General features: G+C 61.6%; 41 protein-coding genes, 1 tRNA gene and 3 pseudogenes. 23 read left to right on the forward strand and 22 right to left on the reverse strand.

Annotated elements, in window-relative coordinates; genetic code table 11:
• The 3 genes and pseudogenes from E4P82_RS00005 to E4P82_RS00015 form a co-directional block, all read left to right on the forward strand.
• Positions 1-1108, forward strand: a pseudogene (locus E4P82_RS00005) (lactate utilization protein B); the annotation flags it as partial.
• On the forward strand, positions 1101-1763 hold the full coding sequence (locus E4P82_RS00010) for a LutC/YkgG family protein (RefSeq protein WP_169246987.1): 663 nt from the start codon (positions 1101-1103) through the stop codon (positions 1761-1763). The pseudogene E4P82_RS00005 and the gene E4P82_RS00010, both read left to right, overlap by 8 nt.
• A gap of 7 nt (positions 1764-1770) precedes the next feature.
• A complete protein-coding gene (locus E4P82_RS00015) occupies positions 1771-4605 on the forward strand; it encodes an FAD-binding and (Fe-S)-binding domain-containing protein (RefSeq protein ID WP_169246988.1) in 2835 nt (944 codons plus the stop codon).
• A gap of 54 nt (positions 4606-4659) precedes the next feature.
• Here the strand turns inward: E4P82_RS00015 and E4P82_RS00020 are convergent, their stop codons facing one another.
• From E4P82_RS00020 to E4P82_RS00055, 8 genes are all read right to left on the reverse strand, one after another.
• Positions 4660-5307, reverse strand: coding sequence for an SLATT domain-containing protein (locus E4P82_RS00020; RefSeq protein WP_169246989.1), 648 nt, complete (start codon positions 5305-5307; stop codon positions 4660-4662).
• 13 nt (positions 5308-5320) lie between these two features.
• On the reverse strand, positions 5321-5833 hold the full coding sequence (locus tag E4P82_RS00025; protein WP_169246990.1) for a hypothetical protein: 513 nt from the start codon (positions 5831-5833) through the stop codon (positions 5321-5323).
• Positions 5834-5984: 151 nt separating this feature from the next.
• Positions 5985-6851: a hypothetical protein gene (locus E4P82_RS00030; protein WP_169246991.1), complete on the reverse strand. Its 867-nt coding sequence runs from the start codon at positions 6849-6851 to the stop codon at positions 5985-5987.
• Positions 6811-8922, reverse strand: coding sequence for an HD domain-containing protein (locus tag E4P82_RS00035; protein ID WP_169246992.1), 2112 nt, complete (start codon positions 8920-8922; stop codon positions 6811-6813). Before E4P82_RS00035 ends, E4P82_RS00030 begins: the two co-directional genes overlap by 41 nt.
• Positions 8919-9338, reverse strand: a complete 420-nt coding sequence (locus E4P82_RS00040) for a GNAT family N-acetyltransferase (RefSeq protein ID WP_169246993.1) — start codon at positions 9336-9338, stop codon at positions 8919-8921. Before E4P82_RS00040 ends, E4P82_RS00035 begins: the two co-directional genes overlap by 4 nt.
• A gap of 72 nt (positions 9339-9410) precedes the next feature.
• Positions 9411-9791 (reverse strand): amino acid ABC transporter permease, encoded by a 381-nt coding sequence (locus E4P82_RS00045; protein ID WP_169246994.1) that lies wholly within the window; start codon positions 9789-9791, stop codon positions 9411-9413.
• Entirely contained in the window at positions 9760-10299 is a 540-nt protein-coding gene (locus E4P82_RS00050; RefSeq protein ID WP_169246995.1) for a hypothetical protein, read from the reverse strand. Before E4P82_RS00050 ends, E4P82_RS00045 begins: the two co-directional genes overlap by 32 nt.
• Positions 10300-10302: 3 nt before the next feature.
• Positions 10303-11118 carry an amino acid ABC transporter permease gene (locus E4P82_RS00055; protein WP_211202974.1) on the reverse strand — a complete coding sequence of 272 codons (816 nt, stop codon included), beginning with the start codon at positions 11116-11118 and terminating at the stop codon, positions 10303-10305.
• Positions 11119-11260: 142 nt separating this feature from the next.
• Between E4P82_RS00055 and E4P82_RS00060 the strand changes: the two genes are divergently transcribed.
• Positions 11261-12097, forward strand: a complete 837-nt coding sequence (locus tag E4P82_RS00060) for a transporter substrate-binding domain-containing protein (RefSeq protein WP_169246996.1) — start codon at positions 11261-11263, stop codon at positions 12095-12097.
• A 38-nt stretch (positions 12098-12135) separates the two neighbouring features.
• Here E4P82_RS00060 and E4P82_RS00065 read toward each other — a convergent pair whose 3' ends face one another.
• Positions 12136-12912, reverse strand: a complete 777-nt coding sequence (locus E4P82_RS00065) for a ferredoxin--NADP reductase (protein ID WP_169246997.1) — start codon at positions 12910-12912, stop codon at positions 12136-12138.
• A 359-nt stretch (positions 12913-13271) separates the two neighbouring features.
• Here E4P82_RS00065 and E4P82_RS00070 point away from each other — a divergent pair, with 359 nt between their 5' ends.
• From E4P82_RS00070 to E4P82_RS00085, 4 genes are all read left to right on the forward strand, one after another.
• Positions 13272-15419 (forward strand): SLC26A/SulP transporter family protein, encoded by a 2148-nt coding sequence (locus E4P82_RS00070; protein WP_169246998.1) that lies wholly within the window; start codon positions 13272-13274, stop codon positions 15417-15419.
• Positions 15420-15924: 505 nt separating this feature from the next.
• Positions 15925-17700 (forward strand): N-acetylglutaminylglutamine amidotransferase, encoded by a 1776-nt coding sequence (locus E4P82_RS00075; protein WP_169246999.1) that lies wholly within the window; start codon positions 15925-15927, stop codon positions 17698-17700.
• A gap of 31 nt (positions 17701-17731) precedes the next feature.
• Positions 17732-19471, forward strand: coding sequence for an N-acetylglutaminylglutamine synthetase (ngg, locus tag E4P82_RS00080; RefSeq protein ID WP_169247000.1), 1740 nt, complete (start codon positions 17732-17734; stop codon positions 19469-19471).
• Positions 19468-20577, forward strand: coding sequence for an osmoprotectant NAGGN system M42 family peptidase (locus E4P82_RS00085; protein ID WP_169247001.1), 1110 nt, complete (start codon positions 19468-19470; stop codon positions 20575-20577). The genes ngg and E4P82_RS00085 overlap by 4 nt, the downstream gene beginning before the upstream one ends.
• A 98-nt stretch (positions 20578-20675) precedes the next feature.
• On the opposite strand, the gene E4P82_RS00090 is transcribed toward E4P82_RS00085, so the two are convergent.
• On the reverse strand, positions 20676-22490 hold the full coding sequence (locus tag E4P82_RS00090) for an RNB domain-containing ribonuclease (protein WP_169247002.1): 1815 nt from the start codon (positions 22488-22490) through the stop codon (positions 20676-20678).
• A gap of 426 nt (positions 22491-22916) precedes the next feature.
• On the opposite strand from E4P82_RS00090, the gene petA reads away from it, so the two are divergent.
• The 4 genes and pseudogenes from petA (at position 22917) to E4P82_RS00110 (ending at position 26010) form a co-directional block, all read left to right on the forward strand.
• Positions 22917-23516, forward strand: coding sequence for a ubiquinol-cytochrome c reductase iron-sulfur subunit (gene petA / locus E4P82_RS00095; RefSeq protein ID WP_169247003.1), 600 nt, complete (start codon positions 22917-22919; stop codon positions 23514-23516).
• Complete coding sequence (locus tag E4P82_RS00100) at positions 23516-24748, forward strand: cytochrome b (protein WP_169247004.1); 1233 nt, start codon at positions 23516-23518, stop codon at positions 24746-24748. Before petA ends, E4P82_RS00100 begins: the two co-directional genes overlap by 1 nt.
• Before the next feature lie 6 nt (positions 24749-24754).
• Positions 24755-25490 (forward strand): annotated as a pseudogene (locus E4P82_RS00105) (cytochrome c1).
• Positions 25491-25605: 115 nt separating this feature from the next.
• Complete coding sequence (locus E4P82_RS00110) at positions 25606-26010, forward strand: ClpXP protease specificity-enhancing factor (RefSeq protein ID WP_169247005.1); 405 nt, start codon at positions 25606-25608, stop codon at positions 26008-26010.
• 97 nt (positions 26011-26107) lie between these two features.
• On the opposite strand, the pseudogene E4P82_RS22985 reads toward E4P82_RS00110, so the two are convergent.
• From E4P82_RS22985 to E4P82_RS00135, 7 genes and pseudogenes are all read right to left on the reverse strand, one after another.
• Positions 26108-26596, reverse strand: a pseudogene (locus tag E4P82_RS22985) (BON domain-containing protein); the annotation flags it as partial.
• Positions 26593-27189: a phosphoheptose isomerase gene (locus tag E4P82_RS00115; RefSeq protein WP_169247006.1), complete on the reverse strand. Its 597-nt coding sequence runs from the start codon at positions 27187-27189 to the stop codon at positions 26593-26595. The gene E4P82_RS00115 and the pseudogene E4P82_RS22985, both read right to left, overlap by 4 nt.
• A gap of 325 nt (positions 27190-27514) precedes the next feature.
• Positions 27515-27772 carry a c-type cytochrome gene (locus E4P82_RS21560; protein ID WP_246327249.1) on the reverse strand — a complete coding sequence of 86 codons (258 nt, stop codon included), beginning with the start codon at positions 27770-27772 and terminating at the stop codon, positions 27515-27517.
• Positions 27745-28497, reverse strand: coding sequence for a c-type cytochrome (locus E4P82_RS00120; protein WP_246327250.1), 753 nt, complete (start codon positions 28495-28497; stop codon positions 27745-27747). The genes E4P82_RS21560 and E4P82_RS00120 overlap by 28 nt, the downstream gene beginning before the upstream one ends.
• Before the next feature lies 1 nt (position 28498).
• Entirely contained in the window at positions 28499-29152 is a 654-nt protein-coding gene (locus E4P82_RS00125; protein WP_246327251.1) for a c-type cytochrome, read from the reverse strand.
• A 17-nt stretch (positions 29153-29169) separates the two neighbouring features.
• A complete protein-coding gene (locus tag E4P82_RS00130) occupies positions 29170-30288 on the reverse strand; it encodes a vWA domain-containing protein (RefSeq protein ID WP_246327252.1) in 1119 nt (372 codons plus the stop codon).
• Between the two features lie 132 nt (positions 30289-30420).
• A complete protein-coding gene (locus tag E4P82_RS00135; protein ID WP_169247007.1) occupies positions 30421-31272 on the reverse strand; it encodes an AAA family ATPase in 852 nt (283 codons plus the stop codon).
• A gap of 278 nt (positions 31273-31550) precedes the next feature.
• On the opposite strand from E4P82_RS00135, the gene cysK reads away from it, so the two are divergent.
• The 3 genes from cysK (at position 31551) to E4P82_RS21415 (ending at position 34222) form a co-directional block, all read left to right on the forward strand.
• Positions 31551-32468 (forward strand): cysteine synthase A, encoded by a 918-nt coding sequence (cysK, locus tag E4P82_RS00140; protein ID WP_169247008.1) that lies wholly within the window; start codon positions 31551-31553, stop codon positions 32466-32468.
• A gap of 113 nt (positions 32469-32581) precedes the next feature.
• Positions 32582-33631 (forward strand): agmatine deiminase family protein, encoded by a 1050-nt coding sequence (locus tag E4P82_RS00145; protein ID WP_169247009.1) that lies wholly within the window; start codon positions 32582-32584, stop codon positions 33629-33631.
• A gap of 126 nt (positions 33632-33757) precedes the next feature.
• Positions 33758-34222 carry a hypothetical protein gene (locus E4P82_RS21415; RefSeq protein ID WP_211202975.1) on the forward strand — a complete coding sequence of 155 codons (465 nt, stop codon included), beginning with the start codon at positions 33758-33760 and terminating at the stop codon, positions 34220-34222.
• Positions 34223-34424: 202 nt separating this feature from the next.
• Here the strand turns inward: E4P82_RS21415 and rpsT are convergent, their stop codons facing one another.
• Positions 34425-34694, reverse strand: a complete 270-nt coding sequence (gene rpsT, locus E4P82_RS00155) for a 30S ribosomal protein S20 (protein ID WP_169247010.1) — start codon at positions 34692-34694, stop codon at positions 34425-34427.
• A gap of 51 nt (positions 34695-34745) precedes the next feature.
• Positions 34746-34922 (reverse strand): hypothetical protein, encoded by a 177-nt coding sequence (locus tag E4P82_RS00160; RefSeq protein WP_169246986.1) that lies wholly within the window; start codon positions 34920-34922, stop codon positions 34746-34748.
• 89 nt (positions 34923-35011) lie between these two features.
• On the opposite strand from E4P82_RS00160, the gene murJ reads away from it, so the two are divergent.
• The 8 genes from murJ to E4P82_RS00200 all read left to right on the forward strand — a co-directional run bounded on the left by murJ (position 35012) and on the right by E4P82_RS00200 (position 44411).
• Positions 35012-36421: a murein biosynthesis integral membrane protein MurJ gene (gene murJ / locus E4P82_RS00165; protein WP_420887041.1), complete on the forward strand. Its 1410-nt coding sequence runs from the start codon at positions 35012-35014 to the stop codon at positions 36419-36421.
• Between the two features lie 88 nt (positions 36422-36509).
• On the forward strand, positions 36510-37967 hold the full coding sequence (locus E4P82_RS00170; protein ID WP_169247011.1) for a B12-binding domain-containing radical SAM protein: 1458 nt from the start codon (positions 36510-36512) through the stop codon (positions 37965-37967).
• A gap of 143 nt (positions 37968-38110) precedes the next feature.
• Complete coding sequence (gene ribF / locus E4P82_RS00175; RefSeq protein ID WP_169247021.1) at positions 38111-39145, forward strand: bifunctional riboflavin kinase/FAD synthetase; 1035 nt, start codon at positions 38111-38113, stop codon at positions 39143-39145.
• A gap of 9 nt (positions 39146-39154) precedes the next feature.
• Positions 39155-41989, forward strand: a complete 2835-nt coding sequence (ileS, locus tag E4P82_RS00180) for an isoleucine--tRNA ligase (RefSeq protein WP_169247012.1) — start codon at positions 39155-39157, stop codon at positions 41987-41989.
• Entirely contained in the window at positions 41989-42483 is a 495-nt protein-coding gene (lspA, locus tag E4P82_RS00185) for a signal peptidase II (protein WP_169247013.1), read from the forward strand. The genes ileS and lspA overlap by 1 nt, the downstream gene beginning before the upstream one ends.
• A 28-nt stretch (positions 42484-42511) precedes the next feature.
• Positions 42512-43450, forward strand: coding sequence for a 4-hydroxy-3-methylbut-2-enyl diphosphate reductase (gene ispH / locus E4P82_RS00190; protein WP_169247014.1), 939 nt, complete (start codon positions 42512-42514; stop codon positions 43448-43450).
• An 87-nt stretch (positions 43451-43537) separates the two neighbouring features.
• Positions 43538-44269, forward strand: a complete 732-nt coding sequence (locus E4P82_RS00195) for a LytR/AlgR family response regulator transcription factor (RefSeq protein WP_169247015.1) — start codon at positions 43538-43540, stop codon at positions 44267-44269.
• Between the two features lie 66 nt (positions 44270-44335).
• A tRNA-Thr gene (locus tag E4P82_RS00200) sits at positions 44336-44411 on the forward strand.
• A 212-nt stretch (positions 44412-44623) separates the two neighbouring features.
• On the opposite strand, the gene E4P82_RS00205 is transcribed toward E4P82_RS00200, so the two are convergent.
• From E4P82_RS00205 to E4P82_RS00215, 3 genes are all read right to left on the reverse strand, one after another.
• Positions 44624-45244, reverse strand: a complete 621-nt coding sequence (locus tag E4P82_RS00205; RefSeq protein ID WP_169247016.1) for a hypothetical protein — start codon at positions 45242-45244, stop codon at positions 44624-44626.
• Positions 45245-45392: 148 nt separating this feature from the next.
• Entirely contained in the window at positions 45393-47036 is a 1644-nt protein-coding gene (locus E4P82_RS00210) for a DNA polymerase (protein ID WP_169247017.1), read from the reverse strand.
• A 264-nt stretch (positions 47037-47300) separates the two neighbouring features.
• Positions 47301-47618, reverse strand: coding sequence for a transposase (locus tag E4P82_RS00215; protein WP_169247022.1), 318 nt, complete (start codon positions 47616-47618; stop codon positions 47301-47303).
• Positions 47619-47673: the final 55 nt, after the last annotated feature.

Below are 47673 nucleotides of genomic sequence, written 5' to 3' on the forward strand. Positions count from 1 at the left end.
GATGGTGTCGGAGGAAATGCACCTCAATCGCTTCCTGGACGAACGACCGGCATCGAGGCGCTGGAAACCGATCTCGGCGAGTACATCACTCCAACTGGATCATGAAACGCCCTCGCACATCATCGTGCCGGCCATTCACAAGAACCGCGATCAGATCGCGCGACTGTTTCACGACAAGATTCCCAATACGCCGTATACCGAAGTAGTCGAGGAACTCAACGCCATCGCCCGCAAGATCTTGCGTGAAAAGTTTTTCGCGGGTGAAGTCGGGGTCAGCGGGGTCAATTTCGCGGTGGCCGAAACCGGTACGCTGTGCCTGGTGGAAAACGAGGGTAACGGCCGCATGTGCACCACCGCGCCGCCGGTACACATCGCGGTCATGGGTTTGGAAAAGGTGGTGGAGCGCCTGGAGGACGTGCCGCCGCTGCTGCGCCTGCTCACCGGATCGGCCACCGGCCAATTGATCACCACTTATTTCAATATGATCACTTCGCCGCGCAAGCCGGACGAGAAGGACGGCCCCAAGGAAGTCCATCTGGTCCTGCTCGACAACGGGCGTACCGAAATCTGGGCCGATCCCGAACGGCGGCAAACCTTGAAATGCATCCGTTGCGGCACCTGCCTGAATCATTGCCCGGTCTATACCCGCCTCGGCGGTCATGCCTATGGCTACGTCTACCCCGGTCCCATCGGTTCGATCCTGACCCCGCAACTGGAGGGACTGGAAAACGCCGGCGCGATGGCCACCGCCTCCACCTTTTGCGGGGCTTGCGAGGAAGTTTGTCCGGTCAAGATTCCCATCGTCGATATCCTGCGTCGCCTCCGCACCGAGTCCTACAACCAGGCGGATTCGTCGAACGCCGTCAAGGGTCACGGCTACAAGGTCAACGTGGCGGAGAGCCTGACTTGGAAGGGTTGGGCATTCAGCAACGCAACGCCCTGGGTCAATGCCCTGAACGCCAAGCTGTTGGGCCTGCTCGGTCCGCAACTGCCCAAGCTGCCGGGGCCGGATATCGTGAAAAAGTGGACCCAATCCAGGGCCTTGCCTGAGTTCGCCAGCAAGAGCCTGCATGTGCTGGCCAAAGAGAAGGGGCTGAACGATGAGTGACGCGCGCGCCAACATCCTCGCCAGACTGCGGGCGACAACGGCGCAAGACGCCGTGGCCACGACCGAATCCGTCGCGCCGCCCGAAATGGAACTGAGCCGCGCCGACCAGGTGGCGCGGCTCAAGCAACTGCTGGAAGCCATGCACGCCGAGGTGCACATCACCGACAGCGGCAATTGGACCAGCATTCTCAAGGAAGTGTTGCGCAAGCGCTCGGCGAACGGCTTGCTGTACAGCCCAACCACCGCCATCGGGATCACCTTGGAAGAAACCTGGGAAAGCGATTTGCCACCGCTGGTCGGCTATACCGAGGCGGTGGAGCAGTGTAAGGAACGACTGTTCGCCATCGACGCGGGCATCACCTCGACCCAGGGTGGGCTTGCCGACGTGGGTGCCTTGGTTCTGTGGCCGGACGTGCATGAACCGCGCTTGCTGTCACTGGCGCCGGCGGTGCATATCGCGGTGTTGGAAGCGACCAAGATTCACGGCTCCCTAGCCGAAGCCATGCGCCGGGAGCATTGGGCCGAGGGAATGCCGACCAACGCCTTGTTGATTTCCGGCCCGTCCAAGACCGCCGATATCGAATTAGTGCTGACCTTCGGCGTGCATGGCCCCAAGGAGTTGATCGTGCTGATTCTGGACGATGAGAGAGGCTAAGACGCACATGCCACCAACAGCCTACGAGCAGCTTCACCGCGACCTGCAACAATTCATCCCGGCGGCACGCCTGATCGGCGACCCGCTGCGCACACTCGCTTACGGCACCGACGCCAGCCTGTACCGCCTGATTCCCAAGCTGGTGGTGCGGGTGGACAGCGAAGACGAGATGCGCCGCATCCTGGCCTTGGCGCACCGGCACGAAACGCCGGTGACCTTCCGCGCCGCCGGCACCAGCCTGTCCGGTCAAGCCGTCACCGACTCGGTGTTGCTGCAACTGGGCGACGGCTGGCGAAGCTGGCGGATTGGCGAACATGCGGCCACGATCAGCTTGCAACCGGGCATCGTCGGCGGCCACGCTAACCGCTATCTGGCGCCCTATCGGCGCAAGATCGGGCCGGACCCCGCGTCGATCAACAGCTGCCAGATTGGCGGTATCGCGGCGAACAACGCCAGCGGCATGTGTTGCGGCACCGCCCAGAACAGCTACCAGACGCTGAAAAGTATGCGAGTGATGCTGGCCGATGGCACCGTATTGGACACTGGGGATTCCGCCAGTCGTGAAGCGTTCGAGGGCAGTCACGACGATCTACTCGCCCAACTGGCCGAACTCGGGCGGCGCACCCGCGCCGATACGACACTGGCCGGACGCATCCGCGACAAATTCAAGATCAAGAACACCTGCGGTTACAGTCTCAACGCCCTGGTGGATTACGAAGACCCCTTCGAAATCCTCCAACATTTGATGATCGGTTCCGAGGGCACGCTGGGCTTCATCGCCGAGATCACCTATCGCACAGTCGAGGAACATACCCATAAAGCCACGGTGCTGATGATTTTCCCCGACATCAAAACCGCTTGCGAAGCGGTGGCGATGCTGAAAAGTCAGCCGGTGGCGGCGGTGGAATTGATGGACCGCGCCTCGTTGCGTTCGGTCGAACATAAGCCGGGCATGCCATCCTATTTCAAGGAACTATCGGAAACCGCCGCCGCGCTGCTGGTGGAAACGCGGGCGCTGGACTCGACGACTCTCAAGGCACAGGTCGAAACCATCGCCGCCGCCCTCGCCGCCACGCCAACCCTGCTCCCGTTCCAATTCACCGACCGACCGGAAGAATTTACGCAACTGTGGGCGATCCGTCAGGGCCTGTTCCCCTCGGTTGGTTCGGCGCGGGCGACCGGCACCACCGTCATCATCGAGGATGTCGCCGTTCCCGTACCTCAACTGGCGGCGATGACCCTGGATTTGCAAGACCTGTTCGATCAGCATGGCTATACCGGCTCGATCATCTTCGGCCATGCGCTCGAAGGTAACTTGCATTTCGTCATCACTCCCGACTTTGCCAAGCCGGCCGAAACCGAACGCTACAAGAACTTCATGGACGACGTATGCCACATGATCGTGGATCGATACGACGGTTCGCTGAAAGCCGAACACGGCACCGGCCGTAATATCGCCCCGTTCGTCGAGTTGGAATGGGGGCGGCAAGCCCATCGGTTGATGTGGGAAATCAAGACGCTGTTCGATCCGCATCACCTGCTGAATCCCGGTGTCATCCTCAACGACGACCCGGAAGCTCATCTGAAAAACATCAAGCCGATGGCCGCCGTCGATCCGTTGGTGGATAAATGTATCGAGTGCGGCTTTTGCGAGCCGAACTGTCCCTCTCGCGCCCTGACCCTATCACCACGCCAGCGCATCGTTGGTTTGCGCGAAATGGCGCGCTTGCAAGCCGCTGGCGAAGAAAGCAACCGGCTGCAAGCCATCACTGAGTCGTATGCTTATCAGGGCTTGGAGACCTGCGCCGCCGACAGCCTATGCTCGCTGACCTGCCCGGTCGGCATCAACACCGGCACGATGATGTTGAAGAAGCGTAGTCAACAACGCGGTCAAACCGCGCAGCGGATCGGCAACTGGGTCGCCAAGCACTTCTCCGGCGTCATCACGGCCACGCGTTTCAACCTCGCCGCCGCCAACCTCTCGCACACGGTCTTTGGCTCCACGCTGCAAGGCGGTGTGACCGGGGCGGCGCGTAAACTGTCCGGGAATCGGCTGCCGCTGTGGAACCGCTATATGCCCTCCGCCGGCGCGATGCCCAAGCCGGAAACGAACGCCGTGCCCGACCGCCCGCGTGTGGTCTATTTCCCTAGTTGCGCCAGTCGTACCATGGGGCCGGCCAAGGGCGATCCTGAATTGGATGCCTTGCCGGTGAAGACCGCTGCTCTGCTGCGCAAGGCTGGCTTCGAGGTGGTTCTGCCCGAGGACAGCGGTTCACTGTGTTGCGGCCAGCCCTTCGAAAGTAAAGGCTTGCCGGAACAGGCCGATGCCAAACGACGGGAAGTCGAGCAAGCCCTGCTCAAGGCCAGTCGCAATGGACAAGACCCGATCGTGTTCGATACCACACCCTGCACCTTGCGGGTCAAGAAAAATCAGGCAGAAACCCCGCTCAAGCTGTACGACATCACGGAATTTCTCCACGACGTCGTGCTGGAGCGCTTGACGATCCACAAGCGGCCGGAAACGGTCGCCATTCATCCCACTTGCAGCAACATCAACATGGGCTTGCAGGCCAAGCTCAAAGCCATCGCCGAAACCTGCGTGGAAAAAGTCATCGTCCCCGACCGGATTTCCTGCTGCGGCTGGGCCGGGGACAAGGGGTTCACTCACCCCGAGTTGAATGCCAGCGCCTTGCGGGATTTGAAAGCGGCGCTGCCGGAGGACTGCACGTCCGGGTATTCCACCAGCCGCACCTGCGAAATCGGCCTGTCCTTGCACAGCGGACGCTTCTACCGCTCCATCGTCTATCTGGTGGATCGCTGCTCACAACCCAACACGGGCTGATTCTCTGGCTGATTCAATCGATTCCAGGGACACCCGCCGAGGCGCGCAAGACGATCAGCCACTAGGGATGGAAGGTTGATTCTTGGGGTTGATCCGTCCGCTCGTGTCGGTTGTCAGCTTGGAGCGGTCGGTTTTCACCTGCTCGTCGAGCTGTTTGATCGCTTCGGTAAACTCGGCGGCCCACCCCTTGGTTTCGTCGTTGACGATGCCGAGCGCCTTTTTGTGAAATTGCCAAATCTGCTCCAGCAGCATTGTTGCTTGTTCTGGCGTGGGTTCGGGGTTGCCCCAGCTCAGCTTGTGGCGTTCCACTTCGAAGTGGAACGCTTCCAGTGCTTCGATCAGTTGACGGGCGGTGAGCAGGTATCGAATCCAGCCGTTGGTGAAGCCGTAAAACCGATCCAGTAGGATCAGGGTGGCGGCCACGCCCAAGGCGACGGCTGCCCACAGTGGATGGAGCGCCTTTTGCGAGCCGACGATATCGTTGATCATCGGCAATAGACCGGCGAAAGCGGTGAGCAGGATGGCGCTCAGCCGGAAGATGCGGCAGAAATGACGCCTCAGTTGCCGCTTGCGGAAATACCAGTCGATGGATTGCTGCGCTTGGTTTTTGGCGTAGGTACAGAGTTGATCGAGCGGTTCCGCCAGTTTCTCCGCTTCCCAATGCAAGGCAGGAAAGTCCCCTGATTTCAGATCCCTGGCCACTGCGTTACCTCCGTTATTTCTTGGAGCCGATGAATTGCTCGATCGGCTTGCCGACTTGTTTCATCTCGTCCGCATGATGCGCGCCTTCGGCCCAATAGACGACGCCGGATTCGATATCCCACAAAGCGGACAGGCCACAAGTGTTCCAATCCGTTTCTGTCCAATCATCGAAAGGTTTCAACCAGAGTTCTGGCCGGGGCATGAGGGCATGGATGTGTGGAACGCTGAGAAGGTCAAGAAAATTCTGGCCTTGCTTCTTGAACCATTCTTCTGAGCCAAAAAGAAAGTACGCCAAGATGCCCAGTGCACGGTAGCGACGGTCGGAGCGCCACTTTGGGCAATCGCGGCGGAGTCGGCCCAACGGAATGTGGGTCAATGGAAAAACCAGATCGTAGTTTTTATCGATGAGGCGCTGGGACCAGTGCTGTTTAGGACTCTCTCTATGAACCTCGGCAGTCACTGGATCAACATCCCACTCGATCCAGCCAGGTGCAACCAGCCAGCCGTCTCCTGCCCGGCCTTTCAACCCACAAATGCCCAAAGCAGGAAAACTCTGACTAAGATTATCGGCGAAGGCTTCGGGGAGAAGATGAAGTGCCAGCGATAATTCCCAACAGACATATACATCAGTTGATGCAAAAGCGCGGTCGGGGTTCGGGGCAGGATTGAGGTCGCGATCAAAAATCTAAGCGAAGGACAGGATCGAGATCAAGGTAGGAATTATTGTCATGAAGCAAGGCGGTGATTCGGGCAGGGTTAAGAGTACGGGTTATGGTGCGAGCGAGAGTGAGCGCAAGGGCACGATCAAGGGTGCGGTCGCGATTGAGGTTAGATGCATGTTTGGAAATAAGGCTGAGGGTGTTGATGGTGTGAAATATACCGCTGCCAGCTTGTTGGAATTGATCATTGAAAATAACCATTTCTTGGATCAGCAAAGCCGTGAGCCATTGTCCATGCCACGCCACCGAACGGTCAGTTATTTCAAGTTTCCATCTGGACAATTGCGGTGTAATCGGTGCCTTGGGATGCAAAGCAGCATCAATGCCCAATACTGAAAGCAAACCTGAAGCAATTTGTAATGAATACTGGTTCAACAGCCTTTGAAGATAGTCACACCATCGTTGAAATACGCCTTCGAACAAACTAGGCCAGTCTTGAATATCCTCTCGTAATATGGCTGTTTTACGATCGACCGTCAAACGTGGAGCGGCAGCACCACGCAAGTCCACCCAAAGCCATGTACCAATCCAAGCATGTGCTAACTGCATTTTCATGCACACCATCATGTCATCTACAGCGATCCCTCTGACGGTGAGCCGATTTCTTGGATTATCATCAGTCATCAAGCGGTTTACTAATGTTGTTTCAACCAACGCAGCTAACTCATGCGCTCGCACCAGAGAACTATCTAGTGGTGGATCAAGCGGCAATGGCGGATCGCTAGCTGGGAGATGATATGGAAACATGAGCCGGATGCGCGTACCGGTAGCTTGATCACTCTGATTATCTTCCCAATCGAGATATTCCCAGCGTGGGTGACCCAAGGCTGAAGCGGGAAAATCCCACTCCGCTGCTTTTTTTTGTAACTACTTCAATCGCAATAGGCGCTAGAACATCTCCATGAAAACGGTCATCCAAGCAGACTGATTGATCAGCGTGGTTTTCGAGATGAAACAGAATGGGAAACAGGGGCCAGATGACATAGCGGCCGATGATCCACAGTGGGTCAATCCGCTTTTGTTGTTCGAATATCTGCCTTTCTTCTTCAGGTTCGCCATGTTGTGCTGAGTAATCGAAATGCCCTTTCAGCCAGCGAATCGCCCGTTCATGATCATGATCAAGCTGGAACGGTTGCTTGAGATAAAGCGTGATCTCCGTTCCCTGTCGCTCAAGGGTGCCGGGCGATAGCCAGAACAAGCTGCCTGAGCCGGAGAGGCGAACATCGTAAGCGGCGCGCACTCCATGGTTCGCTTGACCCGGATGGGTACGAATCCGTATTTCATCGGCCAGCATAAAGCAGGACAGAAAGCCAATGCCAAACTGGGAAATCGGCGAAACGATGAAACCATGTTCACGCAGAATTTGCTGCTCGCGCTCGTATTCAGAGGAGCGGTAATAGCTCTTGCCCAGCTTGGTGAAATAGCGCTCCAGCACCTCACGGGTCATCCCGCAACCGCTGTCTGACACGCGGATATACTCCCGATCGGTGGCGGAATCCTGGCCCCATGTCACCCTGACTTGCAACGCTTCGTCGGAACGCAAGGCATCGGTTGGCTCCACGCGCGCATCCGGGTCTTTCGCCAGGACCTTGAGGCGCAGATCGCGCATCTGGAGCGCATCGAGAGCATTCTGGAGCAACTCGCGCAGACACAGGGCCGGATCGGCGTATAGCGATTCGCCCATCAGCAATTGCTGGATTTCGTGCTGATCCAGTTCGAATTGAAGATCGTGGAAAATATAGACAGGGTGGCCTTGGTCATCGAGAGCGGCGCGTATTTGCGGCTGCACGAATTCGGGCAGGCAGATTTGGTAATGGTCGCCCTTGCTGCTCAAGAATCTCCGTTGCCAGTTCAACTCTTCCTTCACGCTTTGAATTTCGCGATCAATCACGTTGACAAAGTCGTGAATGGACTTTTCATAAATAGGATGCTCGCACGCATCGGCCTCGTAGGTGAGCGTATCGTCATCGAAGCTCCAGCCGGTTATCGCCATGTGCTTGTTCCATTCCAGGATGCTCACAGCGTTTTCGATACCGAAATGTTTATAGAGAATACCCGGCGCGCGGCTGGCGTCGAAATCCATGATGTCGGCTAAACGCACCAGCAAACCAGGGAAGGCGACATTCACACGCTCGCCACCCGCTAGTCGACAAAAGCGATCCGGCTTGTCACTTCCAACGAGCGTCTCTCGAAGCCAAGACACCCGTTGCCCATGACTGACGCCAATTTGCGCGAGATAGCGTTTGAAATCGAAATGGCCGTAGTGAAACAGCGTTTGGTTCTTGGCCTCTTCTTCCAGCCGCGTCAACCAGTGCAGGATAGGATCGATTTTGTCAGCGTGGCGCTTGCGGATGAATTCCGCCAGAAGATGACCTTCGAGATAGCTGATGCGACGACTGGCCTCACTCGCGCGGACCGGTTCACTGTCGCGAATCTTCTTCCAGCGTTCGATTTGGCGCTGTTCTTCCGGGTAGGCATCGCAATGCCGGCGCCATTCCTGATTTTCCGGTGTGCCCGTGGTTTCCTGGTATTTCTTCACGTCCTCGTCGAGCATCACCATGCCGAGATCGTGGGTGAACGCAGCCAGAATGCACAACGCACATTCCAACGGCGTCAATGCTCGTAGTGTTTCCTCCGGCAATAACTCCTCCATGATCGACAGCACATTGAACAGATGTGTACCATTATGGAGGGTGTATTGCGGCAAGCGGTGAACAATCTGGTCGCTGATAATCTGCGCGTGATCGACCACCCAGCGAACATTTCCGGCCAGTTGGTGACGAGCAGTAGCGTCGTTGGTTTCCGCCTTGTTCAGTTGGTCGAACAGCTTCGATTCGTCGAGTCCTGATAGTTTTTTCATGAAGCTCCCTGAATAAGTCGCGGCCTTGCCGGTCAAGTCCTGCCTTTGATGCCCCGATCTTCATACAACACCCAGGCACTGGGATGTTTTTCCAAACCAATATGCGGATAGTAACTGGCGGCATTGGGCGCGGCGAGCAGGATCAACTTGCACTTTGGTCCCAGCAATGCCCTGGTTTGCCGGATCAGTTCCCGACCGATGCCTTGTCCTTGAAAATGGGCATCGACCGCAAGATCGGAGAGATAGCAGCAATAGCTGAAATCGGTGACGGAACGCGCGACTCCCACCAGCCGCTCTCCTTTCCATGCGGTCACGGTCAGATCCGCGTTGGCAAGCATCGCCGCGATGCACTCGGGATCATCGACCGGCCGCCGTTCGGCCAGAGTCGAGCGCCGCAACACATCGACAAACTCATCGGTTCGTAACGCGCGGGAAGTCGAATAGTCGATCATGATCTGTGACTCTACTTCAATGAGGATCGCATCGTGCGGCAATGAAAAATCATCGCCCTTGCCGGATCGAAATCAACGGCGACGATACCGGCCAAGACGCCGCTCCAGCCACCCGAACAACCGCGCCAATCCGAAACACAGCAGAAAATACAGCGCCGCCACTGTCAGCCAGACTTCGAACACTCGCCCCGAAGACACGGCCAATTCCGTGCCGGTGAAGGTCAGTTCCTGAATGGAAATCAGCGAAATCAGCGACGAATCCTTGATCAGCGCGATGAACTGCCCGGCCAGCGCCGGGACCATCTTCTGCACCGCCTGTGGCAACACCACCTCGCCCATCACCTGACCGGCATGCAGCCCCAACGCCCGTGCCGCTTCCCACTGTCCCTTGGGCACCGCCTCGATACCGGCCCGAACGATTTCAGTAACGTAGGCACCCTCGAACAGCGCCAAGCAGATCAACCCGGACAGGAAATTCGGTAGCAACTCCAGCGGCCCGAATAGCCAAGTCAGCACCCGCAAGGTCTCCGGCGTGGCCCCGGCAATCCGGTTCTCGATATCCAGCAAGGGCAACAACTGACTGCTGATGAAAAAAATAGAAGATAAAGATGAACACCAACGGCGGGATATTGCGAATCAGTCCGACATAACTCCAGCCGAGCAGCCGAAAAAACAGAACGTGGGTCACCCGGCACACACCCATCGCGCCACCGATCAGCGCCGCCAGCACCCCGCCCCACAACGCCAGTCGCACCGTCGCCAGAAAACCCTGGCCCAGCAGGTTCAGCACCCAGTCGCCTTGCTCGGCGTCGTAGCGGATGAAATAGCCGGGAATCAGCCGCCAGTCCCAGTTGTAATGAAAATGGCTTTGCGCCCGGTACACCACGTAGCCGATCAGCCCAAACACCACGGCCAGCACCAGCGCATCCAGCCAGCCAAAACGAAGTTTGGGCGGAGACACGATTCAACCGCGCCCGGCGCCATGCACCGGCAGGCGGCGTTCCAGCCAACTGACCAGCAGCGACAGGCTCACGGTCAGCGCCAGATACAGCGCCGCCACGGTGAACCACAGTTCGAAGGTCATGAAAGTATCGGCGATCAGGTTACGACCCTCGGTGGTCAGGTCGGCCACCGCGATCACGCTGACTAGCGCCGAATGCTTGATCAGCGACACTGCTAATCCGGTCAGTGGCGGCAGCATCAGACGAACGGCCTGCGGCAGGATCACGCAACGGTAAACCGCATACGGCGACAGTCCGAGTGCTCGCCCGGCCTCCCACTGGCCGCGCGGGATGGCCTCGATACCGGCACGGAAGATTTCCGCCGCGAATGCACCCTCGAAAATCGCCAGCGCCAGCACCGCCGCCGCGAATCGGTCCATGTCCAGGATCGGCGCCAACACGAAATAAACCAGATAGAGCTGCACCAGCATCGGGGTGTTGCGGACGATCTCCACGTAGACCCGCGCCACCGCATGCCCGGCCCAGGAAGTCGAGCGCTGCAACAACGCCGCCGACAATCCGAACGCCACCGTCAGCAACAGGCTCCAGCCGGTTAGTTCCAGCGTCACCCCCAAGCCGCGCAGTAGCGGACCGGGATAGAATACGCCGTCCTCGAAGCGGTAGAGATATTGCGGCACCCGGTACCACTGCCAGTTGTAATGCAGGGTATCCGCGCCCTCGACCACGAGCCAGCCCAACCCAGCCAGCACGGCCAGAAAGATCAGACTATCGAACGCCGGCCGCCAGCGCCGCCAGTTCGACACAGAGGTTTTACTCATGATGCCCACAGGATAACCATCCCGGTCGCCGCTGTCTCGATCGGGTGGAACCTCACGTCCCACTGATACGCCGGTTGCCCGAACCAGGCATGTCCGCTACCTTTCCCGACAAAGTAGAGCCTTGACCTTGGGGAGGTATTCCATGAACAACCGTCCGTTCATCGCGTTGGCCGCTGTGTTGCTGGCGCTGACCCTGCTCCTGCCACCGCTGGCCCGTGCTCAAAACACCAGCCAGCAACTCGCCGCCAGCAGCGTACTGGAAACCGTCAAAAAGCGCGGAGCGATCAGGATCGGCATGTCCACCTTCGTCCCTTGGGCGATGCGCGACAAGAACGGCGAGCTGGTCGGCTACGAAATCGACGTGGCGAAACGGCTGGCCGAGGACATGGGCGTGAAGGCCGAGTTCGTGCCCACCGCTTGGGATGGCATCATCCCGGCGCTTCTGGCCGGCAAGTTCGACGTGATCGTCGCCGGAATGTCGATCACCCCGGCCCGTAATCTGACCGTCAATTTCACCCTGCCCTACGCCAATTCCGGCGTCCATCTGGTGGCCCACCGGAAACTGGCGGCTGGTTTCTCGACACTGGAGGATTTCAACAAACCAGAAGTGGTGTTGGCGGTACGACGCGGCGCGACACCGGCCACCGCCGCCAAGCGGCTGATGCCCAAGGCCACGCTACGCCAGTTCGACGAAGACGCGCTGGCCTTGCAAGAAGTCTTGAACGGCAAGGCGCACGCCTTCGTCACCAGCACCCCGACACCGGCGTTCGAGGCGCTGAAACATCCCGACACATTGTTCCTGCCGATCCCCGAACCGTTCGTGCAGGGCGCCGAGGGTTTCGCGTTGCGCAAGGGCGATCCCGATGCCCTGAACTTTTTCAACAACTGGATCATGCTGCGCCAGCAGGACGGCTGGCTGAAGGAGCGGCACGATTACTGGTTCAAGACTCGCGACTGGGCCAGCCAAGTCGTCGAATGATCCGGCTCCGGGCAGCCTCCCGGCCACCCGTCCGAAACCTACCAGTAATTTTCCACCGCCAGATTGCCCGGTTTGCCGCGCAGGCTCAGGGTCAGGCCGCGCCCGGTCAACAGGTCGCGGGTTTCCTGCACCATATCGGGGTTACCGCAGATCATGACCCGGGAACGCTCCTGGTCGATCGGCAAACCGACATGTGCTTCCAGCTCACCATTGCTCAGCAAATGGGTGATGCGACCGTTGAGCGCAGAGCGAGCGGCCTGATCGCGGGTCACCACCTGCACATATTTCAACTTGTGGGCATGTTCGGCAAACAGTTCGTTCTCCTGGAACGAATGGATGAACTCCTCATAGGCCAGTTCGTGGCGGTAGCGCACGCTGTGGACCAGCACGATATTTTCGTACTGCTCCCAGGGATCGAACTCCTGCAGGATGGACAGGAACGGCGCCAACCCGGTGCCGGTGGACAGCAGCCACAGATCCCGGCCGCACTCGAAGCGGTCGGTGGTCAAATAGCCGTAGTTGCGCTTTTCCACCAAAACCGGATCGCCGACCTTCAATTGCGATAGCCGCGAAGTGAACGCGCCGTCGGACACGACGATGGAGTAGAACTCCAGGAAATCGTCGTAGGGCGCTGAGCAGATCGAATACGCCCGCCAAACCAGATCACCGTTGTCATCCTCGACGCCCAGCCGGGCGAACTGGCCGGCGATGAAGCGATAGGATTGGCTGCGGGTGGTCTTGAAGGAAAACAGATTGGATGCCCAGGTACGAATTTCCGTAATCGTCTCCACGGTATACTTGTCACTGGCCTTCATCGGGGTCGATCCTGTCGGGGTTGAGCGGATAGGAGCCGCAGTCGGGGAGCGCATCGGATTCCCTAGTGTTTCGCTAGGTCTTGGACGGCAAGATTAAGGCAGAATTATCCAATCAAAAAGAAATATAAATTTATTTATTTATAACTAAATTTATATTTCTCGATTCGCCGGGAAACCCCAAACCACCAGTTGCATGGCCTGATGGAAGCTCGCAGAATCGTACGCTCGAACCGGCCGGCACGACTCGATCCTCCGCCCCGACTCCGGCAACCGCCACGCCCCCCGGCAAACCACTCGGCGGAACATCCGACTGGCCCGATCTCGCTGCGTGGCGCCCGCAACCCGAGCAGTATCCCGGTATGAACGTTCGTTCCGCTCTCCTCTCTGACCTGCGAGGCAGCCTGATCGCCGCCGCCGTGGTGCTGCCGCAGGCCACCGCCTTCGGGGTGACCGTGTTCGCACCCTACCTCGGCACCGCGCCGGGCGCGCTGGCCGGTCTGTTCGGCGCCATCGGCCTGCTGCTGATCTCCGGCGCCGGTGGCGGCACGGTGGGCCTGATCAGCGGGCCGACCGGCGCCAGCATGGCCTTGCTGGGCGGCACGGCGATGCTGCTCACCACCGCCGGTCTCCCACAGGACCGCATCGCATCGGCCCTGTTTGCCGTCACCGTGTGCGCCGGACTGCTCCAACTGCTGATCGCCCTGGCTGGCGGCGGGCGGTTGATGAAATTCATCCCGTACCCGGTCATCGCCGGCCTGACCACCGGCACCGGCCTGTTGCTGATCTTGTCGCAAATCAAACCGCTGCTCGGCATCAGCTACGGCGGCCTGTGGACCCAATGGTCCTGGTTGCCGATGGTCACCACGGTGGTGGCGTTCTGCGCCGTTCGCTACGCGCCTCACTACCTGCCAGACGTTCCCGGCCCCATCGTCGGCCTGTTCGGCGGCACCGCCTTCTATCAAATCGTCCTGTACATCGCCAACCCGCCGACCGTACCGAAACACTGGGTCATCGGCACCTTGCCCAAGCTGTCGGAATTCCACTTGGCCATCGATCAATTCGCGGCTTGGCCCTCCTTACCCTGGCCGCTGATCCTGCACGCCGCCTTCGCCCTGGCGGTGCTGTCGTCGCTCAACACCCTGCTGACCTCGATGCTGGCCGACACCGCCACCGGCCTGCGCCATAACGCCCGCCGCGAACTGCTGGCCCAAAGCATCGGCCAGATCGTCGTCGGCCTGACTGGGGGCATGGCCGGCGCGGCCAGCGTGGGCGGCACCACCACCGCCATCCGCGCCGGCGCCCGCCGCTGGGCCGCGCTGGCCGCTGGCCTGCTGCTGCTGACGATACTGTCCTTCGCCGGCCCGCTCGGCCAATGGCTGCCGACCAGTGCGCTGGCCGGCATCATCATCGCCTCGGCGCTCAACCTGGTGGAGCGGGACATCGTGGCCTGGGCTCGCCGTCGCCGCACCCGTCTGGACGCGGCGGTCGCCTTGCTGGTCGCCGGCATCACCGTCGGCTACGACCTGATGATGGCGGTACTGGCGGGCTTGGCCATCGCCATCCTGCTGTTCATCCGCCAACAAAGCCGTCTGCCGATCGTCCACCGACGCACGACCGCCATCGAGCGCCCCTCGGTGCGACAACGGCCGGCCGAACAGGCCGCGTTGCTGGCCCGCCACGGCGATCGCATCGTGCTGTACGAACTGCGCGGCAACCTGTTTTTCGCCAAGGCCGATCAATTGTTCGAACAGATGCTGCCGGACATCGACCGGCAAGCCTGGATCATCCTGCACCTGCGCCGGGTGCTGCACATCGACCTCTCCAGCGTGCGCTTGCTGCAACAGATCGCGGCACGCTTGGGCGCCCACGGCGGCGAATTGCTGTTTTGCGAGGTTCACGAGAATCTGGGGCTGGGGCCGTCGGTCGAGCGCACCCTGCGCCGGCTCAGCCTGAGCGATCGGCGGATCAACGTGCGGACCTTCTCCAGCACCGATCAGGCCCTGGAATACGCCGAAAACGCCCTTTTGTTCGCACTGGGATACGCACCGACCGTCCGGGAACGGCGCATCCCCTTGCACGAGATGGATTTATGCCGGGACATGAAGCCGGAGGAAGTCGCCGCCCTGGCGGCGGTGCTACGGCCGCTCGAACTGGCTCGCGGCGAAAATCTGTTCTCGGCCGGCGATTCCGGCGCCGAACTGTACCTGCTCCTGCGGGGCCGGGTGGACATTCGCATCCCCGTGACCGCCGATCGCCATAAGCGGCTGGCCGTTTTCGGACCGGGCACCCTGTTCGGAGAAGTCGCGTTCCTCGACCCCGGCCCGCGCACCGCCGAAGCCACGGCGATGAAGCCCAGCGAACTGCTGGTGCTAAACCGCGCCGATTTCAGCCAACTGCGGGAGACTCATCCAGACGCCGCCGTCGCCCTGCTGCTGGCGCTCGGCCAGATCCAAAGCCGGGCGATGCGTTGGAGCGCCAAGGAAATCCAGCGGCTGATGCAGTGGTGAGGGAAACCCAATGGCAACTGAACCTCCCGCCATTGGGTTAGCCCGACTCAAGGCGATGACCGTTGAGACACATTCATGGTACATGACGACAGTCTGGCGATTGGCGCCCCGGTCTGGTAGGGTACCAACATCAGGGTGGTCCAGAACCGGCTAGGGGCGACGCTCAATGACGCCGTCCTAGCTTGCTTCAGTGTGCCGACAGGGCTCCATGGCTGGGTAAACATGGAAGTTTCGAGCGCCACCCGAGACCGCGAAACCCGGATTTCCGAGGAAGAACGGCCATGCCATATCAGCTGATCGATCCCGCCACCACGGGCCGACCACCAGCCTCGCCGTACCGCGGTCGGGTCTGGGCCCCCCAACGCTACGCAGTCCGCTCCCACTAGGCTTAGACCGCCAACTCCAAACGCCTGGGTTTCCCAGGAGACCCGCCTAATCGTGACGGCGTGTCGGGGTCCCTAACTCCCTGTCCCGCTGCTCCATCCATTAAGCAGGAGAGAACCGGATGTGCGGATTCTGTGGCGAGATTCGCTTCGATAACAATACCATCGACCTCAATGCCCTGGGGGCCATGAGCGCCGCGATGATCCCTCGCGGCCCTGATGGCAACGGTGCTTGGCAGCAGGGGCGGATCGCGCTTGCCCACCGGCGCCTTTCGATCATCGATCTCAGCACCCACGCCGCCCAGCCCATGGTGGACAGCGACTTGGGGCTGACCGTCGCGTTCAACGGCTGTATCTACAACTACAAGGAGTTAAAGGAAGAACTCGAAGGCAAGGGCTACCGCTTCTTCTCCCATGGCGATACCGAGGTCGTACTCAAGGCATTCCATGCCTGGGGCGATGCCTGCGTGGATCGCTTCCACGGGATGTTCGCCTTCGCCGTCGCCGAGCGCGATACGGGACGCCTGACCCTGGCGCGCGATCGGCTGGGCATCAAACCGCTCTATCTCGCCGAGATTCCGGGCGGTTTGCGTTTCGCCTCCACTCTGCCGGCCCTGCTGGCCGGTGCTGGGATCGACACGGACATCAACCCCGTGGCGCTCCATCATTACATGCACTTCCACGCCGTGGTGCCGGCCCCTCACACCATCCTGCGCGGGGTGCGCAAGCTGCCACCCGCGACCATTCGGGTGATCGAGCCTAGGGGTACGGTCCGGGAACGCCGCTATTGGGAACCGGTCTTTCAAACCCCCGAGCAAGAGCGCGGCCTGACCTTCGAGGATTGGCAAGAACGAGTTCTGGCCGCCCTGCGCCGGGCCGTCAAGCGCCGTCTCGTGGCGGATGTGGACGTCGGCGTACTGCTCTCGGGGGGACTCGATTCCAGCCTCATCGTGGGTCTGCTCGCCGAGCAGGGCCAACGGGGCCTCAATACCTTCTCGGTGGGCTTCGAGACCGTGGGCCAGGAGGTCGGCGACGAATTCCAGTACTCCGACATCATTGCCCGCCATTACGACACCAAGCACCACAAGATCCGGGTCAGTTCCGCGGAGCGTCTCCTTCCGGAGCTTCCCAACTGCGTGCGAGCCATGGCCGAGCCCATGGTCAGCCACGATGCGATTGGCTTCTATCTGCTATCCCAGGAGGTCAGCAAACACGTCAAGGTGGTGCAGAGCGGACAGGGCGCGGACGAGGTGTTCGCGGGCTATCACTGGTATCCTCCCATGGTGGGCAGCACCAACCCCGCAGTGGACTACGCACGGGCCTTCTGCGACCGCAGCCACGAGGAGTTCCGTCGCGTCGTCAACCCGCGCTTCCACGGGGCGGACCATAGCCGAGCCTTCATCACCGGCCATTTTGCCCACCCCGGCGCGGACGCCCCCGTGGACAAGGCTCTGCGCATCGATCAACTCGTCATGCTGGTCGACGACCCGGTAAAGCGGGTGGACAACATGACCATGGCCTGGGGCTTGGAGGCGCGAGTACCTTTCCTGGATCACGAGCTGGTGGATCTGGCCGCTCGCATTCCCGATGAGTACAAGCTTTGTGACGAAGGCAAAGGTGTGCTGAAGGCCGTCGGTCGGCGAGTGATCCCGACGGAGATCATCGATAGACCGAAGGGCTACTTCCCCGTTCCGGCGCTCAAGTACCTCCGGGGGGAGGTACTTGAGATGGTGCGCGACCTGGTTCACTCCCAGCGAGCCGAAGAGCGCGGTCTCTTCCAACGGTCGTACGTTGACGAGCTGCTCGCGGCGCCGGACGAACACATCACCCCGTTGCGCGGCTCCAAGCTGTGGCAGGTCGCCTTGCTGGAACTGTGGCTACAGCAGCATGGGATCTGACCCGTCCAATTCCGTCGGCGGAGTGGAATACATGAAAAAACATGCTGATCAGTCGATTGAGCGCAACCACGCCCCCTCGATCGGGAGAAACCACGGACCCCAAGCCGGGCTGAACCTGAGTGAACCCGCCGTGGTGGATTGCGGTTGGGGGCGGTTGTTATTTGGCCAGACCTTCAACGATCTGCGGCAACTGGCTGAAGTACTGCGCGAGGAGCGGCCCGGAAAACGGGATGTGGCGCTTTACCTGAGCGATCCCCATGTGGTTCTCTCCTATGCCCCTCAGGACCTCTTCCTGGACCCTTCCCATACCTTCCGGCTCTGGATCGAGCGCTACCAACCGTCCCGGAGACGACCCAAGGGTTTCCATGTGCGCCTCCTCAACAGCCGCGAGGACGCCAACGCCATCCAGCGGCTCTACGTGGCACGTCGCATGGTCCCACCGGGAGCGGATTTCGTGTGGGACCAGCACGCCTCCCGGGTCCTGATCCACTGGGTCGCGGAAGACGAGCAAAACGGTGCCATCCTGGGCGTGGTGAGCGGTGTGGATCATGTGGCCGCCTTCGGCGATCAGGAGAACGGCACCAGCCTGTGGGCGCTCGCGGTGGATGCCCAAGCCCCCTATCCAGGGATCGGTGAGAATCTGGTACACCAGCTCGTCGAGTTCTTCCAGGCACGGGGACGTGCTTTCGTCGATCTCTCGGTGATGCACGACAACGTCAAGGCCATCAAACTCTATGAGCGACTCGGCTTCCAACGTATCCCGGTCTTCGCCCTGAAAAACAAAAACGCCTACAACGAGCCGCTGTTCCTCGGACCGACGCCCGAGGCCGACCTCAACCCTTACGCGGCCATCATCGTCAACGAGGCTCGTCGGCGCGGTATTGGCATCGAGGTGGTCGACGCGGCCGCGAACTATTTCGCCTTGGTGCTCGGTGGACGGCGCATCGTCTGCCGGGAATCCCTGAGCGAGCTCACCACCGCGATTGCCATGAGCCGCTGTGACGACAAGGTGGTCACCCACCGGGTGCTGCGCCAGGCCGGTTTGCGGGTACCGGAGCAGGCCCGGGTCGAATCCCTGGACCAAGCCGAGGCGTTCCTGTCCCGACTGGAGCGGGTCGTGGTGAAACCCGCCCGCGGCGAACAGGGCGTGGGCATCAGCGTGGATGTGCACGACCCGGAAACCTTGGAGCAGGCCATCCGTGGCGCCCGGCACTACTGTGACACCGTGATCCTCGAAGAGTATGTCGAGGGTGAGGACCTGCGCATCGTGGTCATCAACTTCGAGGTCGTGGCCGCCGCCATCCGCAAACCGGCCCAGGTGATAGGCAACGGCCAGCAGTCGGTGCGCGAACTGGCCGAGGCCAAGAGCCGACGGCGCCGTGCCGCCACCGGCGGTGAGAGCGCCATTCCCATGGATGCCGAAACGGAGCGCTGCATCGCCCTGGCGGGCTATGGCTGGGACTCCATCCTGCCCGAGGGAGAGGTGCTGCAGGTGCGCAAGACCGCCAACCTGCATACCGGCGGCACCATCCACGACGTGACCCCCGAGTTGCACCCGAAACTGGCGGCGGACGCGGTGGCGGCGGCTCGCGCGCTGGAGATCCCGGTCACGGGGCTCGACTTCATCGTGCCGGCGGTTAACGGCCCGGACTATGTCATCATCGAAGCCAACGAGCGCCCCGGGCTTGCCAACCACGAGCCTCAGCCGACCGCCCAGCGCTTCGTCGACCTGCTGTTTCCGATGACCGCCGCCCGGGAGATCGCCAGTTGAAGCTGCCCACCATCGACTCCGACTATCTGATCAGTGTCCTCCTCAAGCTCCTCTCCACACCGAGCCCCTCCGGCTATACGGATCGAGTGGTGCACCTGGTATGCGAGGAACTCGAACGGCTACGGGTTCCCTTCGAACTAACGCGCCGTGGCGCCATCCGCGCGACCTTGAACGGTGCGGTGTCACAACCCGATCGCGCCATCGTGGCCCATGTCGACACACTGGGCGCCATGGTGAAGGGGCTGAAGGACAACGGGCGGTTGCGACTCGTGCCGGTGGGCCACTGGAACTCTCGCTTTGCGGAGGGTGCCCGCGGAACCCTGTTCATGGACATTGGCCAGATGCGGGGGACCATCCTGCCACTCAAGGCTTCCGGCCACACTTTCGCATCGGAGATCGACAACCAGCCTGGCGGTTGGGATCACGTCGAATTCCGCATCGACGCCGTGGTTCACAACCTCAAGGACCTGCTGCGCCTGGGTGTCCATGTGGGCGACTTCATCGCCATCGACACCACGCCGGAGGTGACCGAGACCGGTTTCATCAACTCCCGCCATCTGGACGACAAGGCTGGCGCCGCCGTGCTGCTCACCGCCATCGAGGCGATCAAGCGCCTGGAACTGCCGCTGGCGGTGGATTGCCACCCACTGTTTACGATCTCGGAAGAGGTGGGTTCGGGTGCCTCCGCCGCCCTGCACCAGGACGTGGCCGAGATGCTGACCATCGACAACGGCACCACGGCTCCCGGCCAGAATTCAAGCGAGTTTGGCGTCACGATTTCGATGGCGGACCAGACCGGACCCTTCGACTATCATCTCACCCACCGGATCATCCAGCTCTGCCAGGAGTTCCAGATCCCCCATCAGCGCGATGTGTTTCGCTACTATCGCTCTGATAGCGCGGCCGCCGTCGAGGCGGGTAACGACGTGCGTACCGCCCTGGTGACCTTCGGTATCGACGCCTCCCATGGCTACGAGCGCATTCACATCGATGCCCTGGAAAGCCTGGCGCGTCTGGTGAGCGTTTACATGCAAAGCCCACCGGTCTATGCCCGTGACCGCTACGACATGGGTCCGCGTACTGGTTTCCCGACTCAGCCGGGATGACAAGGGGGCCAGCGACGCCCTGAGACTCGCGCCCAAAGCCACGCCAGTGAAAACAAGCGGATGCTTTGGGTCGGGGTTGATCGTGGTTTTTAGCGGGCTCAGCCGACCTTGAAATACGCCTCGCGCGCTGGCAGTTCAAGGCCGGTCAGCCGCAACGGCAAGGTGCTGTCCGGCGCCACGCTCTCGCTCACCTTGACACGCGCCTCCAGGGCCAGGTCGGGGATCAGCACCACGCCGCGTGGCATCCGCTTTTCCACCAGCACGCCTTCGCCTTGCCAACCGGGATGTTGCTGTAGATAAACCACCGTCCAATGCTCGCGGGACAAGCGTTCGGCCCGTCGTATGCCCCGCGCCGCCACCTCCGCCGCCCCGACTCGTTCGACGATCGCCTGGGCCTCCAATGGATCGCCGCCCCGCAGGAACGCCCGCAACTGCTGGTGCGCGACCAAATCCAGATAACGCCGCAGCGGGCTGGTGACCTGGGCGTACACGTCGAGCCCCAAACCACCGTGCGGGCCGGGTTGGCCGCTGTACTGACGTGGGCGCAGGCTGCGGCGCAGGGCGTACATCGCCGCCAGTCCGGCCGGTTCACGGTCCGCGTCGCCCACCGCCACGTCCTGAGTGGTGAACGGAAACGGCAGTCCGTGCTCCAGCGCGAAGCGGGCCGCCGCTTCGCCGGCCATCAGCATCGCCTCGGTCACCAGCATTCGACTGCGCGAGCGGGGCAGCGGCTTGATGGCCACTTGCCCGTCGGCGACTTGCATCTTCACTTCCGGCAGATCGATGAACACCGCCCGGTTGGCGCGGCGGCGGGTCCGATGGCGCTGGGCCAGTTCGTGCAGAGTACGAAACGGCTCCTCGTCCAGCCGCAACTCCACTTCTTCATAGCTCAGCCGCTGAACTCGCACTCGGCTGGGCGCGATCTCCACGTCGGTGACGACGCCATCGGCATCCAGCGTCAGGCCGAACGACAGCGCCGGCGTGACCTCGCTCAGCCCCAGGCCGAGTCGCGGCACCGCCTCCGCCGGCAGCATCGGCACGATGGTTTCCGGCAGATACAGGGTGGCGCCCCGCTCCCGTGCTTCCCGATCGGCGGGACTGTCCGGTGGCACCAGAGCGGCGGCGTCGGCGATATGCACCCACAAGCGATTGCCGTCCAGGCTGAGCGCATCGTCGGGATCGAGGTTGCCTTCATCGTCGATGGCGTAAGCCGCCAGCCCGGTCAAATCCAGCCGCGGTTCGTCCGGCAGTTCGGGCAGATCCACCGTCGCCACCGCCAGCGGCGCCCCAATCCGTCGAGGATAAGGGTTAACCATGCCATCCCAATACCCCAGGCGCAGCAGCAACCCATGGGCGCTTTCTGGATTCTGGCCACAGTCGAGCGCCTGCAACACTCGGCTCTGCTCGCGCTGGCCCCAGGCCACTTCCTCGATTTCGTGCAGAAACACCGCATCCTCGGCGGCGCAGCGTCCAGCCCGGGCGCGGTTCAGAAATTCGCTCCAGGCTTCGCGTTCGGCCGCTTTCGCCTCGCGCACCGCCCGTTCCCGCGCCACCTCCGCCAGCGGCCGGACCGTGATCGCCTCGGGTGTGCCCTGAAAATACAAACCTTCGTCCAGCAGCCGCCAAGTGGCCCAGGCGGCGGCGGGCGTGTAGGCGCCGTAGACCAGTTCCGCCAGATCGGGCAAGGTGGTTTGCTCGCCCTCCAGCAACTCGCAGGCCGCCTCCACCTCGCCCGGCGGAAGATCCAACTCGCGCAACCCGCGCAACGGTCCGGGATGCAGCGGCAGCACATCCTTGGGGCGCACCCGCAGCGACCGGCCATCCTCCAGTTCGATCTCCAGTTTGTCGCCGAGACTGGCGACGCGGGCCGGACCGTTCTTGTAAAGCACCAAACTATGTTGCGGGATATTCATCGGGCCTCGGGGGATGCGGAGCGAATTGACCTTTCGGCGGCGGATGGGCGAATAAAGTACCAGAATTTATCGCGGCGCCGACCGGAATCCTGGATGACCGGCGGGTTGCGGCGCCATGAGCCTCCATGCATTCCGCCATTGCTTGCGCGGGAATGGCTCGCAAGGACCGAATGCCATTTACTTCGGTTCGCGGTCAAGCGCATAGACCTCATACCCGCACTGCGGTACTATTTTCCGTCGTACCGTGTGGGAATCACGGGGGCCTGAACCGATTCATATGATGCGGCACTGCCGCGCGTTCTCCGAAAGCCGCCCGTCTCGGCCCAGCGGGGCGCACGACCGGGTTCCGGCAGACGCGAAACCGTGACGCCATCCGGGCCGCCAACCATTCATATCAACGATAAACCGATAATCGGGAGACTGCTTATGAGTACGGTAGATGCCGTCGATCTCGGCAGACGCCGCTTTCTGACCGCCACGGCAACCGTGGTCGGCGGCGTGGGCGTGGCGTTCGTCGCCGTTCCATTCTTGAAATCCTGGTCGCCCAGCGAGCGCGCCCGGGCCGCCGGCGCACCGGTGGAAGCCGACATCAGCAAGCTGGAAGAAGGCGCCATGATGACCGTCGAATGGCGCGGCAAACCGGTCTGGCTGCTGAAACGCACCAAAAAAATGCTGGACGATTTGCCCACCCTCGACGATCAATTGCGCGATCCCAAATCCCAAGAGACCAGCCAGCAACCCAAATACGCCCAGAACGCGTATCGCTCCATCAAATCCGAAACCCTGGTGCTGGTCGGCATCTGCACCCATCTCGGCTGCTCGCCCACGTTCCGTCCCGACGTGGCACCCGCCGATCTGGGGCCGAACTGGAAAGGCGGCTTTTTCTGTCCCTGCCACGGTTCCCGCTTCGACTTGGCCGGCCGCGTCTACAAGAGCGTGCCCGCGCCGCTCAACCTGGAAGTGCCTTCCTATCGGTATATGACCGATTCGCGGGTGTTGATTGGCGTTGATCCGGAGACTGCATAATGGCGAACACACAAGGCACGACCGGTCTGCTCGGCTGGATCGACGAACGGTTTCCGCTGACCAAGTCGATCCGCGAGCACCTGACCGAATACTACGCGCCGAAGAACTTCAATTTCTGGTACTTCTTCGGCTCGCTGGCGCTGCTGGTACTGGTCAACCAGATCCTGACCGGCATCTGGCTGACCATGAGCTACAAACCGTCCGCCGCCGACGCCTTCGCCTCGGTCGAATACATCATGCGCGACGTGGACTGGGGCTGGCTGATCCGCTACATGCATTCCACCGGCGCCTCGGCCTTCTTCATCGTCGTCTACCTGCATATGTTCCGCGCCCTGATCTACGGCTCCTACAAGAAGCCGCGCGAGCTGATCTGGATCTTCGGCGTGCTGATTTTCCTCGCCCTGATGGCCGAGGCGTTCATGGGTTACCTGCTGCCCTGGGGTCAGATGTCCTATTGGGGTGCCCAGGTCATCATTTCGCTGTTCAGCGCCATCCCCGGCATCGGCCAGGATCTGTCGCTGTGGATTCGCGGCGACTACGTGGTGTCCGACGCCACCCTGAACCGCTTCTTCTCGCTGCATGTCATCGCGGTGCCGCTGGTGCTGCTGGGGCTGGTGGTCGCCCACATCCTCGCCCTGCACGAAGTCGGCTCCAACAATCCCGACGGGGTCGAGATCAAGAAGGTAAAAGGCGAAGACGGCAAGCCGCTGGATGGCATCCCCTTCCATCCGTACTACACCGTCAAGGACCTGGTCGGCGTGGTGGCGTTCCTGATCTTCTTCTCGCTGGTGATCTTCTTCATGCCCGAGATGGGCGGCTACTTCCTCGAACACCCCAACTTCGACCCGGCCGACCCGCTGAAAACGCCGCCGCACATTGCGCCGGTGTGGTACTTCACGCCGTTCTACGCCATGTTGCGCGCGGTGCCGGATAAATTGGGCGGCGTGATTACCATGATTGGCGCCATCGTCATTTTGTTCTTCCTGCCTTGGCTGGACCGTAGCCCGGTGAAATCCATCCGCTATCGCGGGTTCATGTTCAAGTTGATACTCACCGCCTTCACGGTATCGTTCCTGATTCTGGGTTATCTGGGTGCCCTGCCGCCGAGTCCGGCCCGTACCACCATAGCGCAAACCTGCACCATCATTTATTTCGCCTTCTTCCTCGTGCTGCCGTTTCTGCCGGCACTCGAAAAGACCAAGCCTGTACCGGAAAGGGTGACCGAACAATGAAAAAAAATCATTCTCGCACTGGCGGTTCTGGCGCTGCCGGCCCTGAGCGTGGCATCCGGCGGCGAAGGTTATCACCTGATGACGGCGCCGATCGACTCCCACAACAAAGCGTCGCTGCAACGCGGCGCCAAGCTGTTCGTCAACTACTGCATGGGCTGCCACTCGCTGGAGCACCAGCGCTACAACCGCATGGCCCGCGACATCGGTCTGACTGACGAACAGGTCAAGGAGAATCTGATCTTCACCGGCGCCAAGGTCGGCGACACGATGAAAAAACGCCATGCGCAAGAGCGAAGCCAAGGGTTGGTTCGGCGTGGTGCCGCCCGATCTGACCTTGATCGCCCGCTCGCGCGGCGTGGACTACCTATACACGTACTTACTGACCTTCTACGAAGATCCCAGTCGGCCGTTCGGCGTGAACAACGCCGCTTTCCCCAACGCGGGCATGCCACATGTGCTGTGGGAACTGCAAGGAATGCAGAAACCGATCTATGAAAAACACAAGAATGCCGAGGGCCACGAAGTCGAAACCCTCACGGGTTTCGAGCTGGTCCAGCCCGGCAGCATGAACCCGCCGCAGTTTAAGGAATCGATGGCAGACCTGGTCAACTTCCTGTCCTACGTCGGCGAACCCATCAAGCTGGAGCGTCAGCGGATCGGGGTTTGGGTGATCCTGTTCCTGGCGTTGGCCTTCGTGGTGTTCTATCTGCTCAAGAAGGAATACTGGAAAGACGTACACTGACGCCGCCATCGGCGGAGGGCGCGGGTCGCTCTCCGCCAGGGCGTTGCGCTTGCTCATTCCTCCCCGTGCGCCATTGGGGAGGATCTCATCTCCCAACCCGCCGACCGACCCCGCCATGACTTCGACCCGGCCCTATCTGATCCGCGCGCTTTACGAGTGGATCGAAGACAACGGCTTGACGCCGCACATTCTGGTCAACGCGGAATTGCCCGGCGTGGAGGTTCCCAAGCAGCATGTGCGCGATGGACAGATCGTGCTCAACATCAATTCGATCGCTGTGCGCGACCTGCGCCTGGGCAACGAATGGATCGAATTCAATGCCCGCTTCGGTGGCGTCGCCCGCACGGTCCACATTCCCATCACCGCCGTGCTGGCTATCTACGCCCGCGAGAACGGCCACGGCATGGCCTTCGGCGAGGAGATGGGTGGCGACGAACCGCCACCACCCGACAACGAACCGCAACCGGACAAACCGGCCGCCCGCACCGAACGCAGACCGGTGCTGAAGATCGTGAAATAGCCTTTACTTGATGTATTCGAACAACGTCACGACCTGCTTCACCCCCCCCCACCCGGCTGGCGACTTTGGCCGAGGCGTCAGCCTCAGCGGGTTTAACCAAACCCATCAAATAAACCACACCGCTCTCCGTAACCACCTTGACCCGGGTGGGATCGAAATCGGGAATCTGGATCTGGAACAGCGCGGATTTGACCTTGGTGGTCAGCAGCGCATCGTTGCTCTGCACGGACATGGAGTTGGGCGGACCGATCACCAATTCGTTGTAGACCAAACGGACCGGCGGTTCCTTCAGATCGCGGGCAATCTGCTCGGCCTGCTGCCGCGCCTGCGCCGACACCACCTCGCCGGTCAACAGCACCGCGCCGTTGTAGCTGGTGGTGGCGATCCGGTTGCCCGGCGGCAAGGTTCGCATGAACAAATCATAGAGCTTCAATTCGATGGTCTGATCGTCAACCACGGAGCCGGTGGTGCGGCGGTCGTGCGCCACGCTGACACCCATCGCTGTGCCACCGACAAAAAGCGCCGCGCATCCCCCCAGCAACACCATCGCCAGCACCGCGCTGGCCAAGCGTATCCACCACGTCATGATTCCTCCTTACCAAACAGTAGCCAGTCCACCAAATCGCACAAACAATGAATGATGAGAATGTGGGTTTCCTGAATTCGCGCCGTCGCCGGCGCCACGGCCCGTATTTCGATATTCCCGTTACCGAGTTGCTCGGCCATGCGTCCGCCGTCGCGGCCGGTCAGCGCCAAGGTCGCCATTCCCAATTCGCGGGCGGCGTCGATGGCCACCAGCACGTTCGGCGAATTGCCGCTGGTCGAGATCGCCAGTAACACGTCGCCCGACCGCCCTAACGCCCGTACCTGTCGGGCGAAAATCTGTTCGAAGGCATAGTCGTTGGCGATGGAGGTGAGCGCCGAGCTATCGGTGGTCAACGCGATGGCGGCCAACCCCGGCCGCTCGATCTCGAAGCGGTTGACCAGTTCGGCGGCGAAATGCTGGGCGTCGGCGGCTGACCCGCCATTACCGCAGACCAGGATTTTATTGCCCTGCCTCAATCGCTCGGCCAGCAGTTCGGCGGCCTGCACGATGCGCGGCCCCATCGCCGCCAGGGTACGCTGCTTGGCTTCGAGGCTGGCGACGAAATGTCGTTCGATGCGTGTCAACGGTTCCATGAATTGATCCAGCGAAGGGTGGCGCGACCGGAAGAAGATTAGCGCGTATCGTTTCGATTGTTATCGTCGATTCGAGCATCGCACCTCCAAGGTACTCAAAAAGATGTTCCAGCCGCAAGCCGCAAGCCGTTTCATCGAATCGATGGTCGGGTTATTCCAGAGGATGGGACGGAAACATTGGCTTTTGGGCTGTACCGGGCGATCTGCCGGCACAATCGAGAAGGACGACTGTGGCGTGCTGGTGGAGGCGTTGTTTGATCGGTGGATCATATCGAGACAGGACGGAGGTTGCCCGACTTGCTGCCGGACAAACCAGGATGCGGGATTACTCGTCGAAGGTACGCGGACGCAAAGCATCCGGTTTCAAGAACGGCTTGGCTCCGGTATTGTCATGCTGACCGAGCAGCACTCCATCTCGTTCGGTGCCATACATCGTGTACTGATGGAAGTTAAAATACTTCTCACGAGTTTCCTTGACATCGCCGGTGTAGCGCGGGTCTTGTGGACGCTCCTGACTATTGACATATAAGGCAACCGCCCACGCATCCCGATCACTCAGGGCACCAGGCTTGCCAAGCGGCATGTTGTTCTTGATGAACGATGCCGCCGTGTAAACCCCGCGCCATACCAGCCCCCCCAATTGTAGGAATCATCACCCCACAAGGGCGGGAAAACGACCTTTCCCTCCACACTTTTACCCTGCCCCGTGGCGCCGTGACAGATTGCGCATTGGGCCTGATAGACCTTTTCGCCCTGCACATAGTGAATATCCTTGGGTATGTCCTTACCGAGCGAACTGTAACCCCGACCACCGATATGGGTTTCGTAGACCGGCGCCTTGAGCGCCAACCATTGATGATAGGCACTCAAGGCCAACATCATATCGCTACCATATTCCGGCGGCTTACCGTTCAGCGAGAAGGAAAAACAGCCCGCGATCCGCTCTTCGAGCGAATTGACATGGCCGTTCTTGCCTCGATAATCCGGCAAAGTCGTCGCGGCCGGCCAGATCGGTCCCGACCAGTTCAACCGTCCCTCACCCAAATGGCAGTTCTTGCAGCTTAAGCGGCTGAACACATATTTGCCGCGATATTGCTGAGTATTCATGAAGATGTCCCGCCCCTTCAAGATCACCTTCTTCAATTGCGGCTTGATTTCCTGATCTTTCATCAAATCATCGACGGTGGGCGCATGGTGAACGTATTGGCCCTTCTTGAAGGGCGGATGTTCCACCGGCACCTCGGCGGCATGGAGCATGCCACTACCCAAGATCACAGCGACCCAGAGCACGGTACTGAATGGACGCATCTCATTTCCCTCCCTTGGGGTCCTGACGTGCCAGCCAAGCCGCGACGGCTTCGATTTGGGTCTCCGTCAAGCGTCCGGCAATAGCAAGCATCAGATGGTTGGGATCGTTGTTCCGGGTACCCGTTTTCCAAGCCTTTAGCTGCTGTTTAATATAAGTTGGGTGCTGTCCGGCAAGTTTCGGAAAATCGGACCCAACACCCACATTACCGGGACCATGGCAGGTTTCGCAAGGCACGATGTAATGATCCCAATCACCCTTGGTGGCCAGGGCTTCCCCAAGCGCCAGCGTGCCAGGCGCACCGGACGGCAGCGACGTGGGCGCGGTGTCCAGCGCGGCATAATAGGCCGCCACATCGGCTATCTGGTCGTCGTTAAGGTCATCCACGTTCGGCGACATCACCGCGCTCTTACGCGCGCCAGAGCGATAGTCCCGCACCTGCTTGACCAGATAGCCGGCATCCATGCCGGCAAGACGTGGAAAGCCAGCCAAATCGTTACCAGCTCCATCCAGGCCGTGGCAAGCAACGCATGGAGCGCCGCTGCCATCGCCCGCAGTCACGATCAGCTTGCCTTTTTCAGGATCGCCGGCGCCATGGGCCACACCAGTCAGGGCGAGCACGGCACCAAACAACCAGCCGCGATACACTTGCATCATGATAGATCCTCCTTAATTCATCGCGACCGTTGCAGGGCACGGATGCCCTGTTCCAATCCCTCCAGAGTCAGCGGGTACATGCGGTCGCCCATCAGTTCCCGCACCATCTGGATCGAAGGGACATAGCTCCAACGGTTCTGTGGCTGCGGGTTCAGCCAGATGGCCTGCGGATAGGCCGCCAGCAATCGGCTCATCCAGACATCGCCGGCTTCCGGGTTGAAGTGCTCGACGCTGCCGCCGGGGTAGGTTACTTCATAGGGGCTCATGGTGGCGTCACCGACTAGAATCAGCTTGTAGTCCCGCCCGAAGGTATGCAGCATCGATACCGTTTCAGTCTTCTCGGTATAACGGCGACGGTTGTCCTTCCACAGCGACTCGTACACCATGTTGTGAAAGTAGAAATACTCCAGGTGCTTGAACTCGCCGCGCGCCGCCGAAAACAGCTCCTCGCAAACCCGGATATGGTCGTCCATCGAGCCACCCACATCCAGAACCAGCAGCACCTTCACCGCGTTATGCCGCTCCGGCACCATCTTGAGATCGAGATAACCGGCGTTGCGGGCCGTCGACCGAATCGTGTCGTCCAGATCCAGCTCTTGCGCGGCGCCTTCGCGGGCGAAACGACGTAGCCGCCGCAATGCCAGCTTGATATTACGGGTGCCCAACTCCACCGTGTCGTCCAGATTGCGAAACTCGCGACGATCCCAGACCTTGGCGGCCCGGCGGTGGCGCGAGGTGTCCTGGCCGATACGGATGCCTTCCGGGTTGTAACCGTAAGCCCCGTAAGGCGAGGTACCGGCGGTGCCCACCCACTTGTTGCCGCCCTGATGCCGCCCTTCCTGCTCGGCCATGCGCTGGGCGAAAGTTTCCATCAGCTTTTCCCAGCCGCCCAGCGATTCGATCAACTGCTTGTCCTCTTCGCTCAGGGTCAGCTCGGCCAGTTTGCGCAGCCACTCCAGCGGCACCTCGGCGCCGATCATTTCGTCGAACAGGGTCACCAATCCCTTGAAGTGGCTACCGAATACCTGATCGAAGCGATCGTAATGACGCTCGTCCTTCACCAGCGTCGCCCGCGCCAGATAGTAGAACTCGTCGATGTCGTGAGCGGTCACCCGCTGGCTCAGCGCTTCCAGCAAGGTGAGAAATTCGGTCAGCGTGACCGGCAGGCCGGCTTGGCGCAGCTTGAGAAAAAAAATCGGTCATCATGAGCGGAAATCCTCGACTCAGGACCCCTTTCCCACTGGAAAGAGGCGCTGGCGGTTCGGTTCTCAATCCTTCTTGCGGCGCGACATGAACAGCAACCGCTCGAACAGGTGCACGTCCTGCTCGTTCTTCAGCAGCGCCCCGTACAACGGCGGGATCAGTTTGCGCTGGTCGCCGCGCAGCGCCTCGGGCGGGATGTCCTCGGCCACCAGCAGCTTGATCCAGTCCAGCAGTTCCGAGGTGGACGGCCGCTTCTTCAGACCCGGCACCTCGCGGATTTCGAAAAACGTCTCCAGCGCCTCGGCCAGCAGGTGCTTTTTCAGGTCGGGATAATGCACTTGCACGATCCGCTCCATGGTCTCCTTGTCGGGGAAGCGAATGTAATGGAAAAAACAGCGGCGTAGGAAAGCGTCCGGGAGTTCCTTCTCGTTGTTGCTGGTGATGATGATGATCGGCCGATGCCGCGCCTTGACCACCTGTTGGGTCTCGTAGACATAAAACTCCATGCGGTCGAGTTCGAGCAGCAAATCGTTGGGAAACTCGATATCGGCCTTGTCGATCTCGTCGATCAGCAACACCGGTTGTACCTCGGCGGTAAACGCTTCCCACAGCTTGCCCTTGACGATGTAGTTGCCGATCTCATGCACTCGCGCTTCGCCCAATTGCGAATCGCGCAACCGAGAGACGGCATCGTACTCGTACAAGCCCTGCTGGGCCTTGATGGTGGATTTGATGTGCCATTGGATAAACGGCCGGTTCAGGGCGTTGGCGACTTCCTCGGCCAGTTGGGTCTTGCCGGTGCCGGGCTCGCCCTTGACCAGTAATGGCCGACCCAAGGTAACGGCGGCGTTGACCGCCATCATCAAGTCATCGGTGGCGACATAGCGGTCGGTACCGCGAAAACGAGCTTCGGACATGCACGATCTCCTTTGCAGACGAGCGACAACCAGGGCGGCTTCGCTGAAGGTTATAAAAAAATTTCTTATTATTCTTTATGCTTGGCTAGCCGCGCCTGCTATTTTTAAATGGCAAAGCAATTGAAGGTTGATCAGTGTACAGGAACTCTGTTCCGGCGCCGCACCCAAACCCTCCGAACCCGCACCGATCCGGCGCGGCCGCCCTCATCACGGATACTGACCGCCGCCTCCGGCAAGAGTGCGGCAACCGATGCAACCCCGCCCGATAGAGAGCAACGATGAAAGCGCAGACCATTCTGGAAACCATTGGCAATACTCCGCACGTCCGTATCAACCGGCTGTTCGCCAACCGCAACGTCGAAATCTGGATGAAGCTGGAACGGGCCAATCCCGGCGGCAGTATCAAGGATCGCATCGGCCTGGCGATGATCGAGGACGCCGAACAACGCGGCCTGATCACAGCCAATACCGTGATCGTCGAACCCACCTCCGGCAACACTGGCATCGCCCTGGCGCTGGTGGCCGCGACCAAGGGCTACCGCCTGATCTTGACCATGCCGGAATCCATGTCGCTGGAACGGCGGCGCTATCTGGCGGCGTTGGGGGCGGAACTGGTCCTCACACCCAAGGAAAAGGGGATGCCGGGCGCCATCGAGAAAGCCCAGGAAATCGTGGACAGCACGCCGGGCGCCTGGATGCCGCAGCAGTTCGAGAATCCCGCCAACGTCGAGATTCATCGCCGCACCACCGCCCAGGAAATCCTCGCCGACTTCCCGGACGGGCTGGATTATCTGATCAGCGGGGTCGGCACCGGCGGCCACATCACCGGTTGCGCCGAAGTGCTGAAGGAGCACTTCCCGGACCTGAAAGCCTTTGCGGTCGAACCCAGCGCCTCTCCGGTACTGAGCGGCGGCCAGCGCGGCCCCCACCCGATTCAGGGCATCGGCGCCGGCTTCGTGCCGGCGGTACTGAACACGCGCATCCTGGATGGCATCATTCAGGTGGCCCACGACGATGCCTTCAAGTTCGCCGTGCGCTGCGCCAAGGAGGAAGGCATCTTCATCGGCATTTCCTCCGGCGCGTCGCTGGCGGCGGTGTCCCAGAAACTGCCGGAAATCCCCGACGGCAGCCGCGTGCTGACCTTCTGCTACGATACCGGCGAGCGCTACCTGTCGGTGGCCGGGCTGTTCGACTGAACGACCGGAGCGGACTTGCCGAATCGCGACCGCGCGGCCCAGTCCGCTCCACCCTCCCCGATCGTTCGTCGACCAGCCGACCAGCGCCACCGGCACGAACTGGAACCCATTGCATGTCGCGATCCCAAACCGTATTACCCGCCGAATGGGCACCGCAGGATGCCATCCTGCTCACCTGGCCACATGCCGACAGCGACTGGCGCCCGTGGCTGGATCAGGCCGACTCCACCTTTGCCGCGCTGGCCGCCACCATCAGCCGTTATCAAACAGTCATTATCGCTTGCCAGGACCGCAACCATAGCCAGCATGTGCTCGACCTACTGGTCGCCGCCGGCGCCGAGGAGGACCGCTGTCGGCGGTACGTGACGCCCTCCAACGACATCTGGGCGCGCGATCACGGCCCGATCACGGTGTATCGCGCCGGTCGGCCAGTATTGCTGGATTTCCGCTTCAACGGCTGGGGCGGCAAGTTCGCCTGCGATCTCGATGACCGGGTGACCGCCCGACTGCATGAACTGGGGGCATTCGGCGCCACCCCGCGCGAATCGGTAGAACTGATCCTGGAAGGCGGCGGCATCGAATCCGATGGGCAGGGTACCTTGTTGGCCACCACCGAATGCCTGTTCAACCCCAACCGCAACGGGCTAAAACAGGCGGTGCTGGAACAACACTTGCGGGATGTGCTGGGCATCGACCGCTTTCTGTGGTTACGGCACGGCTACCTGGACGGCGACGATACTGACAGTCACATCGATACACTGGCCCGTTTTTGCGATCCGCGCACCATCGCCTATCAGGGCTGCGCCGATCCCGCCGACCCGCATTTCGAACCGCTGCAAGCCATGGCCGAGGAATTGCGCGCCTTCCGCGCCGCGGACGGCGAACCCTATCGCCTGATCGAACTGCCGCTGCCCGCCGCCCGCCACGACGAGACGGGCTGCCGGCTGCCCGCCGGCTACGCCAATTTTCTGATTCTGAACGGGGCGGTGCTGGTACCGCTGTATGGCGACCCGCTGGATACGGTGGCGCTGGCAACGTTGCAAGGCTGCTTTCCCAACCGGAAGGTGGAGGGACTGCCCTGCGAGGTGCTGATCCGCCAATCCGGCAGCCTGCACTGCGCGACCATGCAGCTACCGGCCGGTGCCTTATCGTCCGTCGGATGAAAAGAACCTCCTGGTGGACAACGGCGGCCTTGGCGCGAGGTCTATAACATTGAGCCGGACCTGCAGCGGGCCGTAAGGCGCCACCAAGTACCACGACGTGACGGATTGAGCCGAAGGAACACAACCATGAACACCATCAAACACTGGATACTCGCCGGCGTGGTCGCCAGCGGGATACTGCTGGTACCACTGCACAACGCGAACGCGGATGGACCGTATGGCGACGGTTATCACGGTGGATACCGGGGAGGCTATCCGGCGGGACGCCACGGCGGCTACTACGGCCACCATGGTTACCGGGGAGGCTATCGGGGAGACTGTTGGAACTGCGGAGCGGCGGGCGCGGCCGTTATCGGCTTAGCCATCGGTGCGCTGGTCGGTTCCGCCATCGCCGATGCCACGGCTCCGCCGGTAGCGGTCGGTCCGCCGGGACCTCCGCCAGCCGGTGGCTGCGCCGCAGTGGTCGTGGGTGGCGTCTCGTACTACAACTGCGATGACTACGGCGATGACTACGGCTACGGCTACAACCCCCGACCCAACTACTACTGGAACGGTTACGAGGTACGCGACGACGGCTGGCAGGCCAAGTAACCGCCTCCGGGCTGAGCCCACCATGGCGGCCCGCCCTTCGCTTCCCCGGCACGCTGGCCGAACGCGATCACGATAAAAGGCTTACCTGCTTTCGGGGGCAAGCCTTTTTACTTTGGACCAAACTCCATCGGTCCCGCCGAATTCGGATACAAAACCGTTGCAAGGAGCTACGCGGGTACGACGAGGATGACAAAAAGGCCAATCAGGCCGACGGCATGTCGCGGATGTGCTGATTCAGACGGCTCTTGTGACGGGCGGCCTTGTTGGCGTGAATCAAGCCCTTGCGCGCCATGCGGTCGAGCACCGGCACGGCCGTCCGATATTCCGATTCAGCTTTTGCCTTGTCGCCAACCTGAATGGCTTTGATGACACGCTTGACATAGGTGCGCAGCATGGAACGCATGCTGGCGTTATGCTGGCGGTGATTTTCAGCCTGACGGACACGCTTTTTCGCTTGAGCGGTATTAGCCAACTTAAATACTCCTTAAAACTCAAAAAGATAAACTTAGCCACGGATGCAACGCTAAAAAGGATTGAGAATATTGACAGTTTTCGCCGTGCTGTCAATCCCCAAGCGTGGCGCATCGCTGACAGGCCGAAGCAATCCCGCTATCATCCGCGCCTTCCGAACCGTCCAGCGCAGGTCCCCACCTTCCATGAGCAAGGCCCTTCTCAAATCGACCGGCGTGGTCAGCGCCATGACCTCGCTGTCCCGCATCACCGGCTTCGTCCGCGACATGATCTACGCCCAACTGTTCGGCGCCGGCGCCGGTACCGACGCTTTTTTTCGTGGCGTTTCGTATCCCCAACTTCTTGCGCCGGCTGTTCGCCGAAGGGGCGTTCTCGCAAGCCTTCGTGCCGGTGTTCTCGGAATACCAGACCCAGCGCTCCCCAGCGGAAATGAAGGAACTGGTGGATCAGGTGACCGGCACCCTGGGCGCGATCCTGTTCGCCATCACCGCCGTCGGCGTGCTGGCCGCGCCGCTGCTGATCCTGCTGTTTGCGCCGGGCTTCACCGTCGATGCCAACAAATATCAACTAACGGTGGAGATGCTGCGCATCACCTTTCCCTACCTGCTGTTCATCTCGCTGACCGCCCTGGCCGGCGGGGTGCTGAACAGTTGCGGCAAGTTCGCCATTCCGGCGATCACGCCAGTGCTGCTCAACCTGACCATGATCGCCGCCGCGCTGGGGCTGGCTCCCCGCATGGCGCAACCGGTGATGGGGCTGGCCTGGGGCGTATTCATCGCCGGCATCGTGCAATTGGGATTTCAAGTGCCTTTCCTGCTGCGGCTGAAACTGTTGCCGCGACCGCGCTGGGGTTGGGCCTCCCAAGGCGTGCAGCAGGTGCTGAAGCTGATGCTGCCGGCCTTGTTCGGCTCCTCGGTGGCGCAGGTCAATCTGCTGATCGATACCCTGATCGCCTCGTTCCTGGTCTCCGGCAGCGTCAGTTGGTTGTATTACTCCGACCGGCTGGTCGAGTTTCCACTCGGCATTTTCGGCGTGGCGCTGGGCACGGTGATCCTGCCCAAGCTGTCCCGCCAGCATGCCGGCGCCGAAACCGACGGCTTTTCCCAAACGCTGGACTGGGCGCTACGCTGGGCCTTGCTGATCGGCGTTCCAGCCACGGTGGCGCTGACGATCCTGGCGGGTCCCATCCTGTCGACGCTGTTTCAGTACGGCGAATTCGATGCTCGCGACGTGACCATGTCGACCCGCAGCCTGATGGCGTTCGCGCTGGGTTTGGTGGCGTTCATGCTGATCAAGGTGCTGGCGCCCGGCTTCTATGCCCGCCAGGATACCCGCAGCCCGGTCAAATACGGCATCATCGCCATGGTCGCCAACACCACGATGGTGCTGATCCTGGTCTGGCCGCTGGCCCATGCCGGGTTGGCGCTGGCCACGTCGCTGGCCGCCTTTCTCAACGCCGGTCTGCTGTTCGTCAACTTGCGGCGGCGCAACGTCTACCAACCACGCGCCGGCTGGGCGACGTTCCTGACGCAACTGGGCGCGGCCAACCTGGCCATGGGGCTGGTGCTGGCGTTCGGAGCGGGACATCTGGAGCAGTGGTTGCACGCCAGCGCCGGAGCTCGGTTGTGGCATCTGACCTGGCTGGTCACGGCCGGCGCCGGCACTTATCTGCTGGCGGTGCTGGCGGTGGGCATCAAGCCACGGCATCTGCTGATGGGACGCGGGTAAGCGTGCGTTAGCCGGACGCCTATCCCGACAAAATCGCTCGGGATTCGGTTATATTCTGGATCGTACTCCCGCACTTCGAGGACGACCGATGCGCATCCTGCTCGTCAAGCCCCAGGCTCACCTGAGAACCGTGCTCGGCCTCCAGCGCTTTCAGTGTCTGGAACCCCTGGAGTTCGGCTATCTGGCCGCCGCGATTCCCGAGCAACACGAAGTGCGGGTGCTCGACCTGCGCTTGTACCGCTTCGCCGACGCCGCCTTCGAACGCGCGCTGGCCCGTTTTCGGCCCGAGCTGGTGGGCTTCACCGCCTACAGCCACGAATCGGGGACCATGCAACGGCTGGCCGGCACGGTGCGTCGGCTGCTGCCCAACACCCGAATCGTGGTCGGCGGGCATCATGCCACCGTGGCGCCGGCCGATTGCAACATCCCGGACATCGACTACATCGTGCGCGGCGAAGGCTGCGCGCCGTTTGGCGCCCTGGTGGCGGCGCTGGACAAGGGGGACGAGCCCGAGGACATCGCCAATCTGCTATGCACCGGCGACCGTTTCGACGCAAGCGCCGCTTCGGTTTGGCCCCGCTATCCCGATCCGAGAACCATCCCGATCCCGCGCCGCGATCTGTGGGACAGCCGACCCTACTCCTGCATCTGGGTCCACGAGAATCCGCGCGACTGGCAAGTGCTGTTTCCCCCGGTCGCGATGGCGCGCACTTCCTACGGCTGCAAGATGACCTGCTCGTTCTGCATCGTGCCGTTCCTGAGCGGCACCACCCACATGCCGCGACTGGTCGATGTGGTGGCCGAGGATATCGCGCGGATCAAGGTCGATCACGTCTACTTCGCCGACGACGAGAATTTCATCGACGAACAATTCGGCTTCGAACTGGCCGAGGCGCTGGAAAGACGCGGCGTCAAGAAACGCTACTTCGCCTGGGCGCGCGCCACCACCATCCTGCGCTACCCGGAACTGCTGCGCCGCTGGAAGGAGATTGGCCTGGATGGGGTGTTCGTCGGCTTCGAGTTCGTCACCAACCAGGAACTGAAAGCGACCCACAAGGGCGGCACGGTGGCCCACAACGAGCGCGCCCACGACACCTTGCGCCGACTGGGCATCGCCTGCCATGCGGCATTCATGGTGCGACCGGAGTACGGCCACGCCGAGTTTCGGCGTCTGCGCGACTATGTGAACGCCATGCCCCCGGCGCAATACAGCTTCACCGTCTGCACGCCCTCGCCCGGCACGCCGGACTACGAAGCGGCGCGGCCGGCATTCTGGTGCGGCGACGCCTACGACTTGCACGACTGCATGCATCCGCTCACGCCCACCACCCTGCCGCTGCGTGAGTTCGCCGCGCTGCTGGCCCGCCAGATCCACGAGGCGGGCCGGCGTCATCCGCTGCGGGTCGAGCGCCACTTGACCCGTCCCTGGGAACTGGCCCGGATCGTCAATGCCGATTGGCGTTACCAGCAGGCGTTCCAGGAGTTGTATCGCGACTACCCGCGCGAACTGTGGGACTGGCCGGGAGACGCCAGAATGACCGCCTGACGCCGCAAGGGCAACGAAGTGGACGACGATCCGACGCCGGTCCCCCAACAAGGAGCGGGCGCCGGTGTGTCAAGAAACCGGCGATTGTCCCTATAATGGCGTTTTCGCCCGCAACTCGACCGACCCCACCACCGACGACCAGCATGGAATTGATTCGCGGCCAGCACAATCTTCGGCCCCGCCACCGGGGCTGCGTCGCCACCATCGGCAATTTCGACGGCGTCCATCTCGGCCACCGGCTGATTCTGGACCAATTGGCCGACCAGGCCGCGCAACTGCGCTTGCCGCGACTGGTCATCACCTTCGAACCGCAACCGCAGGAATTCTTCGCCGGCCCCAACGCGCCACCGGCCCGCCTGATGCGGCTGCGGGAAAAGCTGCTGGCGTTGGAGGATCTGGGCATCGAGCGGGTGCTGTGCCTGGAATTCGATCACCGACTGGCGGCCATGCCGGCGGAGGCTTTCATCGACGATCTACTGGTGGAGCGCCTGGGCGTCCGCCATCTGGTGATCGGCGACGATTTCCGTTTCGGCCACCGCCGCGCCGGCAATTTCGACCTGCTGGTCGAAGCCGGTCAGCGGCACGGTTTCACCGTCGCCGACAGCCACAGCCACAGCCTGGACGGCGAGCGGGTCAGCAGCACCCGCATCCGTCAGGCGCTGGCGCGGGGCGATCTGGAACTGGCGGCGCGACTGCTAGGCCGGCCTTACGACCTGTGCGGGCGGGTGGCGCACGGTGACCGTCGCGGGCGCACCATCGGCTTTCCGACCGCCAACATTCACCTGCATCGCCGGGTCACGCCGGTTTCCGGCGTTCATGCCGTGCTGGTCGGCGATCCCGCGCTGCCACCCTGGCCCGGCATCGCCAACGTCGGCCGCCGCCCCACGGTGGCGGGCGAGCGCGAGCGACTGGAAGTGCATCTTCTCGATTTTCAGGGCGATCTGTACGGCCGGCACGTCAAGGTCGATTTTCTGCACTATCTCCGCCCGGAACAACGCTTCGAATCGCTGACCGCCCTGCAAGCGCAGATCCGGCGGGACGAGCAAGCCGCTCGCGTTTATTTCGCCGAACGGGGCATACCCCTCCCTCCACCCTCAGCTCCGCTCCCACCACCGGGAGCGGGGAGCTCCCCACACGCTCTCCCAAAAGGAGAGGAGCGTTCTCGCATCGGTTCTTAGAGGCTTACCGTGGCTGATTACAAAGACACTCTCAATCTTCCCCAAACCGCTTTTCCGATGAGGGCGGATCTCGCCAAGCGCGAGCCGGATCTGCTGCGTCATTGGCGGGAATTGGATCTGTACCGCCGCCAGCGCGCCGAATTCGCCGGCCGACCGAAATTCGTGCTGCACGACGGCCCGCCCTACGCCAACGGGGTGATTCATATCGGCCATGCCGTCAATAAAGTGCTGAAGGACATCATCGTCAAATCCCGGACCCTGAGCGGCTTCGACGCGCCCTACGTGCCGGGCTGGGACTGCCATGGCTTGCCGATCGAGCAGATGGTGGAAAAGAAGTTGGGCAAGGTGGGGGTCAAGGTCGGTGCCCGCGAATTCCGCGCCGCCTGCCGTGCCTTCGCCACCGAGCAGGTCGCTCACCAAAGCACGGACTTCCAGCGCCTGGGCGTGCTGGGCGATTGGGAGAACCCCTATCTGACCATGGACTTCCGAGCCGAGGCCGATATCGTGCGCGCGCTGGCGAAGATCGTCGCCAACGGCCACCTGTACCGCGGTTCCAAACCGGTGTATTGGTGCATCGACTGCGGTTCGGCGCTGGCCGAGGCCGAGGTCGAATACGAGGATCGCGAGTCGCTGGCCATCGACGTGCGCTTCCCGGTGGCGAATCTCGAGGCCCTGTTGGCCCGCCTGCGCCATGTCGAGGGTCACGAAGGCAAGGGGCCGCTGTCCGTGGTCATCTGGACCACCACGCCGTGGACCCTGCCCGCCAATCAGGCGGTGGCGCTCAATCCGGGCTTCGAATACGTGCTGGTACAAGTCGAAACCGACCGGGGTCATGAGCGCCTGCTCGTCACCGAGCCGTTATTGAAAGACTCGCTGGCGCGCTGGCAAGTCGACACTTATCAGGTGATCGCTTATGGCCTGGGCGCGGATTTGGAAGGACTGGCGCTGCGCCATCCGTTTCACGACCGTGAAGTGCCGATCATCCTCGGCGATCACGTCACCACCGAGGCCGGCACCGGCGCGGTGCACACCGCCCCCGCCCACGGCCAGGAAGACTACGTGGTCGGCTCCCGTTACGGTCTGCCGGTGGACAATCCGGTCGGGCCGGACGGCAAGTTCCTGCCCGATACCCCGCTGTTCGCCGGCCTGCATGTGTTCGCCGCCAACGAACGGGTGATCGACGTGCTCAAGGCGCACGGCATGCTGCTGCGCGTCGCTCGACTGACGCACAGCTACCCGCACTGCTGGCGACACAAGACCCCGATCATCTTCCGCGCCACCCCGCAGTGGTTCATCGGCATGGATCAACACGGGCTGCGCGCGCGCGCGCTGAGCGAGATCGAGAAAGTGCGCTTTACCCCGGACTGGGGCCAGGCCCGGATTCAGGGCATGGTGGCCAACCGCCCCGACTGGTGCGTATCCCGCCAGCGTTATTGGGGAGTTCCGATCACCCTGTTCACGCATCAGAAAACCGGCGAATTGCATCCGAACACGCAGGTACTGATGGAACAGGTGGCGCAACGTATCGAACAGGGTGGCATCGACGCTTGGTTCGAACTCAACCCGGCGGAGTTGCTGGGCGCGGACGCCGCCGAGTACGACAAGGTCCCCGATACCCTGGATGTCTGGTTCGATTCCGGCACCACCCACCTCTCGGTGCTGGAACGCCGCTCGGAACTGCATTTCCCCGCCGAACTGTATCTGGAAGGCTCCGACCAGCATCGCGGCTGGTTTCAGTCCTCGCTGCTGGCCTCGGTGGCGATGCGCGGCGTCGCGCCCTACAGGGGGTTGTTGACCCACGGCTTCACCGTGGACGCCCAGGGCCGCAAGATGTCGAAGTCGCTGGGCAACGTGGTCGCGCCGCAAAAAGTGGTCAATTCGCTGGGTGCCGACGTGCTGCGGCTGTGGGCGGCGGCAACCGACTATCGCGGCGAGATGAATGTCTCCGACGAAATCCTCAAGCGCATGGCCGATTCCTACCGGCGCATGCGCAATACCGCTCGATTCCTGTTGGCCAATCTCAACGGCTTCGATCCCGCGCAACATCGTTTGCCACCGGAACGGATGCTGGCGCTGGACCGCTGGGCGGTGGACCGTACCCACCGTTTGCAGGAGGAAATCCTGGAGGCGTACGACCAGTACCTGTTCCATCTGATCTACCAGAAAATCCACAACTTCTGCTCGGTGGACATGGGCAGTCTGTATCTGGACATCATCAAGGATCGCCAGTACACCACTCAGCGCGACAGCATCGCCCGCCGTTCGGCGCAAACCGCCCTGTACCACATCGTCGAAGCCATGACGCGCTGGCTGGCGCCGATCCTCAGCTTCACCGCCGAGGAAATCTGGCGAAACCTACCGGGCGAACGCGGTCCGTCGGTGTTCCTGACCACCTGGTACGACGGATTGTTCGCGGTCGATGACGCCGAACCGCTCAACGCGGCCTATTGGGACCGACTGATCGCGGTGCGCGAGTTGGTGAGTAAGAAGTTGGAGCGCTTGCGAATCGAAGGCGGTATCGGTTCGGGGCTGGACGCCGAGGTGGATCTGTACTGCGACGGCGCGCTGGCGATGGATTTACGGCGGATCGAAGACGAACTACGATTCTTCCTGATCGTTTCCTACGCCCGGCTGCGACCGCTGAGCGAAGCGCCGGGCGACGCGGAACCGACCTCGCTCGACGGTCAGTCGCTGGTGATCCAGGTCGTGCCCAGCATCGAGGATAAATGCGGGCGCTGCTGGCACCACCGCGCCGATGTCGGTCACTATCCCGAACACCCACAGCTCTGTGGGCGCTGCGTGGACAATGTCGCCGGCGACGGCGAAACCCGGCGTTATGCCTGATGGCCGCCCGCTGGTACTGGTGGTTGAGCGGATCGGTGATCGTGCTGGATCAGGTCACCAAATTTCTCGCCGAGACACTGCTGACCTTTCATCAGCCGGTACCGGTATTGCCGTCGTTCAACTTGCTGCTGACCTACAATACCGGTGCCGCCTTCAGCTTCCTGGCCGGCGCCGGCGGCTGGCAGCGCTGGTTCTTCCTGGGGCTGGGGTCGCTAGTCAGCATCGGGCTGATCGTCTGGCTGCGGCGGCTCAAACCAACGGAAACACGACTGGCCACGGCGCTGGCGCTGATTCTGGGCGGGGCGATCGGCAATCTGATCGACCGTGCCTGGCTGGGCCAAGTGATCGATTTCATCCAACTCTATTATCAACACTGGTACTGGCCGGCTTTCAATCTCGCCGACTCGGCCATCACTGTCGGCGCGGCGCTGCTGGTGCTGGATAGCCTGTGGTCCGGCCGGACGAGTAAACCGAACACACTGGATGGCGCCTGAGCGCGCGGCCGACTTGCGGGAGACCTGCATGAGCGTACACATCCACCTTGCCAACCCGCGCGGATTCTGCGCCGGCGTGGACCGTGCCATCGGCATCGTCGATCGAGCGCTGGAACTGTTCGGTGCACCGATCTACGTCCGCCACGAGGTGGTGCACAACCGCTTCGTGGTCGACGATCTGCGCCGCCGCGGCGCGGTGTTCGTCGATGAACTCGACGAGGTGCCCGAAGACGCCACCGTGATTTTCAGCGCCCACGGCGTCTCGCAAACCGTGCGGGAAGAAGCGGCGCGGCGCGGACTGAAGGTATTCGACGCCACCTGTCCGCTGGTCACCAAGGTTCACATGGAAGTCGCCCGCCACGGCAATGCCGGCCGGGAAGTGGTGCTGATCGGTCACGCCGGCCATCCGGAAGTCGAGGGTACCATGGGCCAGTACGATGAAGCTCAGGGCGGACGGATGTATCTGGTGGAAACGGTCGAGGACGCGCGGACCCTGAGCGTGCGCAACCCCGCCGAACTGGCCTACGTCACCCAAACCACGTTGTCGGTGGACGACACGGCGCGAATCGTCGCCACCCTGCGCGAACGGTTTCCGGCCATTCAGGGGCCACGCAAGGACGACATCTGCTACGCCACCCAGAACCGCCAGGACGCGGTGAAAGATCTGTCGGGCCACTGCGAACTGATGCTGGTGGTCGGCTCCCGCAGCAGTTCCAACTCCAACCGATTGCGGGAGTTAGCGGAAAAACAGGGCACGCCAGCCTATCTGATCGACGGCCCCGAGGACATCGACCCGGCATGGCTGGCGGGCAAGACGGCCATCGGCGTGACGGCCGGCGCCTCGGCGCCCGAGGTGCTGGCGCGGCAGGTGATCGCCCGCCTGCGGGATTTGGGCGCGACGGCGATCACCGAAAGCGCCGGCCGTGCCGAAAACGTGATTTTCGCGCTGCCCAGGGAACTGCGCTGAAGCACTGGCCCGGCAACCGCTTCCAGGCGACTTGCCGAACGCGGCCGCTCCATTGGGGGAATCGTTCCACGCGCGGATCTTGTCGCCATGAAAGTGCTGATCGTCGATGACGAACCGCCGGCCCGCGACCGACTGCGGGAGCTGCTCGGCCGCCTGCCCGACCACGAACCCTGTGGCGAAGCCGGCAATGGCGCGGACGCCTTGCGGCTCGCCGCCAACCTGCAACCCGACATCGTCCTACTGGATATCCAAATGCCCGGCCTGGACGGTCTGGAAATCGCGCGGCGGCTAGCGACGCTGCCCCACCCCCCCGCGCTCATCTTCGTCACGGCCTACAGCGAACACGCGCTGGACGCCTTCGATACCCACGCGGTCGCCTATCTGCTCAAACCGGTCCGGCTGGAGCGACTCGAACAGGCGCTGATCAGCGCCAGCCGGCTCAACCGAGCGCAACTGACCAGCTTGACGGCCGAACGCGAGGAAACCGGGCGTACCCACCTTCGCGCCCGACTCGGCCAGCGACTGGAACTGATCCCGTTGGCCGACGTGTATTATTTTCAGGCTGACCAGAAATACGTCGTGGTCCGCCATCGTCATGGCGAAGCACTGATCGAGGAGACACTGAAAACCTTGGAACGAGAACTGGGAAACCGGGTGATACGGACGCACCGCAACGCACTGGCAATGGTGGCGCAAATCGCTGGATTGGAGAAAACCACCGATGAGAGCACGCGACTGATTTTTCAAGAAATCCCCGATCGGCTGGAGGTCAGCCGTCGTCACTTACCGGCCGTCCGGAAGTGCCTGAAACTTCTCTGAGGTCTGGGCGGATCGCGCCTTGTATGTCGGATTTGAGTGGGCTATAGTCATTGTTCGAAAAAATTCGCCGGGATAGCTCAGCCGGTAGAGCAACTGATTCGTAATCAGTAGGTCGGGAGTTCGATTCTCCCTTCCGGCACCAAACAAAACAAAGGCTTACCCGAAACCAGGTAAGCCTTTTTGTGTTGTGGCTAGCAGTATGGCTAGCAAAATTGAGAGCGCTAGGCTTGGAAACCAGCGCCACCGGGTCACCGGATACGGGGCAAAAGTTCCCGCTGTTCCCTCAATGCCCGTGCCAGTTCCCGCAATTGCTCACGGACCGCACCCTTGTAGGGATTGCGCGCCACCCGCGCCTTACCTTCCGGGGTCTTCGGACCAGTGGACCGCTCCCACGGTCGCCATTGCTGAATCGCCGCCGCTTGCCGTTGCCGCCGTTCGGGGGTCCAACCGTTCACTGGGTAATTCCTCCAAAAGTTTGTTCGGCAGAGTTTCGACTTCCCGCGCCCGCGCGGGATCACCCGCCGGAAGACCGTTGTTGACCTGTTGATGGCCCTGGGCAATGTTCGCCTGCTTGGCGATCACCACGGGCGGGTTCTTGATGCCCGCCAGCACTTCCAAGGTCCGGGTGCATTGCGCCTGTGCCCGCAGCGCCAGGCGCAGGTGAGTCTCATAGTGGGGGAACAGGTCGGCATCCATGCCGCGTTCGACCAGCCGGGCAAACAGGTTTTGCAGCGCCACCGCTTGGTTGATCAGCATCGCCTCGGCTTGGGCAAGATCGCCATGGTTGACCGCCTTTGCCTGCTCCCGCAGGGTATCGGCCAACAACGGTAAATCCAACCGATCCCCGATAGCGGTCATATTGCCCGCCCGCAGCACCCGCAGGGCGGCAAACTCCCCGCTGGTTGTCAGCTTGGTGACGGCGCACAGGTCTAACTCCGTATTGGCATGCGGTTTAGGTGGTTTCTTGCGTGGCATTCTTAATCCCGTCATTCATAAGCAAACACTAATATATGGCCAGGCTATCCCTTCGCCGCCAGCCAGTCCTGACCGTCGTGCGCGTCCACCAACCCCGGCATGGGATGATCGGGAAATAAATCCCGCCACCCGGCCACCATGCTTTCGGTCAAGGCGATCTTGGCGGCTTCGGTATCCCGGTCGGCGACTTCGAGCAGAATCTCATCGTGGACGTGATGGACCAGCCGGGCCTCCAGTCCCGATAACGCGGCGGGTATCCGCGCCAAGGCCGCCAGCAGGATTTCCGCGCCGGTGCCTGAACGGGGGTATTGAGGGCTTCCGTCAATTTCCAGCCGTAGGCTTCTTTCCCCAAATCCCGGATCAACCCGCCACGGATCCGCACGGCGGGATCGGTCGCGCCCTTCACCTTCGTTCGGGCGTGCCATCGGGCAATGCCGGGGTAGGCGCTGAAGAACGCGCGACGGGCTTTGACGGCGGCCTCCAGGGGCATCGCCACGCCGTAGGAACTGGACGCATACGCCGCCAGTCCCGCCGCGCCCATGCCGTAGATCAGGCCGAAATTACAGGCTTTGGCCAATTGCCGTTGGGACTTGGTGACCTCGGATTCTGGGATACCCGCGACGGCGGCGGCGGTGCGCTTGTGCAGGTCGGCGCCCATGGTGTAGGCGTCCAACATGGCGGGATCTTCCGCCAGCACCGCCGCTATCCGCAACTCGACTTGGCTGTAATCGGCGACCACCAGTCGATACCCGTCGGGCGCCTTGAACAGGCGGCGGAAGTCGCCGGCGGGGGGATTCTGTAGGTTGGGATTCCGGCAACGAAACCGACCGCCACGAGTGCCGGCCAAGGCGAAGTCGGCATGAATCCGCCCGGTGACCGGGTGGATATGCGCGGCATAGCCGGTGCCGTAGGTGCTGATCTTTTTGGCCAGCCGCTTGTACTGGCTCAGGGGAGCCAGGGCCGGCAGGGTGCACCCGTCGAACGCGGCCTCATCGGTTTTCAATTGGCCGGAGGCGGTGCGCGGCCATGCCTTCAATTCCTCGGCGGTGAGATGCTTGGCCAGCCATGCGCCCAACTGTTGACCGGAATCGGGATTGATTTGCAGATCGTGTTCCAACTGTTCCCGCAGTGGCAGCCTGTCCGCCGTCCACCGCGCCAGCCAGGCTTGGTGCGTGGTCGCGTCGAAGGGGATTCCGGCCAGCATGTGCCCGGCGACAGCCGGGACCGCTTGCGCCATGCGCCGATAGGCGGCGGCCTGACCACTGGCCTTGATCGCCGGGCCGTAGGCATCCCACAACTTCAAGGCCAGGACCGCATCCAGGGCGGCATAGGCTATCTGATCGGCGGATAGATCACGGGACCAGTCCGACCGCTGCAAGGTCTTGTCGATCTCGATGCCCAATTGCTCCCGCGCGCAATCGGCCAGAGACAGCCCTTGCCCGGTCGCTAGTCTGGACAGCAGCAGGGAGTCGTGTAGTTTGGCCGGGGTCAGTCCCAACCGGTGCAGGAACCGCCACTCGAAGACGGCGTTATGCGCGATCAGCGGGAGGGCCATGACCGGCTGGAGGAGATCGGCGGGAACCTGTTGGAGATCGATCACCCACACGGTTTGCCCGACCGCCAACTGAACGGTACGGATACGGGCCTTATACGGGTCCAGACCGGCTTTGGCGTCCAGCCGGTAGGCCGGCAACGGTGCGGTCTCCACGTCCAGACCGATCAGCGTATGGCCGGCGTTGGTCAGTTCGGCAATGGCCCGCCGGGCTGCTTCCGACTCACGGAGGTAGTGCACCCGGTAACCCCATCGTTCCAGCAGTACCCGTGCCGGCGGCGGTCCGACCGGTGCGGTCTGAAGGGAAAGGGTGAATTCTGGTGTAGGGGCGCTGCTATTTTGGCTATTCCTGCTATTTTCCGGGGTAGGGACGGTGGGAATAGCAGGAATAGCCGGAATAGCCGGGGTACTTCCCAATTCTTGAGTTTCAGGAATAGTCAGGAATAGCAGGCTCTCGTTGCCGATATTGTTGGATTCTCAGAAGCTGTGAAAAAACTCAATTACCTAAGCTACCTCTAAAGCAGTCCCTTGTAATAATACTCGTTCTTTACAAATTCTTCGCAGCATGAGTCGAATTGAGGCCATATAAACATGGCCCGTACTCGATGTGGGTTTCCGTTCGTAATCTTTGCTTAAGCGGCGAGATCGCCCGAGCCAAGCAAAGGTTCGCTCTACAACCCATCGCCGAGGTAAAACCTGAAATCCCTTATCCGTTTTCTTTTTTTCAACAACTTCAAAAATGCAGTCGAACTGTTCCTTGACCCATTGAACAAACTTTTCACCTCTATAACCACCATCCGCCCAGATTTTTTTTGACGCTATCCACGATTGAAAACAAGGTGGTCAAGACTTGGCGAGCCGCATGACCATCGTAGAT

Origin of the sequence: Candidatus Competibacter phosphatis (genome assembly GCF_012939995.1) — a bacterium.
GTDB lineage: Bacteria > Pseudomonadota > Gammaproteobacteria > Competibacterales > Competibacteraceae > Competibacter > Competibacter phosphatis.

Excerpts from the sequence above, each read along its gene's own strand:
- E4P82_RS00015 (WP_169246988.1), top strand. The coding sequence starts at position 1,771 with ATGCCACCAACAGCCTACGAGCAGCTTCACCGCGACCTGCAACAATTC.
- ngg (WP_169247000.1), top strand. The coding sequence starts at position 17,732 with ATGAAAAAACATGCTGATCAGTCGATTGAGCGCAACCACGCCCCCTCG.
- E4P82_RS00090 (WP_169247002.1), bottom strand. The coding sequence starts at position 22,490 with ATGAATATCCCGCAACATAGTTTGGTGCTTTACAAGAACGGTCCGGCC.
- petA (WP_169247003.1), top strand. The coding sequence starts at position 22,917 with ATGAGTACGGTAGATGCCGTCGATCTCGGCAGACGCCGCTTTCTGACC.
- E4P82_RS00110 (WP_169247005.1), top strand. The coding sequence starts at position 25,606 with ATGACTTCGACCCGGCCCTATCTGATCCGCGCGCTTTACGAGTGGATC.
- E4P82_RS00055 (WP_211202974.1), bottom strand. The coding sequence starts at position 11,118 with ATGAGTAAAACCTCTGTGTCGAACTGGCGGCGCTGGCGGCCGGCGTTC.
- E4P82_RS00070 (WP_169246998.1), top strand. The coding sequence starts at position 13,272 with ATGAACGTTCGTTCCGCTCTCCTCTCTGACCTGCGAGGCAGCCTGATC.
- ribF (WP_169247021.1), top strand. The coding sequence starts at position 38,111 with ATGGAATTGATTCGCGGCCAGCACAATCTTCGGCCCCGCCACCGGGGC.
- E4P82_RS00010 (WP_169246987.1), top strand. The coding sequence starts at position 1,101 with ATGAGTGACGCGCGCGCCAACATCCTCGCCAGACTGCGGGCGACAACG.
- E4P82_RS00125 (WP_246327251.1), bottom strand. The coding sequence starts at position 29,152 with ATGATGCAAGTGTATCGCGGCTGGTTGTTTGGTGCCGTGCTCGCCCTG.
- E4P82_RS00135 (WP_169247007.1), bottom strand. The coding sequence starts at position 31,272 with ATGTCCGAAGCTCGTTTTCGCGGTACCGACCGCTATGTCGCCACCGAT.
- cysK (WP_169247008.1), top strand. The coding sequence starts at position 31,551 with ATGAAAGCGCAGACCATTCTGGAAACCATTGGCAATACTCCGCACGTC.
- E4P82_RS00040 (WP_169246993.1), bottom strand. The coding sequence starts at position 9,338 with ATGATCGACTATTCGACTTCCCGCGCGTTACGAACCGATGAGTTTGTC.
- E4P82_RS00115 (WP_169247006.1), bottom strand. The coding sequence starts at position 27,189 with ATGGAACCGTTGACACGCATCGAACGACATTTCGTCGCCAGCCTCGAA.
- E4P82_RS21560 (WP_246327249.1), bottom strand. The coding sequence starts at position 27,772 with ATGCCGCTTGGCAAGCCTGGTGCCCTGAGTGATCGGGATGCGTGGGCG.
- E4P82_RS00120 (WP_246327250.1), bottom strand. The coding sequence starts at position 28,497 with ATGCGTCCATTCAGTACCGTGCTCTGGGTCGCTGTGATCTTGGGTAGT.
- E4P82_RS21415 (WP_211202975.1), top strand. The coding sequence starts at position 33,758 with ATGAACACCATCAAACACTGGATACTCGCCGGCGTGGTCGCCAGCGGG.
- E4P82_RS00060 (WP_169246996.1), top strand. The coding sequence starts at position 11,261 with ATGAACAACCGTCCGTTCATCGCGTTGGCCGCTGTGTTGCTGGCGCTG.
- E4P82_RS00065 (WP_169246997.1), bottom strand. The coding sequence starts at position 12,912 with ATGAAGGCCAGTGACAAGTATACCGTGGAGACGATTACGGAAATTCGT.
- E4P82_RS00145 (WP_169247009.1), top strand. The coding sequence starts at position 32,582 with ATGTCGCGATCCCAAACCGTATTACCCGCCGAATGGGCACCGCAGGAT.
- E4P82_RS00075 (WP_169246999.1), top strand. The coding sequence starts at position 15,925 with ATGTGCGGATTCTGTGGCGAGATTCGCTTCGATAACAATACCATCGAC.
- E4P82_RS00160 (WP_169246986.1), bottom strand. The coding sequence starts at position 34,922 with ATGGCGCTGACCACGCCGGTCGATTTGAGAAGGGCCTTGCTCATGGAA.
- E4P82_RS00195 (WP_169247015.1), top strand. The coding sequence starts at position 43,538 with ATGAAAGTGCTGATCGTCGATGACGAACCGCCGGCCCGCGACCGACTG.
- E4P82_RS00170 (WP_169247011.1), top strand. The coding sequence starts at position 36,510 with ATGCGCATCCTGCTCGTCAAGCCCCAGGCTCACCTGAGAACCGTGCTC.
- lspA (WP_169247013.1), top strand. The coding sequence starts at position 41,989 with ATGGCCGCCCGCTGGTACTGGTGGTTGAGCGGATCGGTGATCGTGCTG.
- E4P82_RS00205 (WP_169247016.1), bottom strand. The coding sequence starts at position 45,244 with ATGCCACGCAAGAAACCACCTAAACCGCATGCCAATACGGAGTTAGAC.
- E4P82_RS00100 (WP_169247004.1), top strand. The coding sequence starts at position 23,516 with ATGGCGAACACACAAGGCACGACCGGTCTGCTCGGCTGGATCGACGAA.
- ispH (WP_169247014.1), top strand. The coding sequence starts at position 42,512 with ATGAGCGTACACATCCACCTTGCCAACCCGCGCGGATTCTGCGCCGGC.